Source organism: Klebsiella sp. GL120222-02 (assembly GCF_003097195.1).
GTDB lineage: Bacteria > Pseudomonadota > Gammaproteobacteria > Enterobacterales > Enterobacteriaceae > Klebsiella > Klebsiella variicola.
On sequence record NZ_QEQO01000003.1, the window covers coordinates 618,122 to 675,316 of the forward strand.

Annotated in this window: 56 protein-coding genes, 2 tRNA genes and 1 other RNA gene (1 of these 59 running past the window's edge); 25 read left to right on the plus strand and 34 right to left on the minus strand. The window is 55.9% G+C overall.

Features of this window, described 5'->3' with window-relative positions; translation table 11 throughout:
• Positions 1-116: 116 nt before the first annotated feature.
• The 5 genes from rnpB to N438_RS13070 form a co-directional block, all read right to left on the minus strand.
• An RNA gene (gene rnpB / locus N438_RS13050) (RNase P RNA component class A) lies at positions 117-499 on the minus strand.
• Positions 500-531: 32 nt separating this feature from the next.
• Complete coding sequence (gene garK / locus N438_RS13055; protein ID WP_012967185.1) at positions 532-1,677, minus strand: glycerate 2-kinase; 1,146 nt, start codon at positions 1,675-1,677, stop codon at positions 532-534.
• Between the two features lie 64 nt (positions 1,678-1,741).
• The gene (garR, locus tag N438_RS13060; protein ID WP_012967184.1) at positions 1,742-2,632 is read right to left on the minus strand and encodes a 2-hydroxy-3-oxopropionate reductase; all 891 of its coding nucleotides are present in this window, start codon (positions 2,630-2,632) and stop codon (positions 1,742-1,744) included.
• 26 nt (positions 2,633-2,658) lie between these two features.
• Complete coding sequence (gene garL, locus N438_RS13065) at positions 2,659-3,429, minus strand: 2-dehydro-3-deoxyglucarate aldolase (protein ID WP_008806598.1); 771 nt, start codon at positions 3,427-3,429, stop codon at positions 2,659-2,661.
• Positions 3,430-3,455: 26 nt separating this feature from the next.
• A complete protein-coding gene (locus N438_RS13070) occupies positions 3,456-4,787 on the minus strand; it encodes an MFS transporter (RefSeq protein WP_008806599.1) in 1,332 nt (443 codons plus the stop codon).
• A 392-nt stretch (positions 4,788-5,179) separates the two neighbouring features.
• Here N438_RS13070 and garD point away from each other — a divergent pair, with 392 nt between their 5' ends.
• Positions 5,180-6,751, plus strand: coding sequence for a galactarate dehydratase (gene garD, locus N438_RS13075; protein ID WP_023323314.1), 1,572 nt, complete (start codon positions 5,180-5,182; stop codon positions 6,749-6,751).
• Between the two features lie 54 nt (positions 6,752-6,805).
• Here the strand turns inward: garD and N438_RS13080 are convergent, their stop codons facing one another.
• Both N438_RS13080 and N438_RS13085 read right to left on the minus strand, forming a co-directional pair.
• A complete protein-coding gene (locus N438_RS13080) occupies positions 6,806-7,756 on the minus strand; it encodes a sugar kinase (RefSeq protein WP_012967182.1) in 951 nt (316 codons plus the stop codon).
• Complete coding sequence (locus tag N438_RS13085; protein WP_008806602.1) at positions 7,756-8,559, minus strand: DeoR/GlpR family DNA-binding transcription regulator; 804 nt, start codon at positions 8,557-8,559, stop codon at positions 7,756-7,758. Before N438_RS13085 ends, N438_RS13080 begins: the two co-directional genes overlap by 1 nt.
• A gap of 348 nt (positions 8,560-8,907) precedes the next feature.
• Here N438_RS13085 and N438_RS13095 point away from each other — a divergent pair, with 348 nt between their 5' ends.
• From N438_RS13095 to N438_RS13140, 10 genes are all read left to right on the plus strand, one after another.
• Positions 8,908-9,762, plus strand: a complete 855-nt coding sequence (locus N438_RS13095; protein ID WP_022066326.1) for a tagatose bisphosphate family class II aldolase — start codon at positions 8,908-8,910, stop codon at positions 9,760-9,762.
• Positions 9,763-9,786: 24 nt separating this feature from the next.
• Positions 9,787-10,701 (plus strand): 1-phosphofructokinase, encoded by a 915-nt coding sequence (gene pfkB, locus N438_RS13100; RefSeq protein WP_008806604.1) that lies wholly within the window; start codon positions 9,787-9,789, stop codon positions 10,699-10,701.
• Positions 10,702-10,711: 10 nt separating this feature from the next.
• The gene (locus N438_RS13105; protein ID WP_008806605.1) at positions 10,712-12,124 is read left to right on the plus strand and encodes a PTS fructose transporter subunit IIBC; all 1,413 of its coding nucleotides are present in this window, start codon (positions 10,712-10,714) and stop codon (positions 12,122-12,124) included.
• A 10-nt stretch (positions 12,125-12,134) separates the two neighbouring features.
• On the plus strand, positions 12,135-12,950 hold the full coding sequence (locus N438_RS13110; RefSeq protein WP_008806606.1) for an HPr family phosphocarrier protein: 816 nt from the start codon (positions 12,135-12,137) through the stop codon (positions 12,948-12,950).
• 176 nt (positions 12,951-13,126) lie between these two features.
• Positions 13,127-14,398 carry a tagatose-bisphosphate aldolase subunit GatZ gene (gene gatZ / locus N438_RS13115; protein ID WP_110233535.1) on the plus strand — a complete coding sequence of 424 codons (1,272 nt, stop codon included), beginning with the start codon at positions 13,127-13,129 and terminating at the stop codon, positions 14,396-14,398.
• Between the two features lie 14 nt (positions 14,399-14,412).
• Positions 14,413-14,880 carry a PTS galactitol transporter subunit IIA gene (gatA, locus tag N438_RS13120; RefSeq protein ID WP_008806608.1) on the plus strand — a complete coding sequence of 156 codons (468 nt, stop codon included), beginning with the start codon at positions 14,413-14,415 and terminating at the stop codon, positions 14,878-14,880.
• Between the two features lie 26 nt (positions 14,881-14,906).
• Complete coding sequence (gatB, locus tag N438_RS13125; protein WP_002918119.1) at positions 14,907-15,191, plus strand: PTS galactitol transporter subunit IIB; 285 nt, start codon at positions 14,907-14,909, stop codon at positions 15,189-15,191.
• 5 nt (positions 15,192-15,196) lie between these two features.
• On the plus strand, positions 15,197-16,579 hold the full coding sequence (locus N438_RS13130) for a PTS galactitol transporter subunit IIC (RefSeq protein ID WP_008806609.1): 1,383 nt from the start codon (positions 15,197-15,199) through the stop codon (positions 16,577-16,579).
• 49 nt (positions 16,580-16,628) lie between these two features.
• On the plus strand, positions 16,629-17,672 hold the full coding sequence (gene gatD / locus N438_RS13135) for a galactitol-1-phosphate 5-dehydrogenase (protein ID WP_012967178.1): 1,044 nt from the start codon (positions 16,629-16,631) through the stop codon (positions 17,670-17,672).
• Positions 17,673-17,782: 110 nt separating this feature from the next.
• Positions 17,783-18,556 carry a DeoR/GlpR family DNA-binding transcription regulator gene (locus N438_RS13140; protein ID WP_008806611.1) on the plus strand — a complete coding sequence of 258 codons (774 nt, stop codon included), beginning with the start codon at positions 17,783-17,785 and terminating at the stop codon, positions 18,554-18,556.
• A gap of 34 nt (positions 18,557-18,590) precedes the next feature.
• Here the strand turns inward: N438_RS13140 and N438_RS13145 are convergent, their stop codons facing one another.
• The gene (locus N438_RS13145; RefSeq protein ID WP_165453583.1) at positions 18,591-19,481 is read right to left on the minus strand and encodes a Fic family protein; all 891 of its coding nucleotides are present in this window, start codon (positions 19,479-19,481) and stop codon (positions 18,591-18,593) included.
• A 114-nt stretch (positions 19,482-19,595) separates the two neighbouring features.
• Positions 19,596-20,459, minus strand: coding sequence for a 16S rRNA (cytidine(1402)-2'-O)-methyltransferase (rsmI, locus tag N438_RS13150; RefSeq protein WP_086070667.1), 864 nt, complete (start codon positions 20,457-20,459; stop codon positions 19,596-19,598).
• Positions 20,460-20,522: 63 nt separating this feature from the next.
• Here rsmI and N438_RS13155 point away from each other — a divergent pair, with 63 nt between their 5' ends.
• Genes N438_RS13155 through dolP form a run of 4 tightly spaced genes read left to right on the plus strand, consistent with a single transcriptional unit; the run spans position 20,523 to position 24,176 of the window.
• The gene (locus N438_RS13155; RefSeq protein WP_022066331.1) at positions 20,523-22,631 is read left to right on the plus strand and encodes a penicillin-binding protein activator; all 2,109 of its coding nucleotides are present in this window, start codon (positions 20,523-20,525) and stop codon (positions 22,629-22,631) included.
• Positions 22,589-22,975 (plus strand): YraN family protein, encoded by a 387-nt coding sequence (locus N438_RS13160; RefSeq protein ID WP_116696331.1) that lies wholly within the window; start codon positions 22,589-22,591, stop codon positions 22,973-22,975. The genes N438_RS13155 and N438_RS13160 overlap by 43 nt, the downstream gene beginning before the upstream one ends.
• Positions 22,976-23,000: 25 nt before the next feature.
• Complete coding sequence (gene diaA, locus N438_RS13165) at positions 23,001-23,591, plus strand: DnaA initiator-associating protein DiaA (protein WP_004868024.1); 591 nt, start codon at positions 23,001-23,003, stop codon at positions 23,589-23,591.
• A 9-nt stretch (positions 23,592-23,600) separates the two neighbouring features.
• On the plus strand, positions 23,601-24,176 hold the full coding sequence (gene dolP, locus N438_RS13170) for a division/outer membrane stress-associated lipid-binding lipoprotein (RefSeq protein WP_008806615.1): 576 nt from the start codon (positions 23,601-23,603) through the stop codon (positions 24,174-24,176).
• Between the two features lie 118 nt (positions 24,177-24,294).
• Here dolP and N438_RS13175 read toward each other — a convergent pair whose 3' ends face one another.
• Complete coding sequence (locus tag N438_RS13175; protein WP_100751459.1) at positions 24,295-25,335, minus strand: permease; 1,041 nt, start codon at positions 25,333-25,335, stop codon at positions 24,295-24,297.
• A 75-nt stretch (positions 25,336-25,410) separates the two neighbouring features.
• The gene (locus tag N438_RS13180; protein ID WP_100751458.1) at positions 25,411-26,058 is read right to left on the minus strand and encodes an NAD(P)H-binding protein; all 648 of its coding nucleotides are present in this window, start codon (positions 26,056-26,058) and stop codon (positions 25,411-25,413) included.
• A gap of 128 nt (positions 26,059-26,186) precedes the next feature.
• Between N438_RS13180 and N438_RS13185 the strand changes: the two genes are divergently transcribed.
• Positions 26,187-26,723 (plus strand): type 1 glutamine amidotransferase domain-containing protein, encoded by a 537-nt coding sequence (locus N438_RS13185; protein WP_008806618.1) that lies wholly within the window; start codon positions 26,187-26,189, stop codon positions 26,721-26,723.
• Here N438_RS13185 and N438_RS13190 read toward each other — a convergent pair.
• On the minus strand, positions 26,685-27,128 hold the full coding sequence (locus tag N438_RS13190) for a YhbP family protein (protein ID WP_100751457.1): 444 nt from the start codon (positions 27,126-27,128) through the stop codon (positions 26,685-26,687). The genes N438_RS13185 and N438_RS13190 overlap by 39 nt on opposite strands.
• Before the next feature lie 49 nt (positions 27,129-27,177).
• On the opposite strand from N438_RS13190, the gene N438_RS13195 reads away from it, so the two are divergent.
• Positions 27,178-27,468: a GIY-YIG nuclease family protein gene (locus N438_RS13195; protein WP_032737192.1), complete on the plus strand. Its 291-nt coding sequence runs from the start codon at positions 27,178-27,180 to the stop codon at positions 27,466-27,468.
• On the opposite strand, the gene N438_RS13200 is transcribed toward N438_RS13195, so the two are convergent.
• Together N438_RS13200 and N438_RS13205 are read right to left on the minus strand one after the other, a co-directional pair.
• Positions 27,455-27,958 (minus strand): N-acetyltransferase, encoded by a 504-nt coding sequence (locus N438_RS13200; RefSeq protein ID WP_023298265.1) that lies wholly within the window; start codon positions 27,956-27,958, stop codon positions 27,455-27,457. The genes N438_RS13195 and N438_RS13200 overlap by 14 nt on opposite strands.
• On the minus strand, positions 27,952-28,476 hold the full coding sequence (locus tag N438_RS13205; RefSeq protein WP_008806622.1) for an SCP2 domain-containing protein: 525 nt from the start codon (positions 28,474-28,476) through the stop codon (positions 27,952-27,954). Before N438_RS13205 ends, N438_RS13200 begins: the two co-directional genes overlap by 7 nt.
• Positions 28,477-28,697: 221 nt before the next feature.
• On the opposite strand from N438_RS13205, the gene N438_RS13210 reads away from it, so the two are divergent.
• The 3 genes from N438_RS13210 (at position 28,698) to N438_RS13220 (ending at position 31,728) form a co-directional block, all read left to right on the plus strand.
• Positions 28,698-29,693 (plus strand): peptidase U32 family protein, encoded by a 996-nt coding sequence (locus N438_RS13210; RefSeq protein ID WP_004206164.1) that lies wholly within the window; start codon positions 28,698-28,700, stop codon positions 29,691-29,693.
• A gap of 5 nt (positions 29,694-29,698) precedes the next feature.
• Positions 29,699-30,577: a U32 family peptidase gene (locus N438_RS13215; protein WP_008806623.1), complete on the plus strand. Its 879-nt coding sequence runs from the start codon at positions 29,699-29,701 to the stop codon at positions 30,575-30,577.
• 143 nt (positions 30,578-30,720) lie between these two features.
• On the plus strand, positions 30,721-31,728 hold the full coding sequence (locus tag N438_RS13220) for an LLM class flavin-dependent oxidoreductase (RefSeq protein ID WP_038421844.1): 1,008 nt from the start codon (positions 30,721-30,723) through the stop codon (positions 31,726-31,728).
• Between the two features lie 44 nt (positions 31,729-31,772).
• On the opposite strand, the gene mtr is transcribed toward N438_RS13220, so the two are convergent.
• The 12 genes from mtr to N438_RS13285 all read right to left on the minus strand — a co-directional run bounded on the left by mtr (position 31,773) and on the right by N438_RS13285 (position 45,474).
• Entirely contained in the window at positions 31,773-33,017 is a 1,245-nt protein-coding gene (gene mtr, locus N438_RS13225; protein ID WP_008806624.1) for a tryptophan permease, read from the minus strand.
• A 143-nt stretch (positions 33,018-33,160) separates the two neighbouring features.
• Positions 33,161-35,092 carry an ATP-dependent RNA helicase DeaD gene (deaD, locus tag N438_RS13230; protein ID WP_012540481.1) on the minus strand — a complete coding sequence of 644 codons (1,932 nt, stop codon included), beginning with the start codon at positions 35,090-35,092 and terminating at the stop codon, positions 33,161-33,163.
• Positions 35,085-35,165: a protein YrbN gene (gene yrbN / locus N438_RS13235; protein WP_085903200.1), complete on the minus strand. Its 81-nt coding sequence runs from the start codon at positions 35,163-35,165 to the stop codon at positions 35,085-35,087. The genes deaD and yrbN overlap by 8 nt, the downstream gene beginning before the upstream one ends.
• 104 nt (positions 35,166-35,269) lie before the next feature.
• Positions 35,270-36,154 carry a lipoprotein NlpI gene (gene nlpI, locus N438_RS13240; protein ID WP_002918241.1) on the minus strand — a complete coding sequence of 295 codons (885 nt, stop codon included), beginning with the start codon at positions 36,152-36,154 and terminating at the stop codon, positions 35,270-35,272.
• A gap of 108 nt (positions 36,155-36,262) precedes the next feature.
• Positions 36,263-38,398, minus strand: a complete 2,136-nt coding sequence (gene pnp / locus N438_RS13245; protein WP_008806626.1) for a polyribonucleotide nucleotidyltransferase — start codon at positions 38,396-38,398, stop codon at positions 36,263-36,265.
• A gap of 242 nt (positions 38,399-38,640) precedes the next feature.
• Positions 38,641-38,910 carry a 30S ribosomal protein S15 gene (gene rpsO / locus N438_RS13255; RefSeq protein WP_012540479.1) on the minus strand — a complete coding sequence of 90 codons (270 nt, stop codon included), beginning with the start codon at positions 38,908-38,910 and terminating at the stop codon, positions 38,641-38,643.
• A gap of 148 nt (positions 38,911-39,058) precedes the next feature.
• Entirely contained in the window at positions 39,059-40,003 is a 945-nt protein-coding gene (gene truB, locus N438_RS13260; RefSeq protein WP_046621501.1) for a tRNA pseudouridine(55) synthase TruB, read from the minus strand.
• On the minus strand, positions 40,003-40,404 hold the full coding sequence (gene rbfA / locus N438_RS13265) for a 30S ribosome-binding factor RbfA (protein WP_002918248.1): 402 nt from the start codon (positions 40,402-40,404) through the stop codon (positions 40,003-40,005). Before rbfA ends, truB begins: the two co-directional genes overlap by 1 nt.
• A 102-nt stretch (positions 40,405-40,506) precedes the next feature.
• Positions 40,507-43,197: a translation initiation factor IF-2 gene (infB, locus tag N438_RS13270; protein ID WP_008806629.1), complete on the minus strand. Its 2,691-nt coding sequence runs from the start codon at positions 43,195-43,197 to the stop codon at positions 40,507-40,509.
• Positions 43,198-43,221: 24 nt separating this feature from the next.
• Complete coding sequence (nusA, locus tag N438_RS13275; RefSeq protein ID WP_008806630.1) at positions 43,222-44,709, minus strand: transcription termination factor NusA; 1,488 nt, start codon at positions 44,707-44,709, stop codon at positions 43,222-43,224.
• Positions 44,710-44,736: 27 nt separating this feature from the next.
• On the minus strand, positions 44,737-45,189 hold the full coding sequence (gene rimP / locus N438_RS13280; RefSeq protein ID WP_002918364.1) for a ribosome maturation factor RimP: 453 nt from the start codon (positions 45,187-45,189) through the stop codon (positions 44,737-44,739).
• 208 nt (positions 45,190-45,397) lie between these two features.
• Positions 45,398-45,474: transfer RNA gene (locus tag N438_RS13285), tRNA-Met, on the minus strand.
• 307 nt (positions 45,475-45,781) lie between these two features.
• Here N438_RS13285 and argG point away from each other — a divergent pair.
• From argG to N438_RS13300, 3 genes are all read left to right on the plus strand, one after another.
• Complete coding sequence (gene argG, locus N438_RS13290) at positions 45,782-47,125, plus strand: argininosuccinate synthase (RefSeq protein WP_116696332.1); 1,344 nt, start codon at positions 45,782-45,784, stop codon at positions 47,123-47,125.
• A 171-nt stretch (positions 47,126-47,296) separates the two neighbouring features.
• Positions 47,297-47,926 carry a winged helix-turn-helix transcriptional regulator gene (locus N438_RS13295; RefSeq protein ID WP_023298269.1) on the plus strand — a complete coding sequence of 210 codons (630 nt, stop codon included), beginning with the start codon at positions 47,297-47,299 and terminating at the stop codon, positions 47,924-47,926.
• Between the two features lie 349 nt (positions 47,927-48,275).
• Positions 48,276-48,827 (plus strand): YfaZ family outer membrane protein, encoded by a 552-nt coding sequence (locus tag N438_RS13300; protein ID WP_008806633.1) that lies wholly within the window; start codon positions 48,276-48,278, stop codon positions 48,825-48,827.
• A 41-nt stretch (positions 48,828-48,868) separates the two neighbouring features.
• On the opposite strand, the gene N438_RS28045 is transcribed toward N438_RS13300, so the two are convergent.
• From N438_RS28045 to rlmE, 7 genes are all read right to left on the minus strand, one after another.
• Entirely contained in the window at positions 48,869-49,117 is a 249-nt protein-coding gene (locus tag N438_RS28045; RefSeq protein ID WP_162493299.1) for a hypothetical protein, read from the minus strand.
• Positions 49,118-49,414: 297 nt separating this feature from the next.
• Positions 49,415-49,501, minus strand: a tRNA-Leu gene (locus N438_RS13310).
• Between the two features lie 9 nt (positions 49,502-49,510).
• A complete protein-coding gene (gene secG, locus N438_RS13315) occupies positions 49,511-49,840 on the minus strand; it encodes a preprotein translocase subunit SecG (RefSeq protein WP_002918369.1) in 330 nt (109 codons plus the stop codon).
• A 229-nt stretch (positions 49,841-50,069) separates the two neighbouring features.
• A complete protein-coding gene (gene glmM, locus N438_RS13320; protein ID WP_002918370.1) occupies positions 50,070-51,407 on the minus strand; it encodes a phosphoglucosamine mutase in 1,338 nt (445 codons plus the stop codon).
• The gene (folP, locus tag N438_RS13325) at positions 51,400-52,248 is read right to left on the minus strand and encodes a dihydropteroate synthase (RefSeq protein WP_012540474.1); all 849 of its coding nucleotides are present in this window, start codon (positions 52,246-52,248) and stop codon (positions 51,400-51,402) included. The genes glmM and folP overlap by 8 nt, the downstream gene beginning before the upstream one ends.
• A 98-nt stretch (positions 52,249-52,346) precedes the next feature.
• Entirely contained in the window at positions 52,347-54,281 is a 1,935-nt protein-coding gene (ftsH, locus tag N438_RS13330; RefSeq protein ID WP_008806637.1) for an ATP-dependent zinc metalloprotease FtsH, read from the minus strand.
• A 99-nt stretch (positions 54,282-54,380) separates the two neighbouring features.
• Positions 54,381-55,010 (minus strand): 23S rRNA (uridine(2552)-2'-O)-methyltransferase RlmE, encoded by a 630-nt coding sequence (rlmE, locus tag N438_RS13335; protein ID WP_008806638.1) that lies wholly within the window; start codon positions 55,008-55,010, stop codon positions 54,381-54,383.
• A gap of 123 nt (positions 55,011-55,133) precedes the next feature.
• On the opposite strand from rlmE, the gene yhbY reads away from it, so the two are divergent.
• A complete protein-coding gene (gene yhbY / locus N438_RS13340; protein WP_002918374.1) occupies positions 55,134-55,427 on the plus strand; it encodes a ribosome assembly RNA-binding protein YhbY in 294 nt (97 codons plus the stop codon).
• A gap of 152 nt (positions 55,428-55,579) precedes the next feature.
• Here yhbY and greA read toward each other — a convergent pair whose 3' ends face one another.
• Positions 55,580-56,056 carry a transcription elongation factor GreA gene (greA, locus tag N438_RS13345; RefSeq protein ID WP_008806639.1) on the minus strand — a complete coding sequence of 159 codons (477 nt, stop codon included), beginning with the start codon at positions 56,054-56,056 and terminating at the stop codon, positions 55,580-55,582.
• A gap of 235 nt (positions 56,057-56,291) precedes the next feature.
• On the opposite strand from greA, the gene dacB reads away from it, so the two are divergent.
• A protein-coding gene (gene dacB / locus N438_RS13350; protein ID WP_116696333.1) for a serine-type D-Ala-D-Ala carboxypeptidase crosses the window boundary here: on the plus strand, positions 56,292-57,195 show its 5' portion. Its footprint extends 530 nt past the window's final position; the window shows 904 of its 1,434 coding nt (coding positions 1-904); the start codon lies at positions 56,292-56,294; its stop codon lies off the right edge, out of view.

A 57,195-nucleotide genomic window follows, 5' to 3' on the forward strand; every position in this document is an offset into this window, starting at 1 on the left:
AGGTGAAACTGACCGATAAGCCGCGTTCTTCTGGTATAGCGTCGTGGACAGTCATTCATCCTGCTTCCGGTATTCGAATAGCAAAAACCCCGCCGGAGCGGGGTTTTTGCATAAAGAGGTGAAACTGACCGATAAGCCGGGTTCTGTCGTGGACAGTCATTCATCTAGGCCAGCAATCGCTCACTGGCTCAAGCAGCCTACCCGGGTTCAGTACGGGCCGTACCTTATGAACCCCTATTTGGCCTTGCTCCGGGTGGAGTTTACCGTGCCGCGGACTGTTACCAGCCGCGCGGTGCGCTCTTACCGCACCCTTTCACCCTTACCTGATCCCGCTTACGCGGGCCATCGGCGGTTTGCTCTCTGTTGCACTGGTCGTGGGCTGTGACACCCCCCAGGCGTTACCTGGCACCTTGCCCTATGGAGCCCGGACTTTCCTCCCCTCCGCCCGTCTCCCCCCGAAGGAGGACGACGACGAAGCGGCGACTGTCTGGTCAGCTTCGGCGCGCAGTATAGAGGGTTTACCGCCCGTTGTCATCCTTCTGTCGTCATCCCAACCTGCAGGGTGGCGGCGATATTGCGCGACGCGCGGTAAATGTTATCAAATGCCCCGCGAAATGCCTCTTCCAGCGTCGAAACTGTGGTTAACACGCTGAAAACCGCATCGATACCGTGCTGGTGAACCACGCCGACGTCGTGGGTCAGGCTGCCAGCAATACCGATCACCGGCTTACGGTATTTTTTCGCCACCCGGGCTATCCCCACCGGCACCTTACCGTGAATAGACTGGCTATCGATCCGCCCTTCTCCGGTGACCACCAGCGAGCAGTCATGGATCTGCTCTTCCAGCTTCAGCGCCTCGGTAACGATCTCAATCCCGCTACGCAGTTCCGCATTAAGAAAAGCCATCAGCGCCGCGCCCATGCCGCCGGCCGCCCCCGCCCCGGGGATCGGCTTAACGTCCACCTGCAGCGACGCCTTAATGACGTCGGCGAAGTGCGCCAGATTACGATCCAGCTCAACGATCATCGCCTCGGTCGCCCCTTTCTGCGGGCCAAAGATCCGCGACGCGCCGCGCTCGCCCACCAGCGGGTTAGTGACGTCACAGGCCACGTGGATCATCCTGTCACGTAAGCGTGGATCGATGGCGGAAAGATCGATCCGGCTCAGACGGCTCAGGCTACCGCCGCCATGGCCGATCTCCTGCCCCTCGGCGTCACAAAGGCGGGCGCCTAGCGCCTGCATCATGCCCGCTCCACCGTCGTTGGTCGCACTGCCGCCGATACCGATAATGATCCGTTTCGCGCCATGTTCCAGCGCCTGTAATATCAGCTCGCCGGTACCGCGTGAAGTGGTGATGAGAGGGTTGCGTTTTTCGGGCGGAACGAGTCCCAGGCCACTGGCCGCCGCCATCTCAATAAACGCAGTGACGCCATCGCCGGACATGCCCCAGCAGGCCTCCACTTTCTCGCCCAGCGGGCCAGTCACCCATGCGGAATGTTCCGTTCCCTGCGTCGCGGCAATCATCGCCTCCACCGTTCCCTCGCCGCCGTCGGCGACGGGCATGGAAACATACTGCGCGTCAGGGAAAATTTCCCGAAATCCTTTTTCTATCGCCTGAGCTACCTCGGTGGCAGAAAGGCTTTCTTTGTAAGAGTCTGGGGCAATGACGATTTTCATAATTTTGTAGCCTGACAGTGCCGCGCAAGGCAAGAATAACAGGGCGCGCAAGGCGCCCTTCTTGTTAGCGAGTGACTTCCACTTTCGCCAGTTTTTCGTAGTAGCACGCCAGCGCGCTATGGTCCGCGGTGCCCAGACCGTCTGCGCGCAGCGCCTGCATCATCTCCATCACCGCCGCTGTCAGCGGCAGCTGAGCGCCCACGCCGTGTGAGGTATCCAACGCATTGGCCAGATCTTTAATATGCAGGTCGATACGGAAACCCGGCTTGAAGTTACGATCCATCACCATCGGCGCTTTGGCATCCAGCACGGTACTGCCCGCCAGGCCGCCACGGATCGCCTGATAGACCAGATCCGGATTGACGCCAGCTTTGGTCGCCAGAGTCAGCGCTTCAGACATCGCTGCGATGTTCAGGGCGACAATCACCTGGTTAGCCAGTTTGGTGACGTTGCCCGCGCCGATGTCGCCGGTATGCACCACGGAGCCCGCCATCGCTTTCATCAGATCGTAGTATTTATCAAAGATCGCCTTATCGCCGCCGACCATCACCGACAGGGTGCCGTCGATGGCTTTTGGTTCGCCGCCGCTCACCGGCGCGTCCAGCATTTCAACACCTTTGGCCCTCAGCGCTTCGCTGATTTCCCGGCTCGCCAGCGGCGCGATAGAGCTCATATCAATCACCACGGTGCCCGGCTTTGCCCCTTCGATAATGCCGTTTTCTCCCAGCGCCACCTCTTTCACATGCGGAGAGTTCGGCAGCATGGTGATAATGACGTCGCATTGTTCGGCAATCGCCTTCGGCGTCGTGGCGGTCTCTGCACCCGCGGCGATCACGTCGGCAATCGCTTCCGGGTTACGGTCGGACACCACCAGCGAATAACCGGCTTTCAGCAAATTTTTGCTCATCGGTTTGCCCATAATGCCAAGACCGATAAAACCCACTTTGATTGTCATAATGTTCTCTCTTTTCATCCTGGTGATTATTTTTTAAACGCATCAGCAAGTTTCTGCGTTGCTGAGCGGAAGACGCCCAGATCGCTGCCGACGGCGACGAAAGTCGCCCCCCATTCCAGATAGCGGCGCGCATCAGCTTCCACTGGCGCCAGAATGCCGCTTGGCTTACCGTGCTTCTTCGCGCTGGCAAAGATATGTTGGATAGCGTGCTGTACCTCAGGATGGGCGGCATTGCCGAGATGGCCTAAAGCGGCAGCCAGGTCACTCGGGCCAACGAACACCCCGTCCACACCCTCGGTCGCGGCAATCGCCTCGACGTTATCTACCCCGGTCTGGCTCTCAATCTGCACCAGAATGGAAATGTTCTTGTTGGACTGGGCGAAGTAGTCCGGCACGGTGCCAAACATATTGCCGCGGTGGGAAACGGAGACCCCGCGGATCCCTTCCGGCGGATAGCGGGTCGACGCCACCGCCTGCGCCGCCTGCTCAGCCGTCTCGACGAACGGCACCAGGAAGTTATAGAAGCCGATGTCCAGCATGCGCTTGATGATGATCGGCTCATTGGTCGGCACACGGACTACCTGCGCGCTGGAGCTGCCCTTCAGCGCCATCAGCTGTGGGATAAGCGTGGTCACGTCGTTCGGCGCGTGTTCCGCATCCAGCACCAGCCAGTCGAAACCGGCCAGACCCAGCACCTCAGTACTGATCGGGTTAGCCAGCGCGCACCAGCAGCCAATCTGCACCTGATGAGCCGCCAGCGCGGCCTTAAATTTGTTCGGGAAAATTGCGTTATCCATAATTTTTACCTTGCGTTAATCGTTGCTTACTTCTGCAATTCCATACGTTTGATATCGCCAACCACAAACAGGTAGCAGACCATCATCATCAGCGCGGAGCCGCCAACAAAAATCAGTGCGCCATTGAATGAGTGCAGTTCGCTTACGATGTAGCCAATAACCAGCGGCGTGGCGATCGAGGCCACATTGCCAAAGACGTTGAATACCCCGCCGCACAGGCCAACAATCTCTTTCGGCGCAACATCCGAGATAACCGGCCAGCCCAGCGCGCCAAAGCCTTTACCAAAGAACGCCAGCGCCATCAGCGTAATAACCAGCGGCGTGCTGGCCGTGTAGTTACACAGAATAATGGACGATGCCAGCAGCATTCCGAGTACTATCGGTAACTTACGCGCAAAAGTCAGCGTACAGCCGCGGCCAATCAGATAATCCGAAAACAGCCCGCCCAGTACGCCGCCGGCAAAACCAAACAGCGCCGGAATTGAAGCCACGAAGCCGACTTTCAGAATTGACATTCCCTTGTCCTGCACGAGGTAGATCGGAAACCACGTCAGGAAGAACCAGGTAATGGTGTTGAGGAAATACTGACCGAAAAATACGCCTAACATCATTCGGTTGGTCAGCAACTGACGGATATAATCCATCTTCGGCCCGGCCGCCTGGGTCGTCTCTTTTTTGTGGTCCATATCGACCACCGCGCCGCCTTCAGAGATATACTTCAGCTCCGCCGCGGACATTCGCGGATGATCGGTGGGGTTATGCACAAACTTCACCCAGATGACGGTGAGCACAAACCCTATTATCCCCATCACGGTAAAGACATGCTCCCAACCCAGCGCGAAGGTCAGCCAGCCGAGTAGCGGCGAGAATAACGCCAGCGAAAAATATTGCGCCGCATTAAAAATAGCCGAAGCGGTGCCCCGCTCTTTGGCCGGAAACCAGGCCGCCACAATGCGGGCGTTGGCGGGAAACGAGGGCGCTTCGGAAAAGCCCAGCATAAAACGCATAAAGAACATGGAGACCCCAGCCCAGGCGAGCGGGAACACATCAATAAAGCCCTGCAGGAAGGTAAACAGCGACCAGAAAAACAGGCTGTATGAGTAAACCTTCTTCGATCCAAATTTATCCAGCAGCCAACCACCAGGGATCTGCATCAGCAGATAAGCCCAGCCGAAGGCGGAAAAAATGTATCCCATCGACACCGCGCTGAGCCCCAGCTCTTTCGCGACTTCAGTACCGGCGATAGACAACGTCGCGCGGTCGCCATAGTTCACCGCCGTCACGACAAATATCATCAATAGAATTAAATAGCGGGTCGGTATTCCTTTTTTCTCATCTAATGTAGAATCCAGAATCATTTAGACATTCCTCAGGCACAGAACACCTTTTATAATTGCTTTAAGCGGTTTCTTATTTATTTAAAAGACGATATTGAAGCTATCTATTCGCATATCGAATACCTCAAAAACATGACTCAGTATAATCAGCACGCCTCCGCCAGACACTATGCATAACCACAATATAAAGTCATTATTTAACGCTAAAATTAGGCTTATGCCATAAGCCATGGGCGCTAATCCACAGTTCTTACGATTGCCTGCCCTGCTGGGGTTACCACCTCAGCAAGGAGTGATGTAGATCACATTTTAAAATCAATACAGCTGACATCCTTTATTCCATCATACTGATACGTAGTAAATGAATTAGCGTTTTATTTTATTATTAGCACCTGTTTGGAGATGACTGGACAATGGCTGACATTGCAATTCGACAACAATCGCCAACCGCGTTTTATATTAAAGTTGACCCGGCAGATAACGTGGCGATTATTGTCAACGATCGGGGATTGACCGCCGGAACACGTTTCCCGGACGGCCTGACGCTCGTCGAACACATCCCACAGGGTCATAAAGTAGCCCTGGTGGATATCCCTGCCCGCGGTGAAATCATCCGCTACGGAGAAGTGATTGGCTTCGCCGTGCGCGACATCCCACAGGGAAGCTGGATTGACGAATCGCTGGTGGAACTGCCCACCGCCCCGCCGTTGAACACCCTGCCGCTGGCGACCAAAGTGCCTGAACCCCTACCGCCTCTGGAAGGCTATACCTTTGAAGGGTACCGCAATGCCGATGGCAGCGTGGGCACCAAGAACCTGCTGGGCATCACCACCAGCGTGCACTGTGTTGCGGGCGTGGTTGATTATGTGGTGAAAATCATTGAACGCGACCTGCTGCCGAAATACCCCAACGTCGACGGCGTGGTAGGCCTGAACCACCTCTACGGTTGCGGCGTGGCGATTAATGCACCGGCGGCGGTAGTGCCAATTCGCACTATCCACAATATCGCCCTCAACCCGAATTTCGGCGGTGAGGTGATGGTCATTGGCCTCGGCTGTGAAAAGCTGCAGCCGGAACGCCTGCTGCAGGGCACGGAAGACGTCAAAAGTATCCCGGTGGACAGCGCCAGCATCGTCAGCCTGCAGGATGAAAAGCATGTTGGTTTTAAATCGATGGTCGATGACATTCTGCAGGTCGCCGAGCGCCACCTGGTGAAACTGAACCAGCGCCAGCGGGAAACCTGTCCGGCTTCAGAGCTGGTGGTCGGCATGCAGTGCGGCGGCAGCGACGCCTTCTCCGGTGTGACCGCCAACCCGGCGGTGGGTTATGCATCCGACCTGCTGGTGCGCTGCGGCGCGACGGTGATGTTCTCGGAAGTGACCGAAGTCCGCGACGCCATCCATCTGTTAACCCCGCGGGCGATTAACGAAGAGGTCGGCAAACGCCTGCTGGAAGAGATGGCCTGGTACGATAACTATCTCGACATGGGCAAAACCGACCGCAGCGCCAACCCCTCCCCCGGCAACAAAAAAGGCGGCCTGGCTAACGTGGTGGAAAAAGCGCTGGGTTCTATTGCTAAATCAGGTAAAAGCGCCATCGTCGAGGTGCTCTCTCCAGGCCAGCGCCCGACCAAACGCGGCCTGATTTATGCCGCTACCCCCGCCAGCGATTTTGTCTGCGGCACCCAGCAGGTCGCCTCTGGCATTACCGTGCAGGTGTTCACCACCGGTCGCGGCACGCCGTATGGCCTGATGGCGGTACCCGTAATAAAAATGGCGACCCGTACCGAGCTGGCCAACCGCTGGTATGACTTAATGGACATTAACGCCGGGACCATCGCCACTGGCGAAGAGACGATTGAGGATGTCGGGCGGAAGCTGTTCGAATTTATTCTCGACGTCGCCAGCGGACGCAAGAAAACCTTCTCCGATCAATGGGGCCTGCACAACCAGCTGGCGGTGTTTAACCCGGCGCCGGTGACCTGATCGAGAGCGTGAGAATTTAACTACTTTTAGCCCGGATTTATCCGGGCTTGTTGGTTACGGATGCTGTGCGGCAAGGAAAGCGCGGATCTGCGCCTGCGTCGAGGTGCCTTCCATGGGGCCGCGTTGGCTAATCGCCAACGAGCCGCTGGCGTTTGCCCATCTCAGCGCCTCCTGCGGCGTGGCGCCATTGAGGAACAGGCTGACAAAGGTGGCGCCAAAGCAATCCCCGGCACCAGTCGGATCCACCACCGGCACGTTGAAGCCGGCGACATGGTGTGTCTCGTTGGCGCTAAAGTAGCTGGCGCCACGCGGCCCACGTTTAATCACCACATGCTTCACGCCGCGTTTCAATAGCTTATCAACCAGGATCTGCTCATTGCGCTCCGGATTGAGGCCAAAATAATCCAGCTCACCGTCGCTCGGCAGGAAAATATCGGTGTAATCGAGAATGTATTCAAACGCCTGCGACATCTCGGGAATGTTCAGCATCTCTTTGCGAATGTTTGGGTCGAACGACACCGTACCGTTGCGGCCTTTAATGTTTTCAATCGCTTTACGCATCGCATCGATAATACGGAACGAGAACAGCGACGATCCCATAATATGAAAATGCTGACACTGATTTAGCAGCGCCTCATCAATGTGGTCGGCAGTCAGCAAACCGCAGGCGCTGTTAGGCATATTAAAAATAAAATCGCGCTGCGCCTGGCTACGATAGCTGACGAAGGCGCTACCGGTGGTCGCTTTCTGCAGCATGGCGATACCGTTGACGTTAACGCCATCTTTCTCCAGACGCGCAATATTCATCTCGCCAAATGCGTCGTTGCCCACGCAGCTAAACAACACAGAGCCAAAACCCAGCTTTGCCACCTGATCGGCAAAGATTGCCGGCGCCCCGCTGGGATAGGGCCCCCAAAATTCACCGGGGCGGGAAAAACCCTGATTCTCTTCCTTGGCGAGAAACTCCACCAGCAGTTCGCCGATGGTGCAAATGGTTACGTTCATCACCGCTCCTGGTTTGTCTTATGCAAAGCCGTGTTGAGCCATGTCAGGCATTCATTGTTGGTATAGCTGTTGGTCAAACCCGCAGCGAGGAAGCAGGCATGGTACTCTGCCGCGACGACCTGCGGGGTCACCACGCTGCTGATCTGTTGCAATTCACCGACAGCATAACGTTTCTCACCGTAGACCGGTCTGGACGCAACAATCGCGATAACTCTTTCGCTCTGCGCCACAGCCTCATTCAGTAGATGTGCTGTGGCCTCGTTACGCACGCTCAGCGTACCGTCTTCGGCAATATGATCCACCGCAATCAGCGCATGTGATGGCCGGTAATGACCTAACGCTTTCAGCGCCAGATCGCCCTCCACAATCCGCCCCTGCCCGGACAGCACCCCACCAAGCAGAACGGTTTCCCCATTTAAAAACTCCTGCGCCAGCGCGACATGGCCCAGATCGTTTAACAGCAGGCAAAGTTCTTCTCTGTTGGCCAGAAAGGGGATCACTTTACGCAAAATGGAACCTTGGCCTAAAAATAGCGTTTCGCCATCTTCTATCTGCGCCGCCACCTGGCGAGCCATTTCCGTCTCCAGCGCTTTATCCCTGACGGCTGGTGCTTCCCGCATCACCGCAACCGGCGCGCCAGCCTGGGCGGTATAAATCGCCCCGCCGAAGGAGCGTTTTAAGTAGCCCTGCTGCTCGAGGTAGTTGAGATCGTTACGGATTGTCACTCCGGAAACAGCCAGCATTTCGGCCAGATCGTCGACTTTGATCTCGCCGTTCTTACGAACGATCTCTGCGATGTCCAAGCGCCTTTTCAGCAGGCTGGTTGACGGTTTTGCCACGGTTTATGCCTTATTATTTTCTCCTGGAATAACTTTCATTTTTAAATTTCCCTATCGTAATGTCAAACCGCGGCTGAACTTCCATCTTGCCATAAATAAATTAATTAATATTAATCATATAGTTACAAAGAAAGCACTTCCCTGCTAAAACTTTAAAAAAGAAACATTAAAAATATTATTAACTTTCATTTTAAAAATCAATTCATCATTGTGTGCGGTGGATCACACCTAAAAGTCGAGACGATCGTTACATTACTTTCAAATTGAAGGTTATTTAATGTAAATGACTTACAAATTGAAAAGAGGACTAAAATGTACATCATTTCCAGTAAAAACATGCTGTTAAAAGCTCAACGACAGGGTTATGCCGTGCCGGCTTTCAATATCCATAACCTCGAAACCATGCAGGTCGTCGTTGAAACGGCGGCTGAATTACGCTCTCCCTTGATCCTTGCCGGCACGCCCGGTACCTACAGCTATGCCGGCACCGGCAACGTGGTGGCGATCGCCCGCGATCTGGCGAAAAAGTGGGATCTCCCGCTCGCCCTGCACCTCGATCATCACGAGGATCTGGCTGATATCACGCGCAAAGTCCAGGCAGGGATCCGCTCGGTCATGATCGATGGCTCTCACTCACCGTTCGAGGAAAATGTGGCACTGGTAAAAAGCGTGGTGGAGTTGAGCCACCGCTATGATGCCAGCGTAGAAGCCGAGCTGGGCCGTCTGGGCGGAGTCGAAGACGATCTGGTGGTCGATGCTAAAGATGCGCTCTATACCAACCCCGAACAGGCCCGTGAATTTGTCGCTCGTACCGGTATTGATTCGCTGGCCGTCGCCATCGGTACCGCTCACGGTCTTTACACCGCCGAACCGAAGCTTGATTTTGAGCGCCTGGCGGCTATTCGCGACTGCGTTGATGTTCCACTGGTTCTGCACGGCGCTTCCGGCCTGCCGGATAGTGATATTCGCCACGCCATTTCTCTGGGCGTATGCAAAGTCAACGTCGCCACCGAACTTAAAATCGCCTTCTCGGATGCACTGAAAGCCTACTTCCTGGAAAATCCGGGCGCCAACGATCCTCGTCACTATATGAAACCGGCGAAAGCGGCAATGAAAGAGGTCGTTCGCAAAGTCATTCACGTCTGTGGCTGCGAAGGACAACTGTAATCAGCGGATCGAAGGAGCCTTGTCGTGATCCACACCCTGACACTGAACACCGCGATTGATATGAATATCTTTTGCGATCCGCTCCAGCCGGCGGCAGTCAACCGCACCCGGCAGACGGAATATTGCCCGAATGGTAAAGGGGTTAACGTCTCGCTGGTATTACATCATTACCAGCAGCCAACCCATGTTATGGGCATATTCGGCGGTTTTACCGGCCGCTATATCGTTGAGGAACTACGCAAACAACATATTAACGTCACGCCGGCATGGGTCGCTGAACCCACCCGTATTAATATCTTTATTAACGACGGCAGAGATGAATATAAACTGGTAAATCCCGGCGCGCGGATTAACGATGAAGGGAAAGAACAAATTCTTCATCATTTACAGTGCGTCACGCCTGGTGATTATTTAGTTATCAGCGGCAGTCTGCCACCGGGAATAGAGAGCCGGTTCTATAGCGAGATTCTGGTGCTGTGTCAGCAAAAAGGGTGTGAAGTCATCTTAGATATCAGCCACCCGGTGCTGCGCCAGCTTTTGGAGTGGCATCCGCTATTGATTAAACCCAATGACGACGAGCTGAACGAGATCTTTGGTCTGGATGTCAGCAGCCCCCAGCGGGTACGCGAAGCAATGCAAACGCTCCACCAGCTTGGGGCTCGCAATGTTCTGCTGACCCTTGGCGCACAAGGGCTCTATTTTTCGAACGGCGAGCAACTGTGGTTCTGCTCGGCACCGAAAATCGAACTGGTCAGCTCGGCCTGCGCCGGCGATGCCGCGCTGGGCGCGTTCCTCAGCCGATGGCTTAACGCAGGCGATATTCCTCAGGCGCTGGCGCTGGCCAGCGCCACCGGCGCCGATGTTGCCGCCTCCGCCGGGCTTGGCAAATTAAACCGTACGCAAGAATTATTACAACAACTTCAGATCGTCCAATTATAAAGGTCCGATTATGAAAAAAATTATTGCCGTTACCGGCTGCCCTACAGGTATTGCTCATACATTTATGGCTGAAGAGGCCTTAAAAACCGCAGCGAAAAAATTAAACGTTGAAATAAAAGTCGAAACCAATGGCGCTTCCGGCGTAGAAAATGCCATTACGCCGGAAGACCTGACGGATATTTATGGTGTGATTATCGCTGCCGATAAAGATGTTAATGCCGAACGTTTTAATGGCTTACCGGTTATTGAGGTGCCGGTTAAAGAAGCCATTCACCATCCGGCGGAATTAATTAATAAAGTTGTTAACGGTCAGGCGCAGCGTCGCCAGGGACACTCCGCGACGACGGATCTCGCCGAGAAATATGAGCGAGAATCGTTCGGCCGACAGATTTACAAACATCTGATGAGCGGTGTTTCCAACATGCTGCCGTTCGTTGTCGCCGGCGGGATCTTAATCGCCGTTTCTTTCCTGTGGGGCATCTACTCCGCCGATCCGAATTCACCGCAGTATAACGTGGTTGCCGCCACCCTGATGAAAGTCGGTCAGCAGGCGTTCTCGATCATGGTGCCGGTGTTTACCGCCTACATTGCCTGGTCGATATCTGGCCGCCCGGGCATGGTCGCCGGTTTTGTCGGCGGCCTGCTGGCGAACGCCACCGGCGCCGGGTTCCTCGGTGGGATCATCGCCGGTTTTGCCGCCGGGTATTTTATGCTGCTGATCCGTCATCTGCTCGACGGTCTGCCGCGCCAGTACGAAGGGCTGAAGTCGATCTTCATTATGCCGCTGATCGGCGTCCTGGTGATTGGCGTGATGATGGTCCTGCTCGGCCAGCCAGTGGCAGCGATCAACAATGGCATGATGAACTGGCTCAGCTCTCTGCAGGAAGCCAACCCCATCCTGCTGGGGATCGTGGTCGGCGCAATGTGCTCCTTCGACTTCGGCGGGCCGGTCAACAAAGCGGCCTATGTCACCGGTACGCTGCTGCTGGGGCAAGGTAACTATTTCTTTATGGCCGGTGTGTCTGCCGCCTGCATCACGCCGCCGCTGGTCATCGCTCTGGCGACCACGTTCTTTCCGAAAGGCTTTAGCGAGGAGGAACGCGCCGCCGGGATGGTCAACTATATCCTCGGCTGCACACACATTACCGAAGGTGCGATTCCCTTTGCCGCCAAGGATCCGCTGCGGGTGATCCCGATGATGATGATCGCCTCATCAATTTCTGCGGTACTCAGCTACAGCCTGCATATTCAGGTTCCGGCACCGCACGGCGGCTTCTTAATCCTGCCGCTGGTCAGTAAACCGTTGATGTGGGTGCTGTGCATTCTCGCCGGTTCCGCCTGCGGGGCACTTATGCTGGGATGCTGGCGGCTATGGCAGAAACGCACTGACAAAGCGACAGCCCTTGCTGGCGCCATGAAATAAGGAGCAAGCTATGCAACTGACTTCTGCCGATATTGGTTTCGATCGTCAGGTCAAAACGAAAGACGAGGCGCTACAACGTGTCGTTGCAGCCCTGACTGAGGCCGGACATACGCAAGCAGCCTATCTACAAGGCATGCGCGAGCGCGAGGGGCAAATCAGCACCTATCTGGGCAACGGCATCGCTATTCCCCACGGCACGCCGCACAGTCGCGACGCAGTGCTCAAAACGGGTGTTAAGGTGCTGGCTTGTCCGCAGGGGGTTGACTGGGGTGAGGAGCAAACCGCCTATCTGATTGTCGGTATCGCGGCTCAGGACAACGAGCATCTCGATATTTTGCGCCAACTCACCCATGCCCTGGGCGATGATCGGGTGCCTGACGCGCTGACGCGCGCCGATACCCCCCAGGCGGTGCTGGAAATTCTCGCTGGTGATATCCCTCTGCCAGCAGGCGAAGAACCACAACCCGCGCCGCACTTTGACGAAGAGGCCACCTTTACCCTGCGCAATCCGCACGGTCTTCATGCCCGCCCCAGTGCGGTGCTGGTGAAAGCCGTCAAGCAGTGGCGATCGCAAATCCAGGTCGAAAACCTTGATACGCGCTCCGCCATTGTTGATGCCAAAAATCTGATGCGCGTCGTATCACTGGGCGCCAAACAGGGTCATCGTCTGCACTTTATGGCCAGCGGCAACGATGCGCAGCAGGCGTTAAAAGCCATTGGCGACGCTTTTAACGCCGGTCTCGGCGAAATCGCCGCCCAGCCGCAGCAGGCCACTCAGGAAGCCGTCAAAACGAAACGTAGCTGGCTTTCCCGACTATTTAGTTAATTTTCAACAAATTAAAAACGCCCTGTCTTTCTGGCCAGGGCGTTTTTGTCTTGAAAGACGATACCTTTCACTGCGTTACACGACTATTTATCGATGCAGATCACAATTCAAAACAAAGCCATTTGCGACCAAAACAAAACATAACGAATATATTCGAAAGAAAACGGAGGTTGTAAATGAAAGACATTATCTCTCGCCATAAGTCCGGCGAACACATCGGCATCTGTTCAGTTTGTTCAGCGCATCCGCTGGTTATCGAAGCGGCGTTACGTTTCGATCTGTCGACTAACAACAAGGTGCTGATCGAAGCGACATCCAACCAGGTGAATCAGTTTGGCGGCTACACCGGCATGCAGCCGGCCGATTTCCGTGACTTCGTCTACAACATCGCCCGTACCGTCGGTTTCCCGGCTGAACGTATTATTCTTGGCGGCGATCATCTGGGCCCGAACTGTTGGCAAGACGAACCGGCCGCCGTGGCGATGGAAAAATCTGTCGACCTCATCAAGGCCTACGTCGCGGCCGGCTTTAGCAAAATCCATCTCGATGCGTCAATGTCCTGTGCTGACGATCCGGTGCCTTTGGATCCTGGTGTGGTTGCTGAGCGCGCCGCTCGCCTGTGTCAGGCTGCCGAAGAGACCGCCAGCGCTGAGCAAAAGCGCCACCTGACCTACGTCATCGGGACCGAAGTTCCGGTGCCCGGCGGCGAGCCCTGCACCATCGGCAGCGTACATGTCACCCGGGCGCAGGATGCCGCGGCGACACTCGAAACCCATGAGGCTGCTTTCCGTAAGCTGGGACTCGAGGCTGCGCTGGAGCGAGTTATCGCTATCGTCGTGCAGCCTGGGGTGGAGTTCGACCATACGCAAATCATTCATTACCAGCCGCAGGAAGCGAAAGCGCTTTCCGCCTGGATCGAAAGTACCCCGATGGTCTACGAAGCGCACTCCACCGACTACCAAACTCGCCAGGCTTATCGCGCGCTGGTTCGCGACCACTTCGCCATCCTGAAAGTCGGCCCGGCGCTCACCTTTGCCCTGCGTGAAGCCATCTTTGCCCTCGCCCAAATGGAAAATGAGCTGATCGCCCCGGAGTCTCGCAGTCGCGTGATGGAGGTGATCGACGAAGTGATGCTTAACGAACCCGGCTACTGGAAAAAATACTATCGCCCCACCTGGAGCCAGGCGATGGTCGATATCCACTTCAGCCTTTCCGACCGTATCCGTTATTACTGGCCGCATCCGCGTATTCGCCAGAGCGTTGAGAAACTTATCGCTAATCTGACCGACGCTAAGCTGCCGCTGGGGCTTATCAGCCAGTATATGCCGGTGCAGTTTGAACGACTGTCGCTGAATGCACTGAACGCCGAGCCGCACGCGCTGATCCTCGACAAAATCCAGGATGTTCTGCGTGCCTACCGCTACGGCTGTTCTTCTGAAATCGCCTGAAGTTAAGAGGATATATGAGTCAACTGTTTGTTCGTACCGGCATTCATTTCAGTTCCAGCCAGCAGGCGCTGGAACACATTGGCGCAGAGATGCTGGCGCGAGGCGTCGTACACGACAGCTATCCCGCCGCCCTGCTCGAACGCGAAGCGACTTTTCCCACCGGCATCGCCCTGGAGCAGCATGCTGTCGCTATCCCGCACTGTGAAGCCGTCCACGCCAAATCGCCGGCCATTTACCTGATTCGTCCGGATGCGCCGGTTCCTTTTCAGCGCGCTGATGACGACGGCGAAATCGACGTTTCGCTCATCATCGCGCTGATTGTTGAAAACCCGGCGGCACAGCTGAAGCTACTGCGCCGGTTATTTAGTGAGCTACAAAATCCGCACACGCTGGAGGCACTGCTCGCCGCTTCCGACGATCAGCTGCCGGTGCGGTTCCAGCAATTTATCCTTGAGCCTGAGCTTAACGCCGTGGCTTCATAAGATACTGATAATAAAAGGGGTACCCTATGAAACGTAAAGTTATCGTCGCCTGCGGCGGTGCCGTCGCCACCTCCACGATGGCGGCTGAAGAGATTAAAGAGCTGTGTGCAGACCACAATATTGAACTGGATTTGGTGCAGTGCCGGGTCAATGAAATCGAGACCTACATGGACGGGGCGGACCTGATCTGCACCACCGCGCGCGTGGAGCGGACCTTTGGCGACATTCCGGTGGTACACGGCATGCCATTCGTTTCGGGCGTCGGCATTGAAGCCTTACAACAGAAAATCCTCGGCATCCTCGCGGAGTAAACGCCATGTTTAGCGAAATCATGCGTTATATCCTCGATCTCGGTCCGACGGTGATGCTGCCGATCGTGATCATTATTTTCTCCAAGTTACTGGGGATGAAGCTCGGGGATTGTTTCAAATCTGGTCTGCATATCGGGATCGGTTTCGTCGGTATCGGCCTGGTCATTGGCCTGATGCTCGACTCCATCGGCCCGGCGGCAAAGGCGATGGCGGAGCATTTCCAGATTAATCTTCACGTGATCGATATCGGTTGGCCGGGTTCATCACCGATGACCTGGGCGTCGCAAATCGCCCTGGTGGCGATCCCGGTGGCCATCGTGGTTAATATCGTGATGCTGGTTACCCGTATGACCCGCGTAGTGAATGTCGATATCTGGAACATCTGGCATATGACCTTTACCGGCGCGATGCTGCATATCGCTACCGGATCGTACTGGATAGGTATTCTCGGCGTGGTAGTGCATGCCGCCTTTGTGTATAAGCTGGGCGACTGGTTTGCCAAAGATACCCGCGATTTCTTTGGCCTCGAGGGTATTGCGATCCCGCATGGCAGTTCGGCGTATTTAGGGCCGGTTGCCGTGCTTGTCGATACCATCATCGACAAGATCCCCGGTCTTAACCGTATTCACTTTAGCGCCGATGATATCCAGAAACGCTTCGGTCCCTTCGGTGAACCGGTTACCGTTGGCTTCGTCATGGGCCTTGTGATTGGCGCGCTGGCGGGTTACGACCTGAAGAGCATTCTCCAGCTTGCGGTGAAAACCGCAGCGGTGATGCTGCTGATGCCACGGGTGATCAAACCGATTATGGATGGCCTCACGCCGATAGCCAAACAGGCGCGTAAACGTCTGCAGGCCAAATTCGGCGGCCAGGAATTCCTGATTGGTCTCGACCCGGCGCTGCTGCTCGGTCATACCTCGGTGGTCTCCGCCAGCCTGATCTTCATCCCGCTGACCATTCTTATCGCCGTCGTGGTTCCTGGCAACCAGGTCCTGCCGTTTGGCGACCTGGCCACCATCGGCTTCTTCGTGGCGATGGCAGTCGCGGTACATCAAGGGAACCTATTCCGCACATTGATTTCCGGGGTCATCATTATGGGTATCACCCTATGGATCGCCACCCAGACCATAGGCCTGCACACCCAGCTGGCGGCAAACGCCGGGGCCCTGAAAGCCGGCGGTATGGTGGCCTCAATGGACCAGGGCGGTTCACCGATTACCTGGCTGCTGATCCAGCTCTTTACCTGGCAGAACGTGGTGGGCTTCGCGGTCATCGGCATTATCTATCTGACTGGCGTTCTGCTGACCTGGCGTCGTGCCCGTCGCTTCATCGCGGTGGAAAAAGCAGAAAAAAGCGCTGCCCCACAACAAAGTACAGGCATGTCTTGATCTAAAAGGGGAGCGGTCGCTCCCCTGAATCTTATAGCTGGAGAATGTTATGAAATCAGTGGTAATCCATGCTGAGGGGAACGTCTGCGTTGAAGAACGCCCTATCCCTACGCTGCAAACGGAAAACGATGTCCTGGTCAAAGTGGTCAGTTCCGGATTATGCGGCTCCGACATCCCGCGCATTTTCGCCAAAGGCGCGCATTACTACCCTATTACGCTGGGGCACGAATTCAGCGGCTATGTGGAATCCTACGGCGCGGCGGTAACTGATCTGCAGCCCGGCGATGCCGTCGCCTGCGTGCCACTGCTGCCCTGCTTTCAGTGTCCGCAGTGCCAGCGCGAGTATTTCTCTTTATGTAAACAATATCAGTTTGTCGGCTCACGCAGCGAAGGTGGCAACGCCGAATATGTGGTGGTGAAGCGCGCCAACCTGTTCCGCCTGCCGGATCAGATGCCGATTGATGACGGCGCGTTTATCGAGCCGATAACCGTTGGCCTCCACGCCTTCCACCTGGCGCAGGGTTGCGAAGGTAAAAACGTGATTATTATCGGTGCGGGCACCATTGGCCTGCTGGCATTACAGTGCGCCCGCGAACTGGGCGCCAACAGCGTCACGGCGATCGATATCAATCCTCAGAAACTGGAGCTGGCCAAAGCCCTTGGCGCAACCCGAGTGTTCAACAGCCGCGAAATGAGCGGCCAGGCGATTCAGCAGGCGCTGGAAGCCATTCAGTTCGACCAGTTAGTCCTTGAGACCGCCGGCACGCCGCAGACCGTCACGCTGGCGATTGAGGCCGCCGGTCCGCGGGCGCAGTTGGCGCTGGTCGGCACGCTTCATCACGATTTAACCCTCCCGGCCGCCACCTTCGGGCAGATCCTGCGTAAAGAGTTGAATATTGTCGGTAGCTGGATGAATTACTCTGGTCCGTGGCCAGGAGAAGAGTGGCAAACGGCCACCCGCCTGCTGACAGAAAAACGCCTGCAGCTGGCACCGCTAATAGCCCACCGCGGTGACGCGGAGAGCTTTGCGCGTGAAGTTCAGGCGCTAAACGGCGCACCGATGCAGGGTAAAATCCTGCTCAAACTCTCCTGACTGCATGAGCCAGCCCTGAGGGCTGGCTCATGTAACCTTTCGAAAATTATCGTTCAACTTTCGTTATCCTTCGATTACACTGAGATGAGTTAATTATCAGGCAAATCAAGATGAACTCATTTGAACGAAGGAACAAAATTGTCGATATGGTGAATACGCAGGGCAGCGTATTGGTTCTAGACCTTTCGAATCTCTTTGGCATCTCTGAGGTAACGATCCGTGCCGATCTTCGCTTACTGGAAGAAAAAGGGCTGTTAACCCGCTTTCACGGCGGCGCCGCCCGCGCGGGCAGCGACCTGACCGACGCAGAGAATCAGGAAGTGGTGCTGGAAGACCGCTATCAGCTTGCCAGCGATCCCAAAAAGCGCATCGCCCAGGCCGCGGTAGCCATGATCCGTGAAGGTATGACGGTGATCCTCGATAGCGGCAGCACCACCCTGCTGATTGCCGAGGCACTGGTGCGGATGACCAATATCACCGTCATCACCAACAGCCTGCCCGCCGCGTTTACCCTGGCGGAAAATAAAGATATCACCCTGGTGGTTTGCGGCGGCACCGTGCGGCATAAAACGCACTCCATGCACGGGACGATTGCCGAACGTTCTCTGCAGGGAATCTGCGCCGATTTGATGTTTGTCGGCGCCGACGGTATCGACGCCACCAACGGTATCACCACCTTTAACGAAGGTTACTCCATCAGCAGCGTGATGGCCGCCGCCGCGCATCAGGTGATCGCCGTGCTCGACGCCAGCAAATTCAATCGCCGGGGCTTTAACCAGGTACTGCCGATGGAAAAGATAGACTGCGTAATCACCGATGACGGTATCAGTGAAAATGACCGCGCAGCGTTAAGCAGCAAGAAGGTGGAACTGAAGATAGTGTGATTGCACGCTGAGTGGAACACCATGGCGGCTGGTTCTACTTAACCAGCCAGCTTCCACCTTTTTTAGCGCCTATGCGAATCAATCTCCCTTTCGCCTGTAGCCCTTGCAGATGGCGCTCAACCGTACGTGCTGATATCCCCAAGATCTCCGCCAGCGCTCTCGCCGTCAATTCCGGGTTTCCGGTTAGCAAACGCAAAATTGCGTTTTCCGGTAGAACTACTTTAACGTCGATTTCTTCCGACATTTCTTCCGACATTTCTTCCGACACGACGAATGAAGTCTCCAGACCTTCTTTCAGCGCCGCCAGGATATTTTGCAACATCCAGGTCACGAATAGCGTGCAATCACTGGTTTTGTCACAAACACCTAAAATGTCGTAATAACGTTCTTGCTGATGGTGGATCAGCGTTTCAACGGGCAGCCAGGCCAATTCCTGACGCCACTGGCTTAGAATCAACGTCTGCCATAAACGCCCCATCCGACCATTGCCATCAGCGAAAGGGTGAATGAACTCAAACTCATAGTGGAAAACTGAACTGGCAATCAAAGGATGAAGCTCGGTGTGTTCCAGCCAGCTGAGTAAATCAGCGATCAATCTTGGGACTTGAGCAGCAGGTGGAGCCATATGTACCACCTGCGTACCGCGATAAATGCCGACGTTTCCGCCACGTAAAGCGCCAGGACGATCAACCAGCCCTGTCATCAGCGTTTTATGCGCCGTCAGAAGATCCCTAATATTTGCCGCATGCCATCCGGGCATTAATTCATAAGCACGAATGGCATTTCTCACTTCCTGAATATCCTTAGCCGGCGCGAGAACCCGTTTGCCTTCCAGCAGCGCCGTTACCTGTTCCATGCTCAGGCTATTATGTTCAATCGCGAGTGACGCCTGAATAGTACGAATGCGGTTTTCTTTACGCAGCAACGGCGATGTTTGTCCACGTTTCGCCGACCAATGCCCAAGCAATTCCCCAATCTCAACGACAAGGTTTAGGACCGTGGGTGTGATGCTAAACGGCGGTTGGTAACGGCTCATCGCTTACTCCCCCTGCTGCTCTAGGGCGTACTTATACAACGCATTTTTCTTTACGCCGTGGATCTCCGCGGCCAGCGCAGCGGCTTTCTTCAGCGGCAGCTCCGCTTGCAGCAGCGCCAGGGTACGCAGCGCGGCTGCCGGCAGCGCCTCTTCCTGGGCCTTAAAGCCTTCGACAATCAACACCATCTCGCCTTTGCGGCGGTTTTCGTCTTCCTTCACCCACGCCACCAGCTCGCCGATCGGCGCGCCGTGGATAGACTCCCAGGTTTTGGTCAGCTCGCGGGCCAGCACCACGTAGCGGGATTCTCCCAGTACCGTGCAGATATCTTCCAGACTCTCCACCAGACGGTGCGTTGACTCATAGAAGATGAGAGTGCGCGGTTCTTCTTCCAGCGCCTTCAGGGTATCGCGGCGGCCTTTCGATTTCGCCGGCAGGAAGCCTTCATAGCAGAAACGGTCGGAAGGCAGACCGGCGGCGCTCAGGGCGGCGATGGCCGCACAGGGACCCGGCAGCGGCACCACGCGAATATTCGCTTCGCGGCAGGTGCGCACCAGATGATAGCCAGGGTCGTTAATCAGCGGCGTGCCGGCATCGGAGACCAGCGCGATGTTTTGCCCTTCTTTCAGTTTAGCGAGAAGTGTTTCCGCCTTTTGCTGCTCGTTATGGTCGTGAAGCGCAAATAAGCGGGCGTTAATCGCAAAATGTTGCAGCAGCAAACCGGTGTGGCGGGTATCTTCCGCAGCAATTAAATCAACAGCTTGCAACACTTCCAGTGCGCGCTGCGTGATATCAGACAGATTCCCTATCGGAGTGGGCACAATATAGAGCTGCCCCTGAGAATTATCCGCTGATTCGTGTTGTTTCATTGTCTCGTCCGTATTGCCGATTTAATATTGAGCATTGAGCCAAAAAAATATCACTGGACACTTATGGTACCGTCAACATTTCTTCGTTCTAAGCCCGCGCGCTGTCTGCCCGTATTGCTGGCGACGCTTCTTTTTGCTGGCTGCGGCACCCACACGCAGGATCAAAGCACGGCGTTTATGCAGGGTACATCGCAGGCCAACTCCAGTTTCTACCTACAGCAGATGCAGCAAAGCACGAATGATAGCAAGACCAACTGGCAATTACTCGCCATTCGTGCACTGCTGCAGGAAGGGAAGAAGCAGCAGGCCATCGACCTGTACAACCAGCTGCCGTCGAACCTGAACAGCACCCAGGCCCGTGAACAGTCGCTGCTGGCGGTGGAAATGAAGCTGGCGCAAAACGACTATCAGGGCGCTCGTACTCTGCTGGCAAAGCTCGACCCGACAAGCCTGGATCAACCCCAGCAGGCGCGCTACTGGCAGGCGCAAATCGATGCCAGCCAGGGCAAACCATCGCTGACCCTGCTGCGCGCCTTAATCGCCCAGCAGCCGCTGCTGAGTGACGCGAAACAGCGTCAGAAAAATATTGATGCGACGTGGCAAGCGCTCACCTCGATGCCCCAGGACCAGGCCAATGCGCTGGTGATCAACGCCGATGAAAATACCCTCCAGGGCTGGCTGGATCTGCAGCGGATGTGGTTTGACAACCGCAACGATCCGACGCTGCTGAAAGCAGGCGTTAAAGACTGGCAGACGCGCTATCCGCAAAATCCGGGCGCCAAAATGCTGCCGACGGCGCTGGTGAACATGCAAAACTATAAGCCTGCGTCCACCAACAAGATTGCGCTTTTTCTGCCGCTGAACGGTCAGGCGTCGATCTTCGGCCGCACTATCCAGCAGGGCTTTGAAGCCGCCAAAAATGGTGCGCCGTCGGTGACGGGTAGCGCGGTTCCCGCGCAGGTTGCCCAAGCGGCGAATGTCTCCGGTAATGATGATGTAGTGAGTCCGTCGCAGGCAGAAGTCAGCGATCTAACCGCCACCGGAAGCCGCGCTGAACCGGTGCAAGCCCCGGCACAAGACCAGGCGGCGCCTGCCGCGGAACCTACAGCCCAGGCGCCGGCAGCGTCCGCCACGCCGCAGACCACCGCTTCCCCGGTCACTCAGCCGGTCACCGCCCCGACCGCACAGCCTCAGCCCGCAGTCGCCAGCGCCGCCAACCCCTCTGCGGAACTGAAAATTTACGACACCACCAGCCAGCCCATCAGTCAGTTGCTTGCCCAGGCTCAGCAGGATGGCGCCACTTTAGTCGTCGGGCCGCTGCTGAAAGAGAACGTAGATGATGTGATTAAGAGCAACACGCCACTCAATGTACTGGCCCTCAACCAGCCGGAGAAAGTCGAAAGCCGCGCTAACCTCTGCTATTTCGCGCTTTCCCCGGAAGACGAAGCGCGTGACGCGGCCCGACATATCCACCAACAGGGCAAGCAGACGCCACTGCTGTTGGTTCCGCGCGGTGCGCTGGGCGATCGCGTGGTTAGCGCGTTTGCCGACGAATGGCTGAAGCTGGGCGGCGCCAGCGTCCTGCAGCAGCGTTTTGGATCCACGGCCGAGCTGCGCGCCGGCGTCAACGGCGGAGGGGGCATTGCGCTGACCGGCACCCCGGTCTCCACCCTGCCTTCGGCCCAGAACAGTTCCCTCGGCAGTGCGGATGAGATGCCGGTGAGCAGCGGCGGCAGCGTGGACGCCGCCTATATCCTCGCCACCCCGGAACAGATTGCCTATATCAAACCCATGATCGCCATGCGCAACGGCAGTCAAAACAATGTCACCCTGTACGCCAGCTCGCGCAGCGCCCAGGGCACCGCAGGGCCGGATTTCCGTCTGGAGATGGAAGGGCTGCAGTATAGTGAGATCCCGATGCTGGCCGGCAGCAACCCGGCGCTGATGCAGCAGGCGCTGTCCGCTGTACGTAATGACTACTCGCTGGCGCGCCTGTATGCCATGGGAGCTGACGCCTGGTCACTGGCGAACCACTTCACGCAAATGCGCCAAACGCCGGGCTTCGAGCTGAACGGCAATACCGGCGATCTGACGGCCACCCAGGACTGCGTGATTAACAGGAAACTGTCATGGCTCAAGTACCAGCAGGGAAAAATCGTTCCGGCCAGCTAAGCAAACAGACTGGCGATGCCTGGGAAAACCTGGCTCGCCGCTGGCTGGAAGGCCAGGGCCTGCGTTTTATCGCCGCCAATGCCCGCGAGCGTGGCGGCGAAATTGACCTCATCATGCGCGACGGCGCCGTCACCGTTTTTGTCGAGGTGCGCTACCGCCGTAGCGCCCGGTACGGTGACGCGGCGGCCAGCGTCACCCCGCAAAAACAACAACGACTGCTTAAAGCCGCCCGTTTGTGGCTCTGCCGACAGAATGGGAGCTTTGAGACTGTGGATTGCCGTTTCGATGTGGTAGCCTTCACCGGAAACGACATCCAATGGCTAAAAAACGCCTTTGGCGAATAGCGTAATACCAGAAGTAAGGGATCCCGTGCTCGACAGAATCAAAGCCTGCTTTACCGAAAGCATTCAAACCCAAATTGCCGCAGCGGAAGCACTCCCGGACGCCATCTCCCGGGCGGCGTTGACGCTCGTGCAGTCCCTGCTCAACGGCAACAAAATCCTCTGTTGTGGTAATGGCACCTCCGCCGCCAACGCACAGCATTTTGCTGCCAGCATGATTAATCGTTTTGAAACGGAACGCCCTGGTTTACCCGCCATTGCACTTAATACCGATAATGTGGTCTTAACCGCCATCGCCAACGATCGCCTGCATGACGAGATCTACGCCAAGCAGGTGCGCGCTCTGGGACACGCCGGCGATGTGCTGCTGGCGATCTCTACGCGCGGTAACAGCCGGGATATCGTCAAAGCGGTGGAAGCCGCCGTGACTCGCGACATGACTATCGTCGCGTTAACCGGCTATGACGGCGGTGAGCTGGCTGGCCTCTTAGGTCAGCAGGATGTCGAAATCCGCATCCCCTCGCATCGCAGCGCGCGTATTCAGGAGATGCATATGCTAACCGTCAACTGTCTGTGCGATTTGATAGATAACACCCTTTTTCCACACCAGGACGATTAAGGAGAACACATGAAGGCTCTCTCGCCCCTCGCCATCCTGCTTTCTGCACTATTGCTGCAGGGCTGCGTTGCCGCCGCGGTAGTCGGAACGGCAGCTGTCGGCACTAAAGCCGCAACGGACCCGCGTACGGTGGGAACCCAGGTCGATGACAGCACCCTGGAACTGCGCGTCAATAGCGCCTTGTCGAAAGATGAACAGATTAAGAAACAGGCCCGCATCAACGTCACGGCTTATCAGGGCAAAGTCCTGCTGACCGGCCAGTCGCCGACGCCGGACCTCTCCGCCCGCGCCAAGCAAATCGCCATGGGCGTGGAAGGGACCACGGAAGTGTTTAATGAAGTGCGCCAGGGCCAGCCGATTGGTTTAGGGACCGCCTCGTCTGATACCTGGATTACCACCAAGGTGCGTTCGCAGCTGCTGAGCACCGATCAGGTCAAATCCTCGAACGTGAAGGTGACCACGGAAAACAGCGAAGTCTTCCTGATGGGGCTGGTGACCGAGCGCGAAGGCCGGGCTGCCGCGGATATTGCCAGCCGGGTGAGCGGCGTGTCCCGGGTGACTACCGCCTTTACCTACATCAAATAAACCTGCAGTCTCCCGGCTGGCGCTGCGCTTAGCCGGGCTACCGTCCCCTATGCGTTGGGTGCCGGGTAAGGCGTAGCCGCCCGCCAGCCAATCCGGCTATCCATACGTTTACGGCAAACTACACCAGCGCCAGCGCACCGACAATCGCCCCGCAAAGCGCCACCAGTCCGCCCGTCAGCCACAGCGCTTTGGCCGGGAAGGCTTTGCGCAGCATAATCAGCGACGGCACGCTCACCGCCGGCAGAGTGATGAGCAGCGCCAGGGCTGGCGCCGTCCCCATGCCAGCCAGCATCATCGTCTGCACAATCGGAATTTCCGCCGCGGTAGGGATCACAAACAGGCAGCCGGCGATCGCCATCGCGATGACCCAGAACAACGTGTTATCCACCGCGCCATCGGCGTGCGGGAACAGCCAGACCCGCGCCGCTCCCAGCGCCAGTACCGCGAGGATATAAACCGGGATCGTGTTCCAGAACAGGGTCCACAGCGCCCGCAGCCAGCGGCTAAAGAAGCTGTCTCTGGCCGCTTCAGATGGTGCAGCAGGCACCGCTACCGGCTGCGTCGCCGCCTCTTTCACCCATTTCTGCACCAGGGTCGCAACAATCAGCACCGTCGCCAGGCCAGCGACCAGGCGAACCAGCGCAAACTGCCAGCCCAGGACAAAGCCCATAAACACCAGTGTCGCCGGGTTGAGCAGCGGGTTACCCATCCAGAACGCCAGCGCCCCGCCCATCGACACCTGTTGTTTACGCATGCCAGCCGCGACCGGCGCGGCGCAGCAGGTGCACATCATGCCAGGCAGTGAAAAAATCGCCCCCAGCAGCGTGCCCTGAAAACGCGATTGTCCCAGGGTGCGCAGCAGCCAATCGCGCGGGATGAGCACCTGAATCAGCGACCCGAGCAGCACGCCGAGCACTGCCGCTTTCCAGACGGCGAGGAAGTAAACCATCGCATAGTCCCACGCGGCTTTCAGCGGATTGGCGTCGGCCTGGGCGAGAATGGATTTACCGATACTGTGGGTTTCCGCGGCGGTGAAGGCTTTCCCGTAATAGGGCTGCCATTTGACGAACCACAGGCCGACAATCACGACGAGAAAGAAAAGCGCGGGTTTCCACCATTGAAACGGTGACGCCGCCTGAGATGAAGACTGACCAGTCATAGCATTCCCCAGCAAGAAATGTGGATATGAATTGAAGCCGTGAATAGTACGCCGGATATTTGCGTTTGCAAAACGCTATTCAGCCTGCTGCGCGGCGCGCTCCCGCAGCTGGGATGACGTCAGAATTTGCACGCCTTCCTGGGAGGGCGACAGCGCCTCCGCCAGCAGGGCAATCGCCACGTCACGGGCCGGAATCGCTTTCCAGTTTCCTGGCAGCAGCCGGAACAGCGGTTCGAGGAAAGTCTCATTGGCCCGTTTTTTTTCCCGCTCGCCTGACAGCATCGACGGCCGGGCGATGGTCAGCCGCGGCCAGGCCTGTTCAATCAACGCCGCCTCCATTTCCCCCTTCACCCGATTGTAGAAAAACGGCGAGTGGGCATTGGCGCCCATCGCGCTAACCACCAGCATATGTTGCGCACCAAGTCGTTTGCCGGTCAGCGCGGTATCAACCACCAGCGTGTAGTCAGCATGGACAAAGGCCTCTTTGCTTCCCGCTTCCCGACGCGTCGTCCCCAGGCAACAGAAGACGATATCGACCGGGTCGACCACCTGCGCCAGGGCATCGGTCAGCTGGGGATCGTGAGGATTAAAGACACCTTCCGCTGGCGCCAGCGGGCGACGCGTCGGGGCGGCGATGGAGCTGATGCTCGGCTCATTCTGCAGCAGCCGGAGTAAGTGACCGCCAACTAACCCGGTCGCACCGGTTAATAATACCTGACTCATTGATTCTCCTTTACAGAATTCTCCGCCTTGCACTTTCGGGCTCATGTTCCAGGCTTAATACCTTACAAGGTAAGTATCCACCATCATCATGGAATTACCTCATTGACCATCCAGATAGCGGAGGAAGCATGAGTAAAAAGATAGCCGTGCTCATTACCGACGACTTTGAAGATTCTGAATTTACCTCTCCCGCCGACGCGTTCAAGCTCGCCGGGCATCAGGTCGTCACGATCGAAAAGCAGGCTGGCAAGACGGTGAAGGGTAAACAGGGAGAAGCGGAGGTGGCCATCGACAGAGCCATTGATGACGTCACACCGGGCGAATTTGATGCCTTGCTGCTGCCCGGGGGCTATTCCCCTGATCAGTTGCGCGGGGATGAACGCTTCGTCACCTTTACCCGCGATTTCGTCAACGGCGGGAAGCCGGTCTTCGCCATCTGCCACGGCCCGCAGCTGCTGATCAGCGCCGATGTGATCCGCGGGCGTAAGCTCACGGCGGTGAAGCCTATCGTGGTGGATGTGAAAAACGCTGGGGGCGAGTTTTACGACCAGGAGGTGGTGGTCGATAACGAACAGCTGGTCACCAGCAGAACGCCGGACGATCTGCCGGCCTTCAATCGTGAAGCGCTACGCCTGCTCGGCGCCGGCATCACGCCGCCAGTGTAACTTTTTCCCGAAGCCCAGCGTGTTATCGGTAAACTTGATTTCGTCCGGACGAATCTCCCATACCGGCGCCGACAGCATGCGGGCCACCGGAAAGCGCTTGACGTAGCGCTGGCGCATCCGCGCCTCTTCGTCACCGCTCAGACGACGGATCTCGCCTTTGAACTGCACGCCGCGGATCAGGGCTACGGTTTTTGGCTGGCCATTAACCGTACCGGCCACTTTCGCCCGTTCGCCGGTCATCTGACCGTGGCGGGTGTGCTCATCGCTGAGCAGATAAAAGGCCACGGTATCCGGGTCATAGACGTAAAAGGCATTCGCACACCACAGCTCGTCGTCGCGGGAGACGCACCAGGTGACGACGTGCTGCTTACTCAGCCAGTGACCAATGGCAGCAAGGGTTTCCATCTTTCTTCTCCATTATGCTATGGTGCACACACCTTACCATAGTGACTTTATGACCGTGTGCTGGTTTCTGTATCTCATTCGAACCGCGGATAATCGCCTTTATACCGGCATCACCACCGATGTGCCGCGCCGCTTTCGCCAGCATCAGGCGGGAAAAGGCGCGAAGGCGTTGCGCGGTAAAGGCGACCTGCTGCTGGCCTTTAGCCACGAGGTTGGTGAACACTCACTTGCATTGCGACTGGAATATCGCGTTAAGCAGCTAACGAAGCGCGAAAAAGAGCGCCTCGTTGCCGGAGAGGATGCCTTCGATACCCTGCTGGAGAGGCTCAAAGATGATTAAAATGGTCGCTGTATTCTACCTGGCCGTGGACGCCTTCGAGAGCGTCATCCGCCAGACGGTGAACCTGGAACGCCTCCGCGCTGTCCGGCCAGCGGCAGCGGAGATCGAAGCGCGCGGCCGGCTCAAAACCGAAGCGACGGTATAAATCCGGGTCGCCCAGCGTCACCACCGCGGCATAGCCGAACTCATTCAGCGAATCCAGCCCTTCATAGACCAGTTGCCGGCCAATGCCCTGTCCACGATAGTGTTCATCCACCGCCAACGGCGCCAGACCGACCCACTGCAGCTCTTCACCTTCCACTGCAACCGGGCTGAAGGCAACGTAGCCGATCACCTGGCCTTCATCATCCGTTGCCACCACCCCCAGCGTGATCAGTCCATCTTCACGCAGATCGTGCACCAGCTGCGCTTCGGCATCGCGGCCGAAGGTACGACGCAGCAGCGCGTCGATTCCCGGTGCATCAATCCCAATCTCCACTCGAATCAGCATGCCTCACCTACCGATGTCTGTTCAGGTTTCTGCGGGCTCTTCAGTCCAGCTTCGACAAAATCCGCCAGTTGCAGCAACATCACGCGCAGCGCTTTTGGCATCTGCTCGAGCTCAATGGCGTCCATCAAATTTTTTACGTACAGCCCCAGCTCCGTATCGCCTTCAATCACCAGACGACGCTGGAAGAATAGCGTATCCGGATCCTGCTTGCGCGCGGCAATCATTAACAGATCGCTGGCGTCGGCGCTGAAGCTGACGTCGGCGTCGGCCTGCTGGCTGACCACCAGGCGACCATCGACTACCGAGGTATACCACAGCAGACCGATGTCACGCACATGAATACTTAACCAGCGCCCCTCGAGAAACTCCAGTTCTCCCTCTGCCAGCGCCTGACGGAACTGCCAGCTTAGCACCTGCTCCAGCACCTGGCGCTTGAGGGCAAAAGGCGCCAGCTTAACCGGCACGCTCAGTAAAGACGGGCCAAAGTGGACCAGCCGGGAACGCAGTTTATCCAACACAAGCTTTACTCCATGAATGCAATTGTTCCGCTATTGTGCCATATCACATAAACAACATAGCGGCGTAAATCAACAAAAACGCGATGACGGCCGCCAGTTATTGGCGCCACCAATACACTTTTAACTGCCTCAAATCAAAAATTGTCACCAGAAGGTTAACTAAAATCCCTGCTCGTTAACCATTCAGCGTCCCTGACGGGCCGCATTTTTCAGGAAAAATTATGGAGCTGCTCTGCCCAGCCGGTAACCTTCCGGCGCTTAAGGCGGCCATCGAAAACGGCGCCGATGCCGTCTATATCGGGCTGAAAGATGACACCAACGCCCGCCACTTTGCCGGCCTTAATTTCACCGAAAAGAAACTGCAGGAAGCCGTCAGCTTTGTGCATCAGCACCGTCGTAAGCTACATATTGCGATCAACACCTTCGCCCATCCCGACGGCTACGCCCGCTGGCAGCGCGCGGTGGACATGGCCGCCCAGCTGGGCGCCGATGCGCTGATCCTGGCCGATATCGCCATGCTGGAGTATGCCGCGGAGCGTTATCCACACATTGAGCGTCACGTTTCGGTGCAGGCTTCCGCCACCAATGAAGAGGCCATTCGCTTCTATCATCGCAACTTTGACGTGGCACGCGTCGTACTACCACGAGTGTTATCTATTCACCAGGTGAAGCAGTTGGCCCGTGCCACGCCGGTGCCGCTGGAAGTCTTCGCCTTCGGTAGCCTGTGCATCATGGCGGAAGGCCGCTGCTATCTCTCTTCCTACCTGACCGGCGAATCGCCGAATACCGTCGGCGCCTGTTCACCTGCCCGCTTCGTACGTTGGCAGCAAACGCCGCAGGGGCTGGAATCTCGCCTTAATGAGGTGCTGATCGACCGCTATCAGGATGGCGAAAACGCCGGCTATCCGACGCTGTGCAAAGGCCGCTATCTGGTCGATGGCGAGCGCTATCACGCGCTGGAAGAACCCACCAGCCTCAACACCCTGGAGCTGTTGCCGGAATTGATGGCCGCCAATATCGCCTCGGTGAAAATCGAAGGCCGTCAGCGCAGCCCGGCGTACGTCACCCAGGTGGCGAAAGTCTGGCGCCAGGCGATCGACCGCTGCAAAGCCGATCCGCAGAATTTTGTGCCGCAATCCGCCTGGATGGAAACCCTTGGTTCGATGTCCGAAGGGACGCAAACCACCCTTGGCGCCTATCACCGTAAATGGCAGTGAGAAACATGAAATATTCATTAGGGCCGGTGCTGTACTACTGGCCAAAAGAGACGCTGGAAGATTTTTACCAGCAGGCGGCAAACAGCAGCGCCGACACCATTTATCTCGGCGAAGCCGTGTGCAGCAAACGCCGCGCCACCAAAGTTGGCGACTGGATCGAGATGGCAAAAGCGCTGGCCGGTAGCGGCAAACAGGTGGTGCTGTCTACCCTCGCGCTGGTGCAGGCCTCCTCCGAACTGGGCGAACTGAAGCGCTATGTCGCTAACGGCGAGTTCCTGATTGAGGCCAGCGACCTTGGCGTGGTGAACCTCTGCGCCGAACGCAAGCTGCCGTTCGTCGCCGGGCATGCGCTGAACTGCTATAACGCCGTCACTCTGCGCCTGCTGCTGAAACAAGGCATGATGCGTTGGTGCATGCCGGTAGAGCTTTCCCGCGACTGGCTGGCAAATTTACTGACCCAGTGCGAAGAGCTGGGTATTCGCAACCAGTTTGAAGTGGAAGTGCTGAGCTACGGCCATCTGCCGCTGGCCTATTCCGCGCGCTGCTTTACCGCCCGCTCGGAAGACCGGCCAAAGGACGAATGCGAAACCTGCTGCATCAAGTACCCGACCGGACGCAGCATGCTGTCGCAGGAGAACCAGCAGGTGTTCGTGCTCAACGGTATCCAGACGATGAGCGGCTACGTCTATAACCTTGGCAACGAGTTAACCTCGATGCACGGCCTGGTGGATATGGTGCGCCTGTCGCCGATGGGCAACGAAACCTTCGCTATGCTCGAGGCCTTCCGCGCCAACGAAAACGGTGCTGCGCCACTGGATCTTACCAGCAATAGTGATTGCAACGGCTACTGGAAACGGCTGCCCGGTCTGGTGCTGCAAGCCTGATAAACCGCTCACTTTGTTAACAACAGTGCTCAGATTTTAATGCATTATTAAAGATGCAGCTTTTCTGGCTGGCGCGTCCAGGATGCGCCAGGCTGGAAGAAGACCTTCAATCTGATGACGATGCTGTAGCAAAGTGAGCCTTTATGACTGACAAATCTGTTTCGTTCTCGGTGCTCGACCTGGCGCCGATCCCGCAAGGCTCTTCTGCCAAAGAAGCCTTTACCCACTCTCTGGATCTCGCCAGGCTGGCCGAATCGCGCGGCTATCACCGCTACTGGCTGGCGGAGCACCATAATATGGTCGGCATTGCCAGCGCGGCGACCTCAGTGCTGATAGGCTATCTCGCCGCCAATACCACCACTCTGCATCTCGGTTCCGGCGGGGTGATGCTGCCCAACCACTCACCGCTGGTGATCGCCGAGCAGTTCGGCACCCTGAATACCCTTTATCCCGGGCGTATCGATCTCGGCCTTGGCCGCGCGCCAGGCAGCGATCAGCCGACCATGCGCGCCCTGCGCCGCCATATGAGCGGCGATGTCGATAACTTCCCGCGCGACGTGGCGGAACTGGTGGACTGGTTTGACGCCCGCGATCCGAACCCGCACGTGCGTCCGGTTCCCGGCTATGGCGAACGAATTCCGGTGTGGCTGCTGGGCTCAAGCCTGTACAGCGCCCAGCTGGCGGCGCAGCTCGGCCTGCCGTTTGCTTTCGCCTCGCATTTCGCGCCGGATATGCTGTTCCAGGCGCTGCATCTGTATCGCAGCAATTTCAAACCTTCGGCGCGGCTGGAAAAACCGTACGCGATGGTGTGTATCAATATTATCGCCGCCGACAGCAACCGCGATGCGGAGTTCCTCTTTACCTCTATGCAGCAGGCGTTCGTTAAGCTGCGGCGCGGCGAAACCGGACAGCTGCCGCCGCCGGTGGAAAATATGCATCAGCTGTGGTCAGCGTCCGAGCAGTATGGCGTGCAGCAGGCGTTAAGCATGTCGCTGGTCGGCGATAAAACGAAAGTCCGCCACGGCTTAGAGTCCATTCTGCGCGAAACCGAGGCGGATGAAATCATGGTCAACGGCCAGATCTTCGACCATCAGGCTCGCCTGCATTCGTTTGATTTGGCGATGCAGGTGAAAGAGGAGCTGTTGGGATAACACAAACGTCAGCCCGGTGGATGTTATGCCACCGGGTATTAACCTTACTGATAAACCGGCAGCAGATTAAAGCTCGACAGGAAGTGCACCACCGCGTTGCCGAGACCAAAGAGCAGGATCAGCACAATCATCGCTTTTCCGCCCCACACGCGGAACTGTGGGCTGCCGAAGCGTTTACGCGAAGCGCGGGCCAGCAGCGCCGGCACAATGGCCGCCCATACCGTCGCCGCCAGGCCGGCATAGCCGATGGCGTAAAGGAAACCATCTGGTTTCACCAGCCCGCCAATCATCGGCGGGATAAAGGTCAACAGCGCGGTTTTAAAGCGCCCCATCGCGCTATCGTCAAAGCCAAACAGATCCGCCAGATAGTCGAACAGACCCAGCGTCACGCCGAGGAACGAACTCGCGACGGCAAAGTTGGAGAACACTACCAGCAGCAGATCCAGGCCGCGGTTATTCAGTACGCCGCTCAGGGCCTGTACCAGTACATCAATGTTACCGCCCTTCTGCGCAATATCGATAAACTGCGGACGCGGGATATTGCCCATCGTCACCAGCAGCCAGACCACGTACAGACCCAGCGCCAGCAGCGTACCGTAAATCAGACAGCGGGTAATGGTGCGTGGATCCTTACCATAATATTTCATCAGGCTCGGCACGTTACCGTGATAGCCAAACGAGGCCAGGCAGAACGGCAGCGTCATCAGCAGGTAGGGCGCATAGGAGGCATTCTTCTCCGCGACGTTAAACAGCGTCGTCGGTTCGACGTGTCCCAGCAGGCTGCCGAAGGTCAGGAAGAAGGTGATGACCTTGGCGCCGAGCACGATAGCCGTCATGCGGCTCACCGCTTTGGTGCTCATCCAGACAATAAACGCCACCAGCAGCGCAAAGCCGAAGCCCGCCGCGCGCGCCGGTACGTTCAGCGACATTTCACTGAAGGTATGGTGCAGGATAGAACCGCTCGCCGAAATATAGGCGTAGGTCAGGATATACAGCACAAAGGCGATCGACACGCCGTTCACCAGGTTCCAGCCCTTGCCGAGCAGGTCTTTGGTGATGGTGTCGAAACTGGAGCCAATCCGGTAGTTGAGGTTGGCTTCCAGGATCATCAGTCCGGAGTGCAGCATGCAGAACCAGGTAAAAACCAGCGCCGCCAGCGACCAGAAGAACCACGCGCCGGACATCACCACCGGCAGCGAGAACATGCCCGCGCCAATAATCGTGCCGCCGATAATCACCACGCCGCCAAACAGGGACGGTCGGGTGGTCGTAGTGGTTAGTGTCGCCATTTACCGAAATCTCCAGTTAAAAAAACTTTCCCACAATGGGTGCGACGCACTGTACCAGTACACGAGTACAAAAGAAATAAAAAAAGCCCCAATCATGGCGATCGGGGCTGTATTATTTACTTTACGCTAGCGTGTTGCGCTAATTACGCATCGCCACCGAAACGACGACGACCAGCGGAGTCATCACGGCGCGGCGCAGCTGCATCGTCACGACGCGGCGCACGGCCTTCACGACGTTCGCCGCTGAAACGACGACCATCACCACGACCGCCTTCACGACGTTCGCCACCGAAGCTACGGCCGCCTTCACGACGCTCACCGCCGAAACCACGACCGCCTTCACGACGTTCACCGCCGCCACGACGTTCAGTGCGCGGCTGCGCATCGCCCATCAGCTGCATGTTCATCGGTTTGTTCAGGATGCGGGTGCGAGTAAAGTGCTGCAGTACTTCGCCCGGCATACCTTTCGGCAGTTCGATGGTGGAGTGAGAACCGAACAGCTTGATGTTACCGATGTAACGGCTGCTGATATCGCCTTCGTTAGCGATCGCGCCAACGATATGACGAACTTCAACGCCGTCATCACGGCCTACTTCAATGCGGTACAGTTCCATCTCGCCAACATCACGACGCTCACGCTTCGGACGATCTTCACGATCGCCACGCGGGCCGCGGTCATTACGGTCGCCACGACGCTCGAAACGGTCATCACGATCGCGGAACTCACGCTTAGGACGCATCGGCGCATCCGGCGGGACGATCAGAGAACGTTCGCCCTGGGCCATTTTCAGCAGCGCGGCGGCCAGCGTTTCCACGTCCAGCTCTTCGCCTTCCGCCGTCGGCTGGATTTTCGCCAGCAGCGCACGGTACTGGTCCAGATCGCTGCTTTCCAGCTGCTGCTGAACTTTAGCCGCGAATTTTTCCAGGCGACGTTTGCCCAGCAGTTCTGCGTTTGGCAGTTCTACTTCAGGGATCGTCAGTTTCATCGTACGTTCGATGTTACGCAGCAGGCGACGCTCGCGGTTCTCAACGAACAGCAGTGCGCGGCCAGCACGACCCGCACGACCGGTACGGCCGATACGGTGAACGTAAGACTCGGAATCCATCGGGATGTCATAGTTAACAACCAGGCTGATACGCTCAACGTCCAGACCACGGGCCGCAACGTCGGTAGCGATCAGAATGTCCAGACGACCGTCTTTCAGACGCTCCAGCGTCTGCTCACGCAGCGCCTGGTTCATATCGCCGTTCAGCGCGGCGCTGTTATAGCCGCTACGCTCCAGCGCTTCAGCCACTTCCAGGGTCGCGTTTTTGGTACGCACGAAGATAATCGCCGCATCAAAGTCTTCCGCTTCCAGGAAGCGCACCAGCGCTTCGTTTTTACGCATGCCGTAGGCCGTCCAGTAGCTCTGGCTGATGTCCGGGCGCGTGGTGACGCTGGACTGAATGCGCACTTCCTGCGGCTCTTTCATGAAGCGGCGGGTAATGCGACGAATCGCTTCCGGCATGGTGGCAGAGAACAGCGCGGTCTGATGACCTTCCGGGATCTGCGCCATAATGGTTTCTACGTCTTCGATAAAGCCCATGCGCAGCATTTCATCGGCTTCGTCCAGTACCAGACCGCTCAGTTTAGAGAGATCCAGCGTGCCGCGCTTCAGGTGGTCCAGCAGACGACCCGGGGTACCGACAACGATCTGCGGACCCTGACGCAGGGCGCGCAGCTGCACGTCATAACGCTGGCCGCCGTACAGGGCAACCACGTTTACGCCGCGCATATGTTTAGAGAATTCCGTCATTGCTTCAGCAACCTGTACCGCCAGTTCGCGGGTCGGCGCCAGCACCAGAATCTGTGGTGCTCTCAGCTCAGGATCAATGTTGTTCAGCAGCGGTAAAGAGAACGCTGCGGTTTTACCGCTACCGGTCTGGGCCATACCCAGAACATCGCGGCCGTCCAGCAGATGCGGAATGCACTCAGCCTGGATCGGAGATGGTTTTTCGTAACCCAGATCGTTAAGCGCTTCAAGGATGGGAGCCTTCAGGCCCAGATCTGCAAAAGTGGTTTCGAATTCAGCCATGTAGTACGTGTGCCTCAAAATTAATGGCGGCCAGTCTACATAACTCATCGTGAAAATTTACGGTAATTTTCATTGAAAAGTGTGAACCGGCTCAAAGTAGGTGTATTAACGAACAACAACGCCCTCACCCGCAAAGGTGATGGCAAGCAAAAAACTATGGGCTGATGTGTTCGTCAGCTATTGCTGGTCCGATTCTGCCAGGTCATCTTGCTCCTGGCCCAAGAGCGATAATTCCAACAATGCGTATCGGTGCTCAACGTAGTTATGTACGTTGTTAGCGACCGCCAGTTTGAACAGTGCCGTAGCGCTGTCCTTGTCCCCCAGACTTAGGTAGTACTTACCTAAATAGAAGTTGGTTTCACTGAGATGCTCAGCGAGCGAGGTGTTATCCGTTGCGTCTGCCTTCAGACGAGTCATCAGCTCTTTTTCGCTAATGTCGCCAAGGTAGAACTCGACAATGTTCCATCCCCATTGCTCTTTGTCCGACTTGTTTAAGCGCTCTCTGAGTGCTTCAAGCGCCCGCTTCTCGTCGAGTTTACGCTCGGCGATATAAAGCCACAGGCTACGGAAAGGATCATTGGGATCGTCTTGATAAAACGCCAGCAGATCATCTTGCGCTAACTTAGCCCGGCCGCCGTAATACAGGGCGATACCGCGGTTCAAGTGCGCGTAGTTGTAAGTTGGATCAAGCTCAAGTACAGAATCAAACGCTTCATAGGCAGCATCAAAATTGCCTGCCTGCGTTAAGTAAATGCCTAAGTAATTGAATACTTCAGGCATATCGGGTCGGATTGCCAGCGCTTGTGAAAAATCATTTCGCGCTAATGCCCTCAGACCGAGACTATCATACAACACTCCGCGCTCATATAAAAGCTGTGCGCGTTCGTCATCGGATAAAGCCCGACTGGCAAGAATTTGTTCCATGCGTGCCAGAATCACTTCTTGCTGTAAAGTCGGTTGCAATGGTACTGCGAGGACGGCGTCCTTACGCCAGGCGGTGCTACTGCATCCTGCCAGCGTGAGAGCTGTCGCCACGAAACACCAGCGCAAAAAAGGCTTCATTTCCCACTCCCGAAGACAACGATTGGATGAACGTCCTGTTCCCCGGCTGCAAACGAGGCGTCCTGCCCGTAAAACGCCCTCCGCAAAAGCGGAGGGCTAACGGCAACCTTACTCGCCCTGCTCGGCGACCGGAGCTTCCGGCGCTGCGGCAGACGGAGTCTGTTCAGTTGCTTCTTTGATGCTCAGACGAACACGGCCCTGGCGGTCAACTTCCAGAACCTTAACCGGCACTTCCTGACCCATCTGCAGGTAGTCAGTCACTTTCTCAACGCGCTTATCAGCGATCTGCGAGATGTGAACCAGACCTTCTTTACCGCCGCCGATGGCAACGAACGCGCCAAAGTCAACGATACGGGTCACTTTACCATTGTAGATGCGGCCAACTTCGATCTCAGCGGTGATCTCTTCGATACGACGGATAGCATGCTGTGCTTTATCGCCGTCGGTCGCTGCGATCTTCACGGTACCGTCATCTTCGATTTCGATGGTGGTGCCGGTTTCTTCGGTCAGGGCACGGATAACAGAACCGCCTTTACCGATAACGTCTTTGATCTTGTCCGGGTTGATCTTGATGGTGTGGATACGCGGTGCGAATTCAGAGATATCGCCGCGCGGCGCGTTAATCGCCTGCTCCATCACGCCCAGGATGTGCAGACGCGCACCTTTAGCCTGGTTCAGAGCAACCTGCATGATTTCTTTGGTGATACCTTCAATTTTGATATCCATCTGCAGCGCAGAGATACCGTCGCGGGAACCCGCAACTTTGAAGTCCATATCGCCAAGGTGGTCTTCGTCACCCAGGATGTCAGACAGAACGACGAAGTTGTCGCCTTCTTTCACCAGACCCATTGCGATACCCGCAACGGCGGCTTTCACCGGCACACCCGCATCCATCAGCGCCAGAGAGGCGCCACAGACGGAGGCCATGGAAGAAGAACCGTTGGATTCGGTGATTTCAGACACCACGCGAACGGTGTACGGAAATTCGTCGATAGTCGGCATCACGGCCAGTACGCCGCGCTTAGCCAGACGACCGTGACCGATTTCACGACGCTTCGGAGAACCCACCATGCCAGTTTCGCCTACGGAGTACGGAGGGAAGTTGTAGTGGAACAGGAAGGAGTCGGTGCGCTCGCCCATCAGTTCGTCGATGTTCTGCGCGTCGCGTGCGGTACCCAGAGTCGCGGTAACCAGCGCCTGCGTTTCGCCACGGGTGAACAGTGCGGAACCGTGAGTACGCGGCAGTACGCCGGTACGAACGTCCAGACCACGGATCATGTCTTTTTCGCGGCCATCGATACGCGGCTCGCCTGCCAGTACGCGGCTACGAACCACGTTTTTCTCGATGGCGTGCAGGATTTCACCCAGCTCGTTAGCGTCCAGGGTTTCATCTTCTGCTACCAGCGTGGCGATGGTTTCAGATTTGATCACGTCAACCTGAGCGTAACGCTCTTGTTTGTCGGTGATACGGTAAGCATCGCTCAGGCGGGATTCAGCCAGCGCAGCCACGCGCGCGTTCAGCGCTTCGTTGACAGCTTCCGGCTGCCAGTCCCAACGCGGTTTACCGGCTTCTTTCACCAGGTCGTTGATGTTCTGAATAACAATCTGCTGCTGCTCGTGGCCGAAGACCACCGCGCCCAGCATCTGGTCTTCACTCAGCAGTTCAGCCTCGGATTCAACCATCAGCACGGCCGCTTCAGTACCGGCAACCACCAGATCCAGTTTGCTGGACTTCAGTTCTTCCTGGGTTGGGTTCAGTACGTACTGGTCGTTGATGTAACCCACGCGCGCGGCGCCGATTGGGCCATTGAACGGAATACCAGACAGGGACAGCGCAGCGGAAGCGCCGATCATCGCGACGATATCCGGGTTAACCTGCGGGTTAACGGAAACGACGGTGGCGATAACCTGAACTTCGTTAACGAAGCCTTCCGGGAACAGCGGGCGAACCGGGCGGTCAATCAGACGCGCGATCAGGGTTTCGCCTTCGCTTGGACGGCCTTCACGACGGAAGAAACCACCCGGGATTTTACCGGCAGCGTAAGTACGCTCCTGGTAGTTAACAGTCAGCGGGAAAAAGTCCTGGCCTGGCTTCGCTTTTTTCTGACCCACAACGGTCACGAATACCGCGGTGTCATCCATGCTAACCATCACAGCGGCCGTTGCCTGGCGCGCCATCATGCCGGTTTCCAGGGTTACGGTATGCTGGCCGTACTGGAATTTACGAACGATCGGATTAAGCAAAATTCTATCCTTTTTATCTATAAATCACGCCATATCAAAGACATAGCGTCTATTGACCCGATCCTCTGCATCCTCGCGACTAATGACAACCTTTACCCGCCCCTGCGGATGAAGCCTCTCATTAGCCGCGCGAACCTCTGCATGAAGATCATTACTAGCAACAATACATGAGTTTTGAATGAATTGCTGCCGCCCGGTCGAAAAAAGGGGCCGTCAGGCCCCTTTTTCTGAAACTCGCAGAATTAGCGACGCAGACCCAGACGCTCGATCAGCGCAGCGTAACGTGCAACATCTTTACGTTTCAGGTAGTCGAGCAGTTTACGACGCTGAGAAACCATGCGCAGCAGACCACGACGGCTGTGGTGATCTTTTTTGTGCTCTGCAAAGTGGCCCTGCAGGTGGTTGATCTGTGCAGTCAGCAGTGCAACCTGAACTTCGGTAGAACCGCTGTCGTTTTCGCCACGACCAAACTCAGAAACGATTTTTGCTTTAGCTTCAACGCTTAGAGACATTTTAGAACTCCAAAAATTAAAAGAAAGAAAGGGTGCCGATCTCTAATTCAGCGACCCCTGATGCAACGCCCGAAAATGTTAAAACACTTTAGCGGACGTTAAGCGGCGATATTCTACTCGTAGCAGGCTTTTATCGCAAGAAAAGCGCTTACGCCGGGTATTCCACCACCAGACGACGCGGCGCCACGCGGCCTTCATCGTCAATTTCGCCCATGCCGAGAAACTTGCCGGATTCGTTTTCCATCACCCGCACCAGCCCGTTAAGCGGCGCGCCTGACTGACGAACCGGGTTACCGTTTTTAAAGTAAACCGCGGAGGTCTCCGGAATCGCCACCAGCGGATAGTCCGACGCCGGGCTGTCCATCGGCATCAGCAGCGGATCAAGCAGCTGCGCGGCAGGAATATCCTGCGCTGCCGCCTGTTCGACCAGCGCCTGCAGCTGCTCGAGGGTCACCATCCGCTCAACCGGGTATTTGCTCACCGCCAGGCGACGCAGGAAAATCACGTGCGCGCCGCAGCCGAGCTTTTCACCTAAATCATCGATAATCGTCCGGATGTAGGTGCCTTTCGAGCAGTGGATCTCCAGCTCCAGTTCATCGCCTTCATGGCGAATAAACAGCAGCTCATAGACCGTAATCGGCCGGGCTTCACGCGGGACCTCAATGCCCTGACGAGCATACTCGTACAGCTTCTTGCCCTGATACTTCAGCGCCGAGTACATCGACGGTACCTGCTGCGTCTCGCCGCGGAAACTATCCAGCGCCGCCGCCAGCTGCTCGTCGCTAAAGGTTAGCGGACGCTCTTCCACCACCTGACCGTCGGCATCGGAGGTATCCGTGCGCTGGCCCAGTTTGGCGATCACGCGATAACGCTTATCGGAGTCCAGCAGATACTGGGAAAACTTGGTCGCTTCGCCAAGACACACTGGCAGCATACCGGTCGCCAGCGGATCCAGCGCGCCGGTGTGGCCAGCGCGGTTGGCGTTATAAATACGCTTTACTTTCTGCAGCACATCGTTGCTGGAAGCACCCTGAGGCTTGTCCAGCAACAATACGCCGTGCACGTCGCGGCCGCGACGACGAGGACGACTCATCAGTCCTCCTTGCTGTCGTCCGGGTTCACACGACGTTCATCGTCGTGTTTCACCACGCTGGTGACCAGGTTGGACATACGCATCCCTTCCACCAGCGAGTTGTCGTAGAAGAAAGTCAGTTCCGGCACGATACGCAGACGCATCGCTTTACCCAGCAGGGAGCGGATAAAACCAGAAGCTTCCTGCAGCGCTTTGATGCCCGCTTTCACCGCGGCTTCATCTTTGTCGTTGAGGAAGGTGACATACACCTTGGCATAGGCCAGGTCACGGGACATTTCCACACCGGAAACGGTGGTCATCATACCCAGACGCGGATCTTTGATTTCACGTTGCAGGATGATGGCAATCTCTTTTTGCATCTCCTGGGCCACACGCTGCGGGCGACCAAATTCTTTCGCCATAATAAGTTCTCCAGAATAAAGACAAAAAAGGGGCCAAAAGCCCCTTTTTAAAATGATTGCCGGGTGGCGCTTCGCTTCCCCGGCTGCTTAGCCATCAAATGATTAATCGATGCTACGCTGGATTTCGATGATTTCGAACACTTCGATCATATCGCCAACGCGAACGTCGTTGTAGTTCTTCACACCGATACCACATTCCATGCCGTTACGGACTTCGTTAACGTCATCTTTGAAGCGGCGCAGGGATTCCAGCTCGCCTTCATAGATAACCACGTTGTCACGCAGGACGCGGATTGGGTTGTGACGTTTGATCGTCCCTTCGGTAACCATACAGCCCGCGATGGCGCCGAATTTCGGCGATTTGAACACATCACGCACTTCAGCCAGACCGATGATCTGCTGTTTCAGTTCCGGAGACAGCATGCCGCTCATCGCCGCTTTCACTTCGTCGATCAGGTTATAGATGACGGAGTAATAACGCAGATCCAGGCTTTCCGCTTCGATAACTTTACGCGCAGAGGCATCGGCACGAACGTTGAAGCCAACCAGAATCGCGTTGGATGCTGCTGCCAGGGTCGCGTCGGTTTCGGTGATACCACCTACGCCGGAACCGATGATCTTCACTTTCACTTCGTCGGTAGACAGTTTCAGTAAGGAATCGGAAATCGCTTCGACAGAACCCTGTACGTCCGCTTTCAGCACGATGTTCACTTCGTGAACTTCGCCTTCGGTCATGTTAGCGAACATGTTTTCCAGCTTAGATTTCTGCTGACGCGCGAGCTTAACTTCACGGAATTTGCCCTGACGATACAGTGCCACTTCACGCGCTTTTTTCTCGTCACGAACCACAGTCACTTCATCACCCGCAGCCGGCACACCGGACAGACCGAGGATTTCCACCGGAATGGACGGACCCGCTTCCAGCACTTCGCGACCCAGTTCGTCACGCATCGCACGCACGCGGCCATATTCAAAGCCACACAGGACAATATCGCCCTTATGCAGAGTACCTTCGCGAACCAGAACGGTAGCCACCGGGCCACGACCTTTATCGAGGAAGGACTCGATGACCGCGCCGCTCGCCATACCGTTACGTACAGCTTTCAGTTCAAGAACTTCAGCCTGCAGCAGAATCGCGTCCAGCAGGTCGTCGATGCCGGTACCGGCTTTCGCGGAAACGTGGACGAACTGGCTCTCGCCGCCCCACTCTTCCGGCAGGATGCCGTACTGGGACAGTTCATTCTTCACGCGATCCGGATCAGCTTCTGGCTTATCGATTTTGTTCACCGCAACCACCACCGGTACCTGCGCCGCTTTAGCGTGCTGGATAGCTTCGATGGTCTGCGGCATCACGCCGTCGTCTGCCGCCACCACCAGAACCACGATATCCGTCGCCTGCGCACCACGAGCACGCATGGAGGTAAACGCGGCGTGGCCCGGGGTGTCCAGGAAGGTGATCATGCCGTTGTCGGTTTCTACGTGGTAAGCACCGATGTGCTGGGTAATACCACCCGCTTCGCCGGAGGCAACCTTAGTAGAACGAATATAGTCCAGCAGCGAGGTTTTACCGTGGTCAACGTGACCCATGATGGTCACGACCGGTGCGCGCGGTTCAGCCGCAGCGCCGGTGTCACGGTCGCTCATTACCGCTTCTTCCAGTTCGTTTTCACGACGCAGGATAACTTTGTGGCCCATCTCTTCGGCAACCAGCTGCGCGGTTTCCTGGTCGATGACCTGGTTAATGGTCGCCATGGCGCCCAGTTTCATCATCGCTTTGATGACCTGAGAACCTTTCACCGCCATCTTGTTAGCCAGTTCACCAACGGTGATGGTTTCGCCGATGATAACGTCACGGTTAACGGCCTGCGCCGGCTTCTGGAAGCCCTGCTGCAGAGCGGAACCTTTACGGTGCTTACCGCCTTTACCACCGCGAACGGCCGCACGGGCTTCTTCACGATCAGCTTTAGATTCAGCGTGTTTGTTGCCTTTCTTCGCCGGACGCGCCGCTTTGCTGCTACGGCTACGGCCGCGACCGCCTTCAACTTCACGATCGTTATCATCTTCAGCCTGACGAGCATGCTGTGACGTAGTGACGTGATAGTCGCTGCTATCTTCCGGGCTGTCTGAGGTTTCAGACCAATTTTTTTCGTTTTCTTCTGCCATACGGCGTGCTTCTTCCGCTACACGGCGCGCTTCTTCTTCAAGTTTGCGGCGTGCTTCTTCTTCCGATTTGCGCTTCAGTTCCGCGGCTTCGTTCTCACGGCGGATCTTTTCAGCCTGGGCGGTTTTGGTCATTTCGTCGGTATGTTGATTGCTCACTTTGTCTTTTTCCGCAGCTTCACGTTTCGCTTTATCAGCGACTTCACGTTTAGCTTGTTCTGCGGCCTCACGTTCAGCTTTTAATTGCGCCTCGCGTTTCGCTGCTTCTTCAGCTTCACGACGGGCCTGCTCTTCCGCTTCACGCTGCGCCTGCTCTTCCGCGGCCAGACGTTCAGCCTCTTGCGGATCGCGTTTCACAAAGGTGCGTTTCTTGCGGACTTCGATTTGTACCGATTTACTCTTTCCACCGGTACCTGGAATATTCAACGTGCTGCGGGTTTTACGCTGCAACGTCAGCTTGTCGGGCGCCGAGCCGTGTTCACGGTTCAGGTGCGTCAACAAAGTTTGTTTCTCTTGCGCGGTCACAGAATCATCAGCCGATTTGCGGATGCCTGCGTCAGCAAATTGCTGTATCAGGCGATCCACAGAGGTCTGAATCTCTGAGGCCAGCGCTTTAATAGTCACATCTGTCATGCTGTTCCTTCCTGCTACAGTTTATTACGCTTCGTCGCCGAACCAACAAATGTTGCGAGCGGCCATGATGAGCTCGCCAGCTTTCTCGTCGGTCATCCCTTCGATATCAGCCAGGTCATCAACGCCCTGCTCGGCGAGATCTTCCAGCGTACAAACACCACGGGCAGCCAGTTTGAATGCCAGGGCACGATCCAGACCTTCCAGATTCAACAAATCATCGGCAGGTTTGTTATCTCCCAGGCTTTCTTCCTGAGCCAGCGCCAGCGTAGTCAGTGCGTTTTTCGCACGCTCACGAAGTGCTTCAACGGTGGCTTCATCCAGACCGTCGATTTCCAGCAGTTCTTTCATCGGCACATAGGCCAGCTCTTCCAGCGAGGAGAAGCCTTCTTCAACCAGCACTGTCGCGAAATCTTCATCAATATCGAGATATTTGGTGAAGGTATCGATAGCGGCATGCGCTTCCGCCTGGTGCTTAGCCTGCAGGTCGTCAACGGTCATCACGTTGAGTTCCCAGCCGCTGAGCTGCGAAGCCAGACGAACGTTCTGACCGTTACGGCCAATCGCCTGCGCCAGGTTGCCCGCTTCTACCGCGATATCCATGGTGTGTTTATCTTCATCCACCACGATAGACGCGACGTCTGCCGGCGCCATGGCGTTGATCACGAACTGCGCCGGGTTATCATCCCACAGGACGATATCGATGCGTTCGCCGCCCAGCTCAGTAGAGACGGCCTGCACGCGCGCACCGCGCATACCGACGCAAGCGCCAACCGGGTCGATGCGCTTGTCGTTGGTTTTCACCGCGATTTTGGCACGAGAGCCCGGATCGCGAGCCGCCGCTTTGATCTCCAGCACTTCTTCACCGATTTCCGGCACTTCAATGCGGAACAATTCGATCAGCATCTCAGGTTTGGAACGGGTCACGAACAGCTGGGCGCCACGCGCTTCCGGACGGACAGCGTACAGTACGCCGCGGATGCGGTCGCCCGGACGGAAGTTTTCACGCGGCAGCATATCTTCACGCAGGATCACGGCTTCAGCGTTGTTGCCCAGATCCAGAGTGATGTTGTCGCGGTTCACTTTTTTCACCACGCCGGTGATGATCTCACCTTCGTGCTCGCGGAACTGATCGACCACCATCGCGCGCTCGGCTTCGCGGACTTTCTGCACGATAACCTGTTTAGCGGTCTGCGTGGTGATACGGTCGAAGGTAACAGATTCAATCTGATCTTCGACATAGTCGCCGACGTTCATGCTTTCATCTTCGTAACGCGCTGCTTCCAGCGTGATCTCGCGCGTCGGCTGAGTCACCTCTTCAACAACCAGCCAGCGACGGAAGGTGTCGAAATCGCCGCTCTTACGGTCGATTTCTACGCGAACGTCGATCTCTTGTTCGTATTTTTTCTTGGTGGCCGTTGCCAGCGCGCTTTCCAGCGCTTCGAAAATTTTCTCGCGCGGCAGCGCTTTTTCGTTGGAAACGGCTTCAACAACAGCCAAAATTTCTTTGTTCATCGGGGCCTTTCACCTCAATCCAGACTGTTAAAAGTGGGGAACCAGGTTCGCCTTCTGGATGTTACTCAGCGCGAACACTTCATCTTTGCCTTCGACGGTTACCGTGATCATTTCACCGTCTACCGCTTTGATAATGCCCTGCCATTTGCGACGGTTCTGAACCGCCATGCGCAGCACCAGCGCAACTTCTTCGCCAGTGAAACGTTGGTAGTGTTCGGCGGTGAACATCGGACGGTCGAGACCAGGCGAAGAGACTTCCAGGTTGTAAGCGACAGTGATCGGGTCTTCAACATCCATGACGGCGCTTACCTGGTGGCTCACATCAGCACAATCATCAACGTTGATGCCATCTTCACTATCAATATAGATGCGCAGTGTGGATGTGCGACCGCGAATAAATTCGATGCCGACCAGCTCAAAGCCAAGCGCTTCAACCGGCGCTGTGAGCATCTCTGTCAATTTTTGCTCTAATGTGGACAAACCCACCCCCAAGACATAAAAAAAGGGCGTATAGCCCAGTTATTCTGAAGTCAGATAACAAAAAACCCCGATAAATCGGGGCTTTAGATAACTGAACCCTGAGATCGCCATGGCGATCTGGAACACCTTCCGCAAGAATTCTTTCAAATTCGGCTACGAAGGACACTTAGTCCTCACAGTATATTTGAAAAAGTACTTAATGGGAAAGTGGTTGCGGGGGCCGGATTTGAACCGACGACCTTCGGGTTATGAGCCCGACGAGCTACCAGGCTGCTCCACCCCGCGCCTGAAACGTGGCATATTTTACTCTTATTGAGCAAAAGACGCAAATACTGCTGGGATTTGGTACCGAAGACGGGACATAAAATCGGGGTGAATTGTATCGACAATTAGTATATTTTGTCAACATGCTTTTTATCGCCCCCGATTGCCGTTTGTGCTGGTATTTCAGGCTTTTTTAGCAAAAAGATGATGAAGCCCTTCCTGTCGCCAGTAAAAGATGGTTAAATGAATACTCACAATTAATGCATAAAAATGCAGTTAAGGTTGTTGAGTCGAACTCACCACAGTCTATCGAGCAGGGTTTTATTTTATGACGACGATTCTCAAGCATCTCCCGGTTGGTCAACGTATTGGTATCGCTTTCTCTGGTGGACTGGATACCAGCGCCGCGCTGTTATGGATGCGCAAAAAAGGCGCCGTGCCTTATGCATATACCGCTAACCTGGGTCAACCGGACGAAGACGACTACGATGCTATTCCGCGCCGCGCGAAAGAGTATGGCGCTGAAGGTGCCCGTCTGATCGACTGCCGCAAACAGCTGGTCGCAGAAGGGATCGCGGCGATTCAGTGTGGCGCTTTCCATAACACCACCGGTGGGTTGACCTATTTCAACACCACGCCGCTGGGCCGCGCGGTCACCGGCACCATGCTGGTGGCGGCAATGAAAGAAGATGGCGTCAACATCTGGGGCGATGGCAGCACCTATAAAGGCAACGATATCGAACGTTTCTATCGTTACGGCCTGCTGACCAATGCTGAACTGCAGATTTACAAGCCGTGGCTGGACAGTGATTTCATCGATGAGCTCGGCGGCCGGCACGAAATGTCCGAATTTATGATCGCCTGCGGCTTTGACTACAAGATGTCGGTTGAAAAAGCCTATTCCACTGACTCCAACATGCTCGGCGCGACGCACGAAGCGAAAGACCTCGAATTCCTCAATTCCAGCGTGAAAATCGTCAACCCGATTATGGGCGTGAAGTTCTGGGACGAAAACGTGAAGATCCCTGCGGAAGAGGTGACCGTACGCTTTGAGCAAGGCCATCCGGTGGCGCTGAATGGCAAAACCTTCTCTGACGACGTCGAGATGATGCTGGAAGCCAACCGCATCGGCGGCCGCCACGGTCTGGGGATGAGCGATCAGATTGAAAACCGCATTATCGAAGCAAAAAGCCGCGGTATTTATGAAGCCCCCGGGATGGCGCTGCTGCATATCGCCTACGAGCGTCTGCTGACCGGTATCCATAACGAAGACACAATCGAGCAATACCACGCCCACGGTCGTCAGCTGGGCCGCCTGCTGTATCAGGGACGCTGGTTCGATTCCCAGGCGCTGATGCTGCGTGATTCTCTGCAGCGCTGGGTCGCGAGCCAGATCACCGGCGAAGTTACCCTTGAGCTGCGTCGCGGTAACGACTACTCGATCCTCAATACCGTTTCAGACAACCTGACCTATAAAGCAGAGCGTCTGACCATGGAAAAAGGCGATTCCATGTTTACCGCCGAAGACCGTATCGGTCAGCTGACCATGCGTAATCTGGATATCACCGATACCCGCGAGAAGCTGTTCGGCTATGCCCAGTCAGGCCTGCTGAGCGCCTCCTCGGCAACCGGTTTACCGCAGGTTGAGAATCTGGAAAACAAAGGCAAATAATCGCCTGACGATGTTTGCTCCCCGCCGGCGGCCCTCCGCCGGCTTTTTATTTTTTGTTCCCTGTCAGCGCCAGAAAAATTGAAAAGAGGCATTTTTTCCTTATCGCCCGGTCAGCAAAATTGTTGACTATAATAGCCTCAATTGATTAATTCATATCTGGTGATAAACATCATGAATATTAAACCGCCGATCAGGCCGCAAAAGGCCATTGACCGACTGATCGATGTGCTTGAGCCACACGCGACGCCCGTTAACGCGATCGCCAGAAAAAGACTCACCTGGGAATATAAAGGCAAAACCCAGCTCTTTATTTTTAAAAAAGGCGAGCTATCGATTATTCGGAATTCCGACAAGCTATTGATGGTGACCGTCTATGAGCCCCACCTTTTCGGCGTGGCGGAAATGCTACAGCCCAGCCGCAGCCATAGCCTGCGAGCGGAAGTCTCTTCCGAACTGCTACGCATCGACTATGACCTGGCTTCCGCGCTCTTTCGTCAGCATAACCTGTGGGAGGAGGTGACCAGCCTGCTGGCCTATCATACTTCCTACCTGGTATATCGTGACGATCTGGTCCTGCAACAGCGAACCTATTCGGTGATCCGTAACCATCTGCTGGAAATGATGTTATTAACCGAAGAGACCCGACAGCGCGTGTCTATTCTTGAATATATTCAGGACAGGACCCATCTCTCGCGCAGCAGTATTCTCAATGTCTTGTCAGCATTAAAGAAAGGCGGTTATATTACCTTTGCCCGCGGTGGTTATTTGCAAAGCATCGCCTCACTTCCTGAAAAATTTTGACCGCGTCAGTCACCTTTATTTGTTGTTACTCGCCTCAATGTTGAAAATGTTTAAATTTAAATTAATAAACGCTAACGGTAAAAAAAGAAAAATTTTATGCTGAGCACCTGAATTTACCGGCGGACAACATGTCCCTGGGCTCGACCAGCAGGCAACCACTCACGGCGTTAACCGCCGGGCCTGCACCGGCTCAGGATATGCCCCGGAAATCGGCCAGGCGTGAGCAGCGGTAGCGGGAGTTGACCCCCTCGCCTGCCGTCTGCAGCGACCATAACGATGAGATCCAAGAACCCGTTAATTTTGCCCGAACGCCCGTATCGGGCTTTTTTTTATCTGAAGGAATTCAACAATGAAGTCGATTGCTCCAAAATTGTTTGCCGTGATGATCGCCCTGGGGGCCAGCAGCGCCGTCTGCGCATCCGTTAACCTGCATGGTGAAGCCGGTGCCGAGTTCACCAATCTGTCCGCCAGCTTTGGCGCCGGGGAACCGGGTATGACGTTCAATACCCAGTGGGCTCACAGCGACAATGACGGGGACAGCGTAGGGCTGGGAATGGGCTACAACTTTAACCTTGGACCTTTTCTGATGACGCTGGGCGGTAAAGGCGTCTATCTGAATCCCAAAGATGGTGATGAAGGCTATGCCATCGCCGCTGGCGGCGGCGCAGAGCTGCCCCTCGGCCAGTACTTCACGCTCTTCGGTGAGGGGTATTACTCGCCGGACTCAATGTCCAGCGGCGTCGATGATTATGTGGAGGCCAATGCCGGATTACGTATTAACGTACTCCCGTCTCTGAATATCGAAGCAGGCTATCGTTATATCGATATGGCGGGGAAAGATGGCAATCGTGACAACACCCTTGCCGACGGGGCCTATGCCGGGGTTAACTTCCGCTTTTAATCCTTACACAGGGATTGCTGTCCGGCAGTCCCTGTCTTCTCTCAGCTGGCCAACGGCACGCTTTTCAGCACGCGGTTGATCTCCTGCAGACCGGCAACATTATTCTCTTTACGGTAAACATCATTCATGGACGCCATCTGCTCCAGACGGGTCAGGGCGCCATACACCTGGTACGCCTCACTATGTCTGTCAAACACATCGCGGCGCTCCACATCCTGCAAATAATGATTTTTCAACGAATGGTTAAGGCGACCAATCAGTGCCGTATTATCCTGGAAATAGCGCGTCACCGCCTGGGCATTATTCGCTGTCGCCCCAGGCTCACTGTGCGATACCGGTACCGTTAGCGCATTAATCGTCTCCACCGTTTGGGAGGGTGATGTTGAACTGCACCCTGCTAAACCGAGCACACCGGCGACGATAAGCAACCCGATCTTGTTCATTATGTCACTTCACCTCTGTTAATTTGACGAGGCGACTTTAACGACAGTAAAAGAAGGGAACCAGCAAAGAGATGTTTATAATTAAATGGCCGGAGGGGACAAAAACAAAAAAAGACGCTTTTCAGCGTCTTTTTTCTGGAATATTGGTACCGAGGATGGGACTCGAACCCACAAGCCCGTTAGGGCACTACCACCTCAAGGTAGCGTGTCTACCAATTCCACCACCTCGGTACAGAATACTTAGTGCGGGATGTCGCTGGTCGGCTGAGCCGGCGCAGTTGGCTGAGTTTGCTCCGTTTTCGGTGCACTCAGGTTATCCCACTCACTTCCTTTACTGGTCTTGTTGCTGTTGATATTACCCAGCGCCAGACTGATGATGAAGAACAGCGCAGCCAGGATGCCGGTCATACGGGTCATGAAGTTGCCAGAACCGCTGGACCCAAACAGTGTGCCGGAAGCGCCTGCACCGAAGGAGGCTCCCATATCAGCGCCTTTACCTTGCTGCAGCATAACCAGACCAACAAGGCCAATCGCTACAATAAGGAAAACAACCAAAAGAGCTTCGTACATAATCAACCTGTTCCTTGCGGATTTGCCGCATACCAAGTGCTTCGACCAATAAAGCGGGACGTTTTAACGTTTCCCACTGAAGCGGGTGTGAATACTAACCAAAGCGAATGACCTTCGCAAGGGCAATTTCGACACATTGTATCAACTGCAGAAAAAAACAGCAAAAAGTCGGTTTTCTATCATAAAAAAGGCGGCAAGCGCCGCCTTTTTAACCACTTAGCCGGCAAGCTTAGACGCTTTTTACCGCTTCGGCGATGCGATGCGCAAACTCGTGCACCTGATCTTCATGCTCGCCTTCTACCATGACGCGGATCAGCGGCTCCGTTCCGGATTTACGCAGCAGGACACGGCCGCGTTTCCCTAACGCTGCTTCCACTTCTGCGGTCACCGCTTTGACATGCTCGTTCTCCAGTGGGTTACCGCTGCCTTCGGTAAAACGCACATTCACCAGTAACTGAGGGAACATCTTCATGCCACTGCAAAGGTCATGCAGACTCATATGGTTACGTACCATCGCCGCGACCACCTGCAGACTGGCGACGATGCCATCGCCGGTGGTGGTTTTATCCAGCAGGATCACGTGGCCTGAGTTTTCCGCACCAATGCGCCAGCCTTTTTCCTGCAGCATCTCCAGTACATAACGGTCACCGACCTTCGCGCGGGCAAACGGGATGCCTAACTGCTTGAGCGCCAGCTCCAGTCCCATATTACTCATCAGGGTACCAACGGCGCCGCCGCGCAGCTGCCCCTGACGCAGCCCTTCCCGGGCGATGATGTAGAGGATCTGGTCGCCATCGACTTTATTGCCTTCATGGTCAACCATGATCACCCGATCGCCATCGCCGTCGTAGGCAATACCCAGATCGGCTTTCTCCGCCAGCACGCGCGCCTGCAGCGCACGCACGTCGGTGGCGCCGACCTCTTCGTTGATGTTGAGGCCGTCAGGCTCGCAGCCCATCGCGATAACCTGAGCGCCCAGCTCGCGGAAGACATTGGGGGCAATGTGATAGGTCGCACCGTGCGCGCAGTCCACCACCACTTTCAGCGTGCCGAGGCTCAGTTCGTTGGGAAAGGTGCCTTTACAAAATTCAATGTAGCGCCCGGCGGCATCAACGATACGGCTGGCTTTGCCCAGCTCTGCCGAATCCACGCAGGTGAGTTCTTTCTCCATTTCGGCTTCAATCGCCTCTTCTACATCATCCGGCAGCTTGGTGCCCTCAATGGAGAAGAATTTAATACCGTTGTCGTAGAAAGGGTTATGCGAAGCTGAAATAACGATCCCCGCCTCGGCGCGGAATGCGCGCGTCAGGTAGGCGATGGCCGGTGTCGGCATTGGCCCGGTGAACGACGCAGAGAGCCCCGCGGCCGCCAGCCCAGCTTCCAGCGCGGACTCCAGCATATAGCCCGAAATACGGGTATCCTTGCCGATGATAATTTTACGCGAGCCGTGGCGCGCTAACACTTTCCCCGCCGCCCAGCCCAGCTTAAGCACAAATTCCGGAGTGATCGGCGCATCGCCGACGCGGCCACGAATACCATCGGTGCCAAAATACTTGCGGTTACTCATAACGTTTTTTTCCCTTAGCGGCGAGGGTGGCTTCCACCACGCGCAGCGCTTCTACCGTTTCTTTGACATCATGGACGCGGATTATCTGCGCGCCCTGCATTGCTGCAATGACGGCACACGCCAGGCTGCCGTTCAGCCGTTCCGACGGCCCGACGTTCAGCAACTGACCTACCATCGACTTACGCGACATACCGACCAGCAGAGGCAGCCCAAAGTGGTGAAATTCACCCAGCCTGGCCAGCAGTTGATAATTATGGGAGAGATTTTTACCGAAACCGAATCCCGGGTCGAGCAGCAATTTTTCTTTTGCGATCCCCGCCTGCTCGCAGCGCACAATATGTTCTGCAAAAAAGCGCTCGACATCGGCGAAGACATCCTCATATTTTGGCGCCTCCTGCATGGTTTTCGGCTGACCCTGCATATGCATCAGACACACCGGCAGCCCGGTTTCCGCAGCGGCCTGCAGCGCGCCAGGTTCGGTCAGCGAACGAATATCGTTAATGATATGCGCCCCGGCCCGGGCTGATTCGCGGATAACCTCCGGTTTGGACGTATCCACCGAGATCCACACTTCAAAGCGCTGAGCGATCGCTTCGACAACCGGGATCACCCGCGCGAGTTCCTCTTCTACGCTCACCTCAGCCGCCCCTGGCCGCGTGGATTCACCGCCGATATCAATGATGGTCGCCCCTGCGTTAATCATCAGATTGGCATGCTTCACCGCCTCAACCAGCGAGTTGTGAGCGCCGCCATCGGAGAAAGAGTCGGGCGTCACATTAAGAATGCCCATCACATGCGGATGAGAGAGATCGAGGGTTGAGCCCTGGGCTACAAGTTTCATCACAAAATCCCTGAGACTGAAGAGGTTAAAAAAAGAAAAACCCCGGAGCGGGCGCCCCGGGGTTTTTAAGGTTAAAACAAGACATCAACAGCGGTAGCTTACTTGTCGCCCAGCTGCTCTGACATGGTGTTGCCCGGGTTCGGCGTACGCGGTTCATCAACCGGACGCGGCGCACGAGGCGTGCCATTGTTGTCAGAGTTATTCGAAGAACCCGGTTCTTCCCAACCCGCCGGCGGACGAACATCGCGACGAGCCATCAGGTCGTCAATCTGCGGCGCATCGATAGTCTCATATTTCATGAGCGCATCTTTCATCGCGTGCAGGATATCCATGTTGTCGTTCAGCAGCTGGCGAGCACGACCGTAGTTACGCTCGATCAGCGATTTCACTTCCTGGTCGATGATACGCGCGGTTTCATCGGACATATGCTTCGCTTTCGCTACGCTACGGCCGAGGAAGACTTCGCCTTCTTCTTCCGCATACAGCAGCGGACCGAGTTTGTCGGAGAAGCCCCACTGGGTCACCATGTTACGCGCCAGGTTCGTCGCCACTTTAATGTCGTTGGACGCGCCGGTAGAAACATGTTCCGGACCGTAGATAATCTCTTCCGCCAGACGACCGCCGTACAGGGTGGAGATCTGACTTTCCAGTTTCTGACGGCTGGCGCTGATCGCATCGCCTTCCGGCAGGAAGAAGGTCACACCCAGCGCACGACCGCGCGGGATAATCGTCACTTTATGGACCGGATCGTGTTCCGGAACCAGACGGCCGATAATGGCGTGGCCTGCTTCGTGGTAAGCGGTCGATTCTTTCTGCGCTTCCGTCATCACCATGGAGCGACGTTCCGCACCCATCATGATTTTGTCTTTCGCTTTTTCGAACTCAACCATCGAAACAACACGTTTGTTGCCGCGAGCAGCAAACAGCGCCGCTTCGTTGACCAGGTTCGCCAGGTCCGCACCAGAGAAGCCAGGGGTACCGCGCGCAATGATCGCCGCGTCGATATCCGGCGCCAGCGGTACGCGACGCATATGCACTTTCAGGATCTGTTCACGACCGCGAACATCCGGCAGACCAACGACAACCTGACGGTCGAAGCGGCCTGGACGCAGCAGCGCGGGGTCCAGAACGTCCGGACGGTTAGTCGCCGCGATAACGATAATACCTTCGTTACCTTCGAAGCCGTCCATTTCAACCAGCATCTGGTTCAGGGTCTGCTCACGTTCATCGTGACCACCGCCAAGACCCGCGCCACGCTGGCGGCCGACGGCGTCGATTTCATCGATGAAGATGATGCAAGGCGCTGCTTTCTTAGCCTGCTCGAACATGTCACGCACACGAGATGCACCGACACCGACGAACATTTCGACGAAATCAGAACCGGAAATTGTGAAGAACGGTACTTTTGCTTCGCCAGCGATCGCTTTCGCCAGCAGCGTTTTACCGGTACCCGGAGGGCCGACCATCAGGACGCCTTTCGGGATCTTACCGCCCAGTTTCTGGAAGCGGCTCGGCTCACGCAGGTATTCCACCAGCTCACCGACTTCCTCTTTCGCTTCGTCACACCCGGCAACGTCGGCAAAAGTGGTTTTGATCTGGTCTTCCGTCAGCATACGGGCTTTGCTTTTGCCGAAGGACATCGCGCCCTTCCCGCCACCGCCCTGCATTTGCCGCATAAAGAAGATCCAGACGCCGATCAACAGCAGCATAGGGAACCAGGAGATGAAGATGGAAGCCAGCAGGCTTGGCTCTTCTGGTGGTTCGCCAATAACTTTGACGTTTTTAGTCAACAGGTTATCGAGCAGCTTCGGATCGTTAACCGGAATGTAAGTCGTGTAACGGTTACTATCTTTCTTGGTAACGTTGATCTCACGTCCGTTGATACGCGCTTCGCGAACCTGGTCCTGATTGACCTCTTGCAGGAAGGTAGAATAATCCACCTTGCGGCCATTCGACTCGCTGGGCCCAAAGCTCTGGAATACTGACATCAGCACAACGGCAATGACCAGCCAGAGTATTAGGTTTTTCGCCATGTCACTCAAGGGATTAACCTCTTATTACAACTGTGTTAAAAACAGCGTCAGGATACTCTATATCCAGTTTCTTTCAAACTTTCGTTTGAAATCTGCCGGTTATGGTTTACGCCCGGTCGCTACAATATACACTTCACGCGAACGAGCGCGGGAAGAGTCCGGTTTACGAACTTTGACCTTCGTAAACAGGGAGCGAATTTCTCGAAGATACTCATCGAAGCCTTCGCCCTGGAACACCTTCACTACAAAACTACCACCTGGCGCTAATACATCACGAGACATTTCAAGCGCCAGTTCTACCAGATACATAGCCCGGGGAATATCCACCGCCGGTGTTCCGCACATATTCGGCGCCATATCGGACATGACAACTTGGACTTTACTGTCGCCCACTCGCTCAAGTAACGCTTTCAGGACTAATTCATCACGAAAATCGCCCTGAAGGAAGTCCACACCAACGATTGGATCCATTGGTAAAAGATCGCAAGCGATGATGCGGCCGCTGTTGCCGATCTGCGTGACCGCATACTGCGACCAGCCACCGGGAGCAGCACCGAGATCGACTATCGTCATCCCCGGCTTAAAAATTTTGTCACTTTGCTGTATTTCATCAAGTTTAAACCAGGCACGGGAACGTAACCCCTTTTTCTGTGCCTGTTGAACATATTTATCGCTAAAGTGTTCCTGAAGCCAGCGGCTTGAGCTGGCAGAACGCTTTTTACCTGTCATTTAACATTCCCGTTCGGGTTCATCGTACTTTACTGCGTAAAAATCGACGCGGTAGTTTGGCGATATATGGGAGATGGCGGTAGAATGACCCGTTTTCAATCCCAACGTAAGCAAAAAAACACGATGAATCTGAGTACTAAACAAAAACAGCACCTGAAAGGTCTGGCACATCCGCTCAAGCCGGTAGTTATGCTTGGCAATAATGGTTTGACCGAAGGGGTACTGGCCGAGATCGAACAAGCGTTAGGGCACCATGAGCTCATCAAGGTGAAGATCGCCTCAGAAGATCGCGAAACTAAAGCCTTGATCGTGGAAGCCATCGTACGTGAAACCGGCGCCTGTAACGTACAGGTCATCGGTAAAACGCTGGTTCTGTACCGCCCAACGCCAGAGCGTAAGATCTCGCTGCCACGCTAAGAATATCCTGAATCTCGACACAACTTTGTGTAAAACGAGGGATTTCTGCGGCCAGGCGAGCAAAATGCCATGCTCCTGACGTTGATAAAAGGCCGCTATGCGGCCTTTTTCCTTTCTTTACAATCTATAAACATCGTAGCGGGAAATACGCCTTACAGGTATTCAACCTTAGTAATTTCGTATTCCACTTCACCACCCGGGGTACGGATAGTCACGACGTCATCCTGCTCTTTGCCGATCAGACCACGGGCGATCGGCGAGTTCACGGAGATCAGATTCTGCTTAAAATCAGCTTCATCATCACCCACGATGCGGTAGGTCTGTTCCTCATCGGTATCGAGGTTGAGCACGCTGACGGTTGAGCCAAAAATTACCCGGCCATTGTTCGGCATTTTGGTGATATCGATCACCTGGGCATTGGACAGCTTCGCTTCAATATCTTTGATACGCCCTTCGCAGAAGCCCTGCTGCTCACGCGCAGCATGATACTCAGCATTCTCTTTCAGATCGCCGTGTTCACGAGCGTCAGCAATAGCGGCAATGATTTCAGGACGACGCACAGACTTCAGATAATCCAGTTCTTCGCGCAGTTTCTCAGCGCCACGTAAGGTCATCGGAATCGCTTGCATTAGTTATACCTCTTTATCATTCCTTCAGGGAACGGAGAGCTCCGCCCCGCCACCTGCCCTGCCCACAGGCAGGACACGAGCAAAAAGAAACCGACCCGGGAAACACTCCCCAGGTCAGCAGCAATTTTTCATTTGATAGGTATTTTACCCCGAAGTTCATTATGGGTCATCGTTTACTTTACTGGGCGTTGCACCGTAGTATGACGGCCTGGCTTCAGGTTGTTAGCGCGAGATTATGCGATTTCCCAGATTTATCATCGGATTGACTGCCGGTATAGCGCTTAGCGCTCAGGCGGCGAATATTGACGAGTACATCAACCAGCTTCCCGCCGGTGCGAACCTTGCCTTTATGGCGCAAAAGGTCGGCGCATCGACGCCGGAAATCGACTATCACAGCCAGCAAATGGCGCTCCCGGCCAGTACGCAAAAGGTTATCACCGCGCTGGCGGCTCTGCTGCAGCTGGGGCCCGATTTCCGCTTTACCACCACGCTGGAAACCAAAGGCTCACTTGACGGCGGCGTGCTGAAAGGCGATCTGATTGCGCGCTTCGGCGGCGATCCGACGCTCAAACGGCAGGATATTCGCAATATGGTGGCGACGCTGAAAAAAGCTGGCGTGCAGCGTATCGAAGGCAATGTGCTCATCGATACCTCGGTCTTCGCCAGCCATGACAAAGCGCCGGGCTGGCCGTGGAACGACCTGACGCAGTGCTTCAGCGCCCCGCCGGCGGCCGCAATTGTCGACCGTAACTGCTTCTCTGTCTCGCTGTATAGCGCGCAGAAACCGGGCGATCTCGCCTTCATTCGCGTTGCGTCCTATTATCCGGTCACCATGTTCAGCCAGGTGCGAACGCTGGCGCGCGGCTCAGCAGAAGCACAGTACTGCGAGCTCGACGTAGTGCCAGGCGATCTCAATCGCTATACCCTCACTGGCTGCCTGCCGCAGCGTAGCGAGCCCCTGCCGCTGGCCTTCGCCATTCAGGATGGCGCCAGCTACGCCGGGGCGATCCTCAAAGCGGAGCTGACCCAGGCGGGGCTCACCTATAGCGGCACGCTGCTGCGCCAGACGCTGGCCAATGACCCCGGAACGGTATTAGCCACCACCCAGTCGGCTCCACTGCACGATCTGCTGCGGATCA

What these genes read in the sequence shown, in the direction of transcription:
- yrbN (WP_085903200.1), bottom strand. Translation starts at nt 35,165, where the DNA reads ATGAAAATTACCGTAAATTTTCACGATGAGTTATGTAGACTGGCCGCC.
- nlpI (WP_002918241.1), bottom strand. Translation starts at nt 36,154, where the DNA reads ATGAAGCCTTTTTTGCGCTGGTGTTTCGTGGCGACAGCTCTCACGCTG.
- N438_RS13220 (WP_038421844.1), top strand. Translation starts at nt 30,721, where the DNA reads ATGACTGACAAATCTGTTTCGTTCTCGGTGCTCGACCTGGCGCCGATC.
- N438_RS13215 (WP_008806623.1), top strand. Translation starts at nt 29,699, where the DNA reads ATGAAATATTCATTAGGGCCGGTGCTGTACTACTGGCCAAAAGAGACG.
- ftsH (WP_008806637.1), bottom strand. Translation starts at nt 54,281, where the DNA reads ATGGCGAAAAACCTAATACTCTGGCTGGTCATTGCCGTTGTGCTGATG.
- N438_RS13155 (WP_022066331.1), top strand. Translation starts at nt 20,523, where the DNA reads ATGGTACCGTCAACATTTCTTCGTTCTAAGCCCGCGCGCTGTCTGCCC.
- N438_RS13095 (WP_022066326.1), top strand. Translation starts at nt 8,908, where the DNA reads ATGTACATCATTTCCAGTAAAAACATGCTGTTAAAAGCTCAACGACAG.
- gatB (WP_002918119.1), top strand. Translation starts at nt 14,907, where the DNA reads ATGAAACGTAAAGTTATCGTCGCCTGCGGCGGTGCCGTCGCCACCTCC.
- N438_RS13180 (WP_100751458.1), bottom strand. Translation starts at nt 26,058, where the DNA reads ATGAGTCAGGTATTATTAACCGGTGCGACCGGGTTAGTTGGCGGTCAC.
- folP (WP_012540474.1), bottom strand. Translation starts at nt 52,248, where the DNA reads ATGAAACTTGTAGCCCAGGGCTCAACCCTCGATCTCTCTCATCCGCAT.
- truB (WP_046621501.1), bottom strand. Translation starts at nt 40,003, where the DNA reads ATGAGTCGTCCTCGTCGTCGCGGCCGCGACGTGCACGGCGTATTGTTG.
- N438_RS13105 (WP_008806605.1), top strand. Translation starts at nt 10,712, where the DNA reads ATGAAAAAAATTATTGCCGTTACCGGCTGCCCTACAGGTATTGCTCAT.
- rpsO (WP_012540479.1), bottom strand. Translation starts at nt 38,910, where the DNA reads ATGTCTCTAAGCGTTGAAGCTAAAGCAAAAATCGTTTCTGAGTTTGGT.
- nusA (WP_008806630.1), bottom strand. Translation starts at nt 44,709, where the DNA reads ATGAACAAAGAAATTTTGGCTGTTGTTGAAGCCGTTTCCAACGAAAAA.
- N438_RS13070 (WP_008806599.1), bottom strand. Translation starts at nt 4,787, where the DNA reads ATGATTCTGGATTCTACATTAGATGAGAAAAAAGGAATACCGACCCGC.
- mtr (WP_008806624.1), bottom strand. Translation starts at nt 33,017, where the DNA reads ATGGCGACACTAACCACTACGACCACCCGACCGTCCCTGTTTGGCGGC.
- greA (WP_008806639.1), bottom strand. Translation starts at nt 56,056, where the DNA reads ATGCAAGCGATTCCGATGACCTTACGTGGCGCTGAGAAACTGCGCGAA.
- N438_RS13160 (WP_116696331.1), top strand. Translation starts at nt 22,589, where the DNA reads ATGGCTCAAGTACCAGCAGGGAAAAATCGTTCCGGCCAGCTAAGCAAA.
- argG (WP_116696332.1), top strand. Translation starts at nt 45,782, where the DNA reads ATGACGACGATTCTCAAGCATCTCCCGGTTGGTCAACGTATTGGTATC.
- yhbY (WP_002918374.1), top strand. Translation starts at nt 55,134, where the DNA reads ATGAATCTGAGTACTAAACAAAAACAGCACCTGAAAGGTCTGGCACAT.
- N438_RS13210 (WP_004206164.1), top strand. Translation starts at nt 28,698, where the DNA reads ATGGAGCTGCTCTGCCCAGCCGGTAACCTTCCGGCGCTTAAGGCGGCC.
- dolP (WP_008806615.1), top strand. Translation starts at nt 23,601, where the DNA reads ATGAAGGCTCTCTCGCCCCTCGCCATCCTGCTTTCTGCACTATTGCTG.
- N438_RS13140 (WP_008806611.1), top strand. Translation starts at nt 17,783, where the DNA reads ATGAACTCATTTGAACGAAGGAACAAAATTGTCGATATGGTGAATACG.
- N438_RS13195 (WP_032737192.1), top strand. Translation starts at nt 27,178, where the DNA reads ATGACCGTGTGCTGGTTTCTGTATCTCATTCGAACCGCGGATAATCGC.
- N438_RS13300 (WP_008806633.1), top strand. Translation starts at nt 48,276, where the DNA reads ATGAAGTCGATTGCTCCAAAATTGTTTGCCGTGATGATCGCCCTGGGG.
- N438_RS13295 (WP_023298269.1), top strand. Translation starts at nt 47,297, where the DNA reads ATGAATATTAAACCGCCGATCAGGCCGCAAAAGGCCATTGACCGACTG.
- N438_RS13190 (WP_100751457.1), bottom strand. Translation starts at nt 27,128, where the DNA reads ATGGAAACCCTTGCTGCCATTGGTCACTGGCTGAGTAAGCAGCACGTC.
- rlmE (WP_008806638.1), bottom strand. Translation starts at nt 55,010, where the DNA reads ATGACAGGTAAAAAGCGTTCTGCCAGCTCAAGCCGCTGGCTTCAGGAA.
- N438_RS13130 (WP_008806609.1), top strand. Translation starts at nt 15,197, where the DNA reads ATGTTTAGCGAAATCATGCGTTATATCCTCGATCTCGGTCCGACGGTG.
- rbfA (WP_002918248.1), bottom strand. Translation starts at nt 40,404, where the DNA reads ATGGCGAAAGAATTTGGTCGCCCGCAGCGTGTGGCCCAGGAGATGCAA.
- gatZ (WP_110233535.1), top strand. Translation starts at nt 13,127, where the DNA reads ATGAAAGACATTATCTCTCGCCATAAGTCCGGCGAACACATCGGCATC.
- N438_RS13080 (WP_012967182.1), bottom strand. Translation starts at nt 7,756, where the DNA reads ATGAACGTAACCATTTGCACCATCGGCGAACTGCTGGTGGAGTTTCTC.
- glmM (WP_002918370.1), bottom strand. Translation starts at nt 51,407, where the DNA reads ATGAGTAACCGCAAGTATTTTGGCACCGATGGTATTCGTGGCCGCGTC.
- N438_RS13185 (WP_008806618.1), top strand. Translation starts at nt 26,187, where the DNA reads ATGAGTAAAAAGATAGCCGTGCTCATTACCGACGACTTTGAAGATTCT.
- N438_RS13200 (WP_023298265.1), bottom strand. Translation starts at nt 27,958, where the DNA reads ATGCTGATTCGAGTGGAGATTGGGATTGATGCACCGGGAATCGACGCG.
- gatD (WP_012967178.1), top strand. Translation starts at nt 16,629, where the DNA reads ATGAAATCAGTGGTAATCCATGCTGAGGGGAACGTCTGCGTTGAAGAA.
- gatA (WP_008806608.1), top strand. Translation starts at nt 14,413, where the DNA reads ATGAGTCAACTGTTTGTTCGTACCGGCATTCATTTCAGTTCCAGCCAG.
- garK (WP_012967185.1), bottom strand. Translation starts at nt 1,677, where the DNA reads ATGAAAATCGTCATTGCCCCAGACTCTTACAAAGAAAGCCTTTCTGCC.
- garR (WP_012967184.1), bottom strand. Translation starts at nt 2,632, where the DNA reads ATGACAATCAAAGTGGGTTTTATCGGTCTTGGCATTATGGGCAAACCG.
- N438_RS13110 (WP_008806606.1), top strand. Translation starts at nt 12,135, where the DNA reads ATGCAACTGACTTCTGCCGATATTGGTTTCGATCGTCAGGTCAAAACG.
- infB (WP_008806629.1), bottom strand. Translation starts at nt 43,197, where the DNA reads ATGACAGATGTGACTATTAAAGCGCTGGCCTCAGAGATTCAGACCTCT.
- secG (WP_002918369.1), bottom strand. Translation starts at nt 49,840, where the DNA reads ATGTACGAAGCTCTTTTGGTTGTTTTCCTTATTGTAGCGATTGGCCTT.
- N438_RS13175 (WP_100751459.1), bottom strand. Translation starts at nt 25,335, where the DNA reads ATGACTGGTCAGTCTTCATCTCAGGCGGCGTCACCGTTTCAATGGTGG.
- rsmI (WP_086070667.1), bottom strand. Translation starts at nt 20,459, where the DNA reads ATGAAACAACACGAATCAGCGGATAATTCTCAGGGGCAGCTCTATATT.
- garD (WP_023323314.1), top strand. Translation starts at nt 5,180, where the DNA reads ATGGCTGACATTGCAATTCGACAACAATCGCCAACCGCGTTTTATATT.
- deaD (WP_012540481.1), bottom strand. Translation starts at nt 35,092, where the DNA reads ATGGCTGAATTCGAAACCACTTTTGCAGATCTGGGCCTGAAGGCTCCC.
- garL (WP_008806598.1), bottom strand. Translation starts at nt 3,429, where the DNA reads ATGGATAACGCAATTTTCCCGAACAAATTTAAGGCCGCGCTGGCGGCT.